This is a genomic window from Serratia sp. PL7 (assembly GCF_945957435.1).
The window spans coordinates 228,365-284,619 of record NZ_CAMFLB010000009.1 but is presented as its reverse complement, the minus strand read 5'-3'; the positions used below and the strand labels follow the sequence as shown (position 1 = coordinate 284,619).

The window sequence follows — 56,255 nt, the reverse complement described above, 5'->3', positions numbered from 1 at the left end:
TTTAATTACCGACGATCCTGACCACTTGGTCGATCGTCTAAACTTGAGTAGAATCCCCGACCCCAGGGCAAATACGATCGTTCGCAATACGGCGAGGTGCAGTTCCATGTTTTATCCAGATCAATTTGACGTCATCATCATCGGTGGTGGCCATGCAGGTACCGAGGCCGCCATGGCCGCGGCACGCATGGGACGTCAGACTTTATTATTGACACACAATATCGATACGCTGGGACAGATGTCCTGTAACCCGGCGATTGGCGGTATTGGTAAAGGGCATCTGGTTAAGGAAATTGATGCACTCGGTGGCCTGATGGCAACGGCGATCGACCACGCCGGCATCCAGTTTAGGATACTAAACGCCAGCAAAGGCCCAGCCGTTCGCGCCACACGCGCTCAGGCGGATCGCGTACTGTATCGCCAGGCGATCCGTACCGCGTTGGAGAACCAGCCCAACCTGATGATCTTCCAACAACCTGTTGAGGATCTGATCGTCGAAAACGATCGCGTAGTCGGCGCCGTCACCCAAATGGGCCTGAAATTCCGCGCCAAGGCGGTGGTATTGACCGTAGGCACCTTCCTGGACGGCAAGATCCATATCGGTCTGGAAAACTACAGCGGTGGTCGCGCCGGGGATCCACCTTCGATCTCGCTGTCGCAACGTTTGCGAGAACTGCCGCTGCGCGTTAACCGCTTGAAAACCGGTACGCCACCGCGCATCGACGCCCGCACTATCGATTTCAGCGTACTGGCGCCACAACACGGCGATACGCCGGTGCCGGTATTCTCGTTCCTGGGCGATGCCAGCCAACACCCGGAACAAATGGCGTGCTACATCACCCACACCAATGAAAAAACCCATGACGTGATCCGCAACAACCTCGATCGCAGCCCGATGTATGCCGGGATCATCGAAGGGATCGGCCCACGTTACTGCCCGTCGATCGAAGACAAGGTCATGCGCTTTGCCGATCGCAATGCGCACCAGATCTTCCTCGAGCCGGAAGGCCTGACCAGCAACGAGATTTACCCTAACGGGATTTCCACCAGCCTGCCGTTCGACGTGCAGATGCAGATCGTCCGTTCGATGGAAGGAATGCAAAACGCGCGTATTATTCGCCCTGGTTATGCTATCGAGTACGATTTCTTCGATCCGCGCGACCTGAAACCGACGCTGGAAAGCAAATTCATTCAGGGGCTGTTCTTCGCCGGCCAGATTAACGGCACCACCGGGTATGAAGAAGCCGCCGCACAGGGTCTGCTGGCCGGTCTGAACGCCGGTCGCTTCGCCGCCGAACAAGAAGGCTGGGCGCCACGTCGCGATCAGGCTTATCTCGGCGTGCTGGTGGACGACCTCAGCACCCTCGGCACCAAAGAACCGTACCGCATGTTTACCTCACGCGCCGAGTATCGTCTGATGCTGCGCGAAGACAACGCCGATCTCCGCCTGACGGAAAAAGGCCGCGAGCTGGGTCTGGTGGACGACGTGCGTTGGGCGCGTTACAGCGAGAAGCTGGAGCGAATCGAACGCGAACGTCAACGCCTGCGCGACATCTGGATGCACCCGCACGCCGAGAACGTCGAACAGGTCAATGCCTTGCTGAAAGCACCGCTGTCGCGCGAAGCGAACGGCGAAGAGCTGCTGCGCCGCCCGGAGATGGATTACGCGCAGTTGACCGGCACCGACGCCTTTGCGCCGCCGCTGGACGACGTACAAGCGGCCGAACAGGTCGAGATCCAGGTCAAATACGAGGGCTACATCGCTCGCCAACAGGAAGAGATCGAAAAACAGCAGCGCAACGAGAATACCGTGCTGCCGTTGGATCTCGACTACCGTCAGGTTTCGGGGCTGTCGAACGAAGTGATCGCCAAACTGAACGATCACAAACCGAACTCCATCGGCCAGGCTTCGCGCATCTCCGGCATTACGCCGGCGGCGATCTCGATTTTGCTGATCTGGCTGAAAAAGCAGGGACTGCTGCGCCGCAGCGCATAAATCCCGCATCCAGGCGGCCGTTTGTTCATCCCGTAGCCAAACGGCCGCTGACATCACTTGCGCCCTGAATTATCATAGTCGCCTCATTGCGCCAGCTAACCATCCGCTGGTCGTTCAGCGCCTGCCAGAGGATCCGTTGTGCAAAAAAAATTAGACTCGCTGCTTGCGGCAGCTGGCATTGAGCTGCCCGATCAGCAGAAACAGCAGCTGCTGGGCTATGTCGGCATGCTGGATAAGTGGAACAAGGCTTATAACCTCACGTCGGTGCGCGATCCGCAGCAAATGCTGGTGCGCCACATTCTCGACAGCATCGTGGTCAACACGCATCTGCAAGGCTCGCGTTTCATCGATGTCGGCACCGGCCCCGGTTTACCGGGCATTCCGCTGGCGATCGTGCGCCCGGACGCGCATTTCACGCTGCTCGACAGCCTGGGCAAGCGCGTGCGTTTCCTGCGCCAGGTGCAGCATGAGCTGGGTCTGAACAATATCGAGCCGGTGCAGAGCCGCGTCGAAGCGTTCCCCGCCGAGCCGCCGTTCGACGGCGTGATAAGCCGGGCGTTCGCTTCGCTGCAGGATATGCTGTCCTGGTGTCATCACCTGCCGGCGAAAGGGCAGGGGCGTTTTTACGCATTGAAAGGCGTGCGCCCGGATGAAGAATTGGCGCACTTGCCGGAAGGCGTCAGCCTGGAATCCATTGTGCGGCTTCAGGTGCCTGAATTGGAAGGTGAACGCCATCTGGTGGTGCTTAAGGCAAACTGAGTTTGTTTTTGATCAAACAAGCGTGAATTAAAGGTAGTACTAAGCGTAAAGATAAGCAGGCTAATTAATTGGTCGCTTTTTTTAGTTAATTTACTTTCTATTAACACAAAAAACGCGGCTAATTAGCGACAATAGAGTAATTGCATTTTGAAATAGTCACGTTAGCAATCATGTGCGAAAGATTGGCCTTTGCTGCTAATGTTAATTGGCTGTTGGAATATTGCCTCGCTGCTTGTCAATAAAAGGTTTTCGTCGGGTATACGGATTGTTTTTGAACAGTTAACTGATAATGTTTTGATTTATATAATCTTTTGATCGCTCAAATTGCTAAAGACGGTTTGGTTGACCATCGGCTATAAATCAGGAAGGGGTATTACTGTGATCGGCTTCGCGTTTCTAAACGCAACGCTGGAATAATCAGACAATTAAATGCGTCCTATTATTCCGACCGTTTTCTTGTGAAAATAGGCTGGAATAGGGAAATTTAAATAATTGTTCACCTTTTCGCTACTTATCGATTGAATTCGTTGGTATGCCCCGTATAATTTGCTCGTTTTTTGCTGCTTGACTCAGGACAGCAAAAACAGTTGTATACGTCACTCAGCATACCCCCTCAGGGGTACGGAGAGAACAAACGTCATGTCTGTGTCCCTTTACAGCGGGAAAGTCGCACGCAAACTGCTGTTTTTGCAGTTAATGACTTTTGTTCTGATCAGCGTTGCTTTCTGGCTGAAAAGCCCGGAATGGAGCGCTTCGGCGCTGGCAGGCGGTCTCGCCGCCTGGTTGCCGAGTGCAATGTTTATGCTGTTTGCCTTGCGCCATCAGGCGCAAACGCCGGCGCCCGGTAGGGTTGCCTGGTCGTTCGCCATCGGCGAGGGGCTAAAGGTCGTGATCACCATCGTTTTGCTGATCGTGGCGCTGGGGGTGTTCAAGGCGGAGTTTATACCGCTTGGCCTGACCTATTTAGCGGTGTTAGTGGTGCAGATAGTGGCACCGGCCGTGATTAACAGTTACCGAAATTAACTAAATAAAGGGTAGAGGCATCATGTCTGCAGAGGGATACAACAGTCCACAGGAGTATATCGGTCACCACCTGACGCAGCTTCAGGTCGGGACTGGGTTTTGGTCGATTAACCTCGACTCGATGTTTTTCTCCGTCGTCCTCGGGGTTTTGTTCCTGGTGATTTTCCGCAAAGTGGCTAAAAACGCCACCAGCGGCGTGCCGGGTAAACTGCAAACCGCCGTGGAGCTGGTGGTTGGTTTCGTCGACAGCAGCGTGCGCGACATGTACCACGGCAAGAGCAAGGTGATTGCGCCGTTGGCGCTGACCGTGTTCGTCTGGGTGTTCCTGATGAACCTGATGGACCTGATTCCGGTAGACTTCCTGCCGTTCATCGGGGCGCATCTCGGTCTGCCTGCGCTGCGCGTGGTGCCTACCGCTGACGTGAACGTCACGCTGTCTATGGCGCTGGGCGTGTTTATCCTGATTCTGTTCTATAGCATCAAAATGAAAGGCGTTGGCGGGTTCGTTAAAGAGTTGACCATGCAGCCGTTCAACCACCCTGTATTCATTCCTATCAACCTGATTCTTGAAGGTGTCAGCCTGCTGTCCAAACCTGTTTCACTGGGTCTGCGACTGTTCGGCAACATGTATGCGGGTGAGTTGATCTTCATCCTGATTGCCGGCCTGTTGCCGTGGTGGTCACAGTGGGTCCTGAGCTTGCCTTGGGCTATCTTCCACATCCTGATCATTACGCTTCAAGCCTTTATTTTCATGGTTCTGACGATCGTCTATCTGTCGATGGCGTCTGAAGAGCACTGATTTTCTTAAAACACTTGCACTTTTAAACTGAAACAAACTGGAGACTGTCATGGAAAACCTGAGTATGGATCTGCTGTACATGGCTGCCGCTGTGATGATGGGTTTAGCGGCAATCGGTGCTGCGATCGGTATCGGCATCCTGGGTGGTAAATTCTTGGAAGGCGCTGCTCGTCAGCCTGACCTGATTCCTCTGCTGCGTACACAGTTCTTTATCGTTATGGGTCTGGTCGACGCCATCCCGATGATCGCTGTAGGTCTGGGTCTGTACGTGATGTTCGCCGTCGCGTAAGTAGAGTAACCCTCTACGACGTAACCAAACTATTAACTTTTAAAGAGGCATTGTGCTGTGAATCTTAACGCAACAATCCTCGGCCAGGCCATCGCGTTCGTTCTGTTTGTCTGGTTCTGCATGAAGTACGTATGGCCGCCGATCATGGCTGCCATCGAGAAACGTCAGAAAGAAATCGCTGACGGCCTCGCTTCTGCAGAGCGTGCCAAAAAAGATCTGGACTTAGCGCAAGCCAATGCGACCGACCAGCTGAAAACTGCTAAAGCAGAAGCTCAGGTGATCATCGAGCAAGCGAACAAACGCAAAGCTCAGATCATGGATGAAGCGAAAGCCGAAGCCGAGCAGGAACGTAACAAAATCGTGGCGCAGGCTCAGGCTGAGATCGAAGCCGAACGTAAGCGCGCTCGTGAAGAGTTGCGTAAGCAAGTCGCGATGCTGGCAATTGCCGGCGCCGAGAAGATCATCGAACGTTCCGTGGATGAAGCTGCTAACAGCGACATCGTTGATAAACTGGTCGCTGAACTGTAAGGAGGGAGGGGCTGATGTCTGAATTTGTAACTGTAGCTCGCCCCTACGCCAAAGCAGCTTTTGACTTTGCCGTTGAGCACCAAAGCGTAGAGCGCTGGCAGGAGATGCTGGCGTTTACGGCTGAAGTCACTCGCAATGAACAGATTTCTGAACTGCTGTCTGGCGCGGTTGCGCCAGAAACGCTGTCCAAGACGTTCATCGCGGTTTGTGGCGATCGGCTCGACGAACATGGCCAGAACTTTATCCGTGTAATGGCCGAAAATGGACGTTTACTGGTTCTTCCTGCCGTGCTGCAGCAGTTCATCGAACTGCGCGCCTCGCTGGAATCCACCGTCGAAGTCGAAGTGCTCTCTGCGAGCGCGCTGAGCGACGAACAGCAGGCGAAAATCGCCGCTGCGATGGAAAAACGTCTGTCACGCAAAGTTAAGCTGAATTGCAAAATTGACAAGTCTGTACTGGCCGGCATCGTTGTTCGCGCCGGCGATATGGTGATTGATGGCAGCGTTCGCGGTCGTCTTGAACGCCTGACAGACGTCTTGCAGTCTTAAGGGGACTGGAGCATGCAACTGAATTCCACCGAAATCAGCGAACTGATCAAGCAGCGCATTGCTCAGTTCAATGTAGTGAGCGAAGCTCACAATGAAGGTACTATCGTTTCCGTCAGCGACGGGATCATCCGCGTACACGGCCTGGCCGAAGTTATGCAGGGCGAAATGATCGCGCTGCCTGGCAACCGTTACGCAATCGCATTGAACCTGGAGCGCGACTCTGTCGGTGCCGTGGTCATGGGTCCGTACTCGGATCTGGCCGAAGGCATGAAGGTTAAATGTACTGGCCGTATCCTGGAAGTTCCAGTCGGTCGTGGTCTGCTGGGCCGCGTAGTTAACACCCTGGGCGCACCTATCGACGGCAAAGGCCCGATTGAAAACGACGGCTTCTCTCCGGTAGAAGCTATCGCGCCAGGCGTTATCGAGCGTCAGTCCGTTGATCAGCCGGTTCAAACTGGCTACAAATCCGTTGACGCCATGATTCCAATCGGCCGTGGCCAGCGTGAGCTGGTGATCGGTGACCGTCAGACCGGTAAAACCGCGCTGGCGATCGATGCGATCATCAACCAACGCGACTCCGGCATCAAATGCGTTTACGTGGCTATCGGCCAGAAAGCGTCCACCATCGCTAACGTGGTGCGCAAACTGGAAGAGCACGGCGCACTGGCCAACACCATCGTGGTGGTGGCGACCGCTTCCGAATCCGCTGCACTGCAATACCTGGCACCATATGCCGGTTGCGCAATGGGTGAATACTTCCGTGACCGCGGTGAAGATGCGCTGATCGTATACGATGACCTGTCCAAACAGGCCGTTGCTTACCGTCAGATTTCCCTGCTGCTTCGTCGTCCGCCAGGTCGTGAAGCTTACCCAGGCGACGTATTCTACCTGCACTCCCGCTTGCTGGAGCGTGCAGCGCGCGTTAACGCCGAATACGTTGAAGCCTTCACCAAAGGTGAAGTTAAAGGCCAAACCGGTTCACTGACCGCTCTGCCGATCATTGAAACCCAGGCGGGTGACGTTTCCGCGTTCGTTCCGACCAACGTAATCTCGATTACCGATGGTCAGATCTTCCTGGAATCCAACCTGTTCAACTCCGGTATTCGTCCGGCAGTTAACCCGGGTATCTCCGTATCCCGTGTTGGTGGCGCCGCGCAGACCAAGATCATGAAGAAACTGTCCGGTGGTATCCGTACCGCGCTGGCACAGTATCGTGAGCTGGCTGCGTTCTCCCAGTTCGCCTCCGATCTGGACGACGCGACCCGCAAACAGCTGAGCCACGGTCAGAAAGTGACCGAGCTGCTGAAACAGAAACAGTATGCGCCGATGTCGGTTGCACAACAGTCTCTGGTGCTGTTTGCCGCAGAACGCGGTTACCTGAACGACGTCGAAGTCGCCAAAGTGGTGAGCTTCGAAGCCGCGCTGGTCGCCTATGCGGACCGCGAGCACGCCGAACTGCTGAACCACATCAACCAAACTGGCAACTTCAATGATGAGATCGAGGGCAAGTTGAAAGACGTCCTCGAGACCTTCAAGAAAACCCAGTCCTGGTAACGCCGAACGGTCCTGCTGTTGAAAGACAGCAGGCCGTCTGGCACTGAGGAGAAGCAGAGATGGCCGGCGCAAAAGAGATACGTAGTAAGATCGCTAGCGTGCAAAACACGCAAAAGATCACTAAAGCGATGGAAATGGTCGCCGCCTCCAAAATGCGTAAATCGCAGGATCGCATGGCGGCCAGCCGTCCTTATGCAGAGACCATGCGCAAAGTGATTGGTCACCTTGCGTTAGGGAATCTGGAGTACAAGCACCCGTACCTGGATGAGCGTGACGTTAAGCGCGTCGGGTATCTGGTGGTGTCTACTGACCGTGGTCTCTGCGGCGGCTTGAACATCAACCTGTTCAAAAAGCTGCTGGCGGAGATGAAAGCCTGGTCCGAAAAAGGCGTCGAAACCGATTTGGCGCTGATTGGCTCTAAAGCGGCCTCTTTCTTTGGTTCCGTGGGCGGCAACGTGGTTGCCCAGGTGACCGGCATGGGGGACAAACCTTCCCTGTCGGATCTGATCGGGCCGGTGAAAGTGATGCTGCAGGCCTACGACGAAGGTCGTTTGGACAAGCTGTACATTGTCAGCAACAAATTTGTTAATACGATGTCCCAAGAGCCACAGGTGCTTCAGCTGCTGCCGTTACCGCCAGCCGATGACGAAGAGCTGAAGAAAACGCCTTGGGATTACCTGTATGAACCCGATCCAAAAGTGCTGCTTGATACCTTGCTGCGCCGCTATGTGGAGTCGCAGGTTTATCAGGGCGTCGTGGAAAACCTGGCCAGCGAGCAGGCCGCACGAATGGTCGCGATGAAAGCCGCAACCGATAACGGCGGTAGCCTGATCAAAGAGCTGCAGTTGGTATACAACAAGGCGCGTCAGGCCAGCATCACTCAGGAACTCACCGAGATCGTTTCGGGAGCCTCCGCGGTTTAAGCTAGGTTTACGAATTACGTAGAGGATTCAAGATGGCTACTGGAAAGATTATCCAGGTAATCGGCGCCGTGGTGGACGTCGAGTTCCCTCAGGATGCCGTACCAAAAGTGTACGATGCCCTTGAGGTAGAAAACGGCACCGAAAAACTGGTGTTGGAAGTTCAGCAACAGCTGGGCGGTGGCGTGGTTCGCTGTATCGCAATGGGGACCTCCGACGGTCTGCGTCGCGGTCTGAAAGTGAACAACCTGGACCACCCGATTGAAGTGCCGGTGGGTAAAGCTACCCTGGGCCGTATCATGAACGTATTGGGCCAACCGATCGACATGAAAGGCGACATCGGCGAAGAAGAGCGTTGGGCTATTCACCGCGCGGCGCCAAGCTACGAAGAGCTGTCCAGCTCCCAGGAACTGCTGGAAACCGGTATCAAGGTAATGGACCTGATTTGTCCGTTCGCCAAGGGCGGTAAAGTTGGTCTGTTCGGCGGTGCGGGCGTAGGTAAAACCGTAAACATGATGGAGCTGATCCGTAACATCGCGATCGAGCACTCCGGTTATTCCGTGTTTGCGGGCGTGGGCGAGCGTACTCGTGAGGGTAACGACTTCTACCACGAAATGACCGACTCCAACGTTCTGGACAAAGTATCCCTGGTTTACGGCCAGATGAACGAGCCACCAGGTAACCGTCTGCGCGTTGCGCTGACCGGTCTGACCATGGCGGAGAAATTCCGTGACGAAGGCCGTGACGTTCTGCTGTTCGTTGACAACATCTACCGTTACACCCTGGCCGGTACCGAAGTGTCCGCACTTCTGGGCCGTATGCCATCCGCGGTAGGTTATCAGCCAACGCTGGCGGAAGAGATGGGCGTTCTGCAAGAACGTATCACCTCGACCAAGACCGGTTCCATCACTTCCGTACAGGCCGTTTACGTTCCTGCGGATGACTTGACTGACCCGTCACCAGCCACCACCTTTGCGCACTTGGACGCAACCGTGGTACTGAGCCGTAACATCGCTTCTCTGGGTATCTACCCGGCCGTTGACCCGCTGGATTCTACCAGCCGTCAGCTGGATCCGCTGGTTGTTGGCCAGGAGCACTACGACGTAGCGCGTGGCGTGCAGTCCATTCTGCAACGCTACCAGGAACTGAAAGATATCATCGCGATCCTGGGTATGGACGAGCTGTCTGAAGAAGACAAACTGGTCGTATCCCGTGCGCGTAAGATCCAACGCTTCCTGTCTCAGCCGTTCTTCGTGGCAGAAGTCTTCACCGGTTCTCCGGGCAAGTTCGTATCGCTGAAAGACACCATCCGTGGTTTCAAAGGCATTATGGACGGCGACTATGACCACCTGCCGGAGCAGGCGTTCTACATGGTTGGCACCATTGAAGAAGCAGTGGAAAAAGCCAAGAAACTGTAACGCCTTGAGAGGAGGGTGATATGGCTATGACTTACCATCTGGATGTAGTCAGCGCGGAAAAACAGATGTTTTCCGGCCTGGTGCAGAAGATCCAGGTGACAGGCAGCGAAGGTGAACTGGGGATCTTCCCTGGCCATGCGCCGCTGCTGACTGCCATCAAGCCTGGCATGGTGCGTATTGTTAAGCAGCACGGTGAAGAAGAGTTCATCTACCTGTCCGGCGGCATCCTCGAGGTGCAGCCGAGCGTGGTTACCGTGCTGGCGGACACTGCTATCCGTGGTACTGACCTCGACGAAGCGAGAGCGTTGGAAGCTAAGCGTAAAGCTGAAGAACACATTCGCAGCTCTCATGGCGATGTCGACTATGCTCAGGCATCCGCTGAACTGGCGAAAGCGATCGCAAAACTGCGCGTTATCGAGCTCACCAGAAAAGCGATGTAATGTTTGGGTGCTCTGCACCCAACTTTAAGAAAGCGGCCTATAGGGTCGCTTTTTTTTTACTTTAAAATAAGCATTTCAGCCCGGCGGGCGGTGTGGTGTATAACCCCTGATATCGGGAAAGAAACGTCGCCGAACGCCGACAGTTTTTTCGTCCTGAAGCCGAATCAGCCATGATGGCGGCAGGCCAAGAGGCGCGCGGCCTGCGCCGGGTTCGTGATGAGAAATATGTAGTAATATCGTCGCTAAACGGTTTTACTTTCGTCTATCAAAATGGAGTTATCAGGTTGCTTATGTCGAACAGCGCAATGAGCGTGGTCATCCTCGCCGCGGGCAAGGGTACGCGCATGTATTCCGATCTTCCCAAAGTGTTGCATCCGTTGGCCGGTAAGCCGATGGTGCAGCACGTCATTGATGCCGCGATGAAACTGGGCGCGCAACATGTTCACCTGGTATACGGCCACGGCGGCGATTTATTGAAAAGCACGCTGACGGACGGCGCGCTGAACTGGGTGCTGCAGGCGGAGCAATTGGGCACCGGTCATGCAATGCAGCAGGCGGCGCCGCATTTTGCCGACGATGAAGACGTGCTGATGCTGTACGGCGACGTGCCGTTGATTTCCGTGGATACGCTGCAACGCCTGCTGGCGGCCAAGCCGCAGGGCGGCATCGGTCTGCTGACGGTCAAGCTGGACGATCCGAGCGGTTACGGCCGCATCGTGCGCGAGCAGGGCAACGTGGTGGGCATCGTCGAACACAAGGACGCCAGCGAGGCACAGCGCCAGATTAACGAAATCAATACCGGCATCCTGGTGGCGAACGGGCGCGATCTGAAGCGCTGGCTGGGGATGCTGAACAACGACAACGCACAGGGCGAGTTTTACATCACCGATATCATTGCGTTGGCCCATGCCGACGGCAAGAAAATCGAGGCTGTACACCCGTCGCGCCTGAGTGAAGTGGAAGGTGTGAACAACCGCCTGCAACTGGCGACCCTGGAACGCGTATTCCAGTCGGAACAGTCTGAAAAGCTGCTGTTGGCCGGCGTGATGCTGCTGGATCCGGCGCGTTTCGATTTGCGCGGGGAACTTGTTCACGGCCGCGACATCACTATTGATGCGAATGTGATTATCGAAGGTCACGTCAAGTTGGGCGATCGGGTGAAAATCGGCGCCGGCTGCGTGCTGAAAAACTGCGTAATCGGTGATGATTGCGAGATCAGTCCTTACAGCGTGCTGGAAGACAGCGTGCTGGAAGTCGGCTGCACCGTGGGGCCATTTGCCCGCCTGCGCCCAGGCGCGGAGCTGGCGGCAGGGGCCCACGTCGGCAACTTCGTGGAAATGAAAAAGGCGCGTCTGGGCAAAGGCTCCAAGGCCGGCCACCTCAGCTACCTGGGCGATGCCGAAATCGGCGATGACGTGAATATCGGCGCCGGCACCATCACCTGCAACTACGATGGCGCCAACAAGCACAAGACGCTGATCGGCGATGGGGTGTTCGTCGGTTCCGATACTCAGCTGGTGGCGCCGGTGTCGGTCGGCAAAGGCTCCACCATCGCCGCAGGCACCACGGTGACGCGCGATATTGCCGAGAACGAATTGGTGCTGAGCCGCGTCAAGCAGGTGCACATTCAGGGCTGGCAACGTCCGGTGAAGAAGAAGTCATAGTGTGTTTTGCGTTGGGCTCTGTTCACGAGCCCAATACAAAACATAATAACCCCCACCATCTACAGGCTCGGGGGACGCACGGTAAAAACCGGCAAAAATCAGGTCAAGGCATCGAAAGCGCCCATGAAGGGCGTTCATTAGGAATATAACTGATGTGTGGAATTGTAGGCGCAGTAGCGCAACGTGATATCGCAGAAATCCTGTTGGAAGGTTTACGTCGTCTTGAGTACCGCGGTTATGACTCCGCCGGTCTGGCGGTGGTCGATGAAAAAGGCAACGTCAGTCGCCTGCGTCGCGTAGGCAAGGTACAAAAACTGGCCGAAGCGGCGGAGCAAACCGATCTGCACGGCGGTACCGGCATCGCTCACACCCGCTGGGCAACGCACGGTGAACCGACCGAAGCGAACGCGCACCCGCATGTTTCCGACTACATTACCGTGGTGCATAACGGCATCATCGAAAACCACGAACCGCTGCGCGAGCTGCTGATCGAACGTGGTTACCGTTTCAGCTCCGAAACCGACACCGAAGTGATCGCGCACCTGGTGCACTGGGAACAGTTGCAGGGCGGTACGCTGCTGGAAGTGGTTCAGCGCGTGATCCCACAGCTGCGCGGCGCTTACGGCACCGTGGTGATGGACAGCCGCGATCCGAGCGTATTGGTTGCGGCGCGCTCCGGCAGCCCGCTGGTTATCGGCCGCGGCGTTGGGGAAAACTTCATCGCCTCCGATCAGCTGGCGCTGCTGCCGGTCACCCGCCGCTTCATCTTCCTGGAAGAAGGCGACGTGGTGGAAGTGACTCGTCGCACCGTCAACATCTTCGACAAGCAGGGCAACGCCATCGAGCGTCCTGAGATCGAATCCCAGGTGCAGTATGACGCCGGCGACAAGGGCGCTTACCGTCACTACATGCAAAAAGAGATCTACGAACAGCCGCTGGCGCTGAAAAACACCCTGGAAGGGCGTTTCAGCCATGGCCAAATCAACCTGAGCGAGCTGGGCCCGCACGCCGACGAGCTGCTGGCCAAGGTGCAACACGTGCAGATCATCGCCTGTGGGACTTCTTACCACTCCGGGATGGTGGCGCGCTACTGGTTTGAAGCGTTGGCCGGCGTGCCGTGCGACGTCGAGATCGCGTCCGAATTCCGTTACCGCAAATCGGCGGTGCGTCCGGGTAGCCTGATCATCACCCTGTCGCAGTCCGGCGAAACCGCCGACACGTTAGCGGCGCTGCGCCTGTCCAAAGAGCTGGGTTATCTTGGTTCGCTGGCCGTTTGTAACGTTGCGGGCTCTTCGCTGGTGCGTGAATCCGATCTGGCGTTGATGACCAAAGCGGGCACGGAAATCGGCGTAGCCTCGACCAAAGCCTTCACCACGCAGCTCACCGTGCTGTTGATGCTGGTGGCGCGCCTGGGCCGCCTGAAAGGCATGGCGGAAAGCGTGGAGCAGGAGATCGTGCACGGCCTGCAGGCGCTGCCGGCGCGTATCGAGCAGATGCTGTCGATGGATAAAGAGATCGAAGCGCTGGCGGAAGGCTTCTCCGACAAGCACCATGCGCTGTTCCTCGGCCGCGGCGATCAGTATCCGATCGCCATGGAAGGGGCGCTGAAGCTGAAAGAGATCTCCTATATTCACGCCGAAGCCTATGCGGCGGGTGAGTTGAAACACGGCCCGCTGGCGCTGATCGACGCCGATATGCCGGTGATCGTGGTGGCGCCAAACAACGAACTGCTGGAAAAGCTGAAGTCCAACATTGAAGAAGTGCGCGCGCGCGGCGGCCAGCTGTACGTGTTCGCCGATCAGGACGCCGGCTTTGTCAGCAGCGAAGGTATGACCATCATTCCTCTGCCGCACGTCGAGGAAATCGTCGCGCCGATCTTCTACACCGTGCCGTTGCAGCTGCTGTCTTACCACGTGGCGCTGATCAAAGGCACCGACGTTGACCAGCCACGCAACCTGGCGAAGTCTGTCACCGTAGAGTAATTTGCCGCAGGTAAACTGCAAAAGCCGGCCTTTGCGCCGGCTTTTTCATGAACGATCTTAAAGATGACAGCGCGACCGATTCGGCGATAAACGTTGTCATATTCAAGCGGATAGGCCGCACCCAAACGGTTTATTTATTGCTTGGCAAACGTGCTGTTTCACAACTAACTTTTTGATTTATAGATAAAACAACAGCCATCAAACGCACTGTAATATAACTGTCATATTGCGTACATTTTTCTGTCACCAAACTGTCCTATTTTCCCTCCTGCAGCAATACTTACTCTGATTAAAACGACTCGAAGTCGATTTTAAGTATCCCATTAGGAGGGATTATGAAACTGATGCGTACCACCGTCGCCAGTATTGTGGCAGCGACCTTCTCCCTGACCGCCGTGTCCGCGTTCGCTGCTGCCAGCCTGACCGGTGCAGGTGCGACATTCCCCGCTCCGGTTTACGCCAAGTGGGCAGATTCTTATCAGAAAGAAACCGGCAACAAAGTTAACTATCAGGGCATCGGCTCCTCTGGCGGCGTGAAGCAAATCGTGGCCAACACCGTTGACTTTGGCGCTTCCGATGCTCCGCTGTCTGACGACAAACTGGCGGCCGATGGCCTGTTCCAGTTCCCGACCGTGATCGGCGGCGTGGTACTGGCGGTGAATATCCCGGGCATTAAATCCGGCGAACTGACGCTGGACGGTAAAACCCTGGGCGATATCTACCTGGGCAACGTCAAAAAGTGGAACGATCCGGCTATCACCAAGCTGAACCCTGGCGTGAAACTGCCTGACCAGAACATCGCCGTAGTGCGCCGCGCCGACGGTTCCGGCACCTCGTTCGTGTTCACCAGCTACCTGTCCAAGGCCAACGCGCAGTGGAAAGAGAAGATTGGCGCCGGTTCTACCGTTAACTGGCCGACCGGTCTGGGCGGCAAAGGCAACGACGGCATCGCCGCCTTCGTTCAGCGTCTGCCTGGCTCTATCGGCTACGTAGAATACGCTTACGCCAAACAGAACAACCTGGCTTACACCAAGCTGGTATCCGCCGACGGCAAACCGGTTAGCCCGACCGAAGAGAGCTTCAGCAACGCGGCCAAAGGCGTGGATTGGAGCAAGACCTTCGCTCAGGATCTGACTGACCAGAAAGGTGACAACGTGTGGCCAATCACCTCCACCACCTTCATCCTGGTGCACAAAGAGCAGAAAAACCCTGCTCAGGGCGCCGAAGTGCTGAAGTTCTTCGACTGGGCCTACAAAACCGGTGCAAAACAAGCTAACGAGCTGGATTACGCCACCCTGCCGACAGAAGTGGTTGAGCAGGTGCGCGCGGCCTGGAAAACCAACGTAAAAGACAGTTCAGGTAAAGCGCTGTACTAACAACGCAGGGGCGCGGGTTCGCCGCGCCCCACACAGTTCTTCAGGCTCCGATCCCGGTTGGGGCTGCCAGGGTTCAAACAGAGAGTAATCTATGGCTGAGTACAAGCCGACCATCAAAGCACCGGGCAAAAACGGTGACATCATTTTCAGCGCGCTGGTGAGACTGGCTGCGCTGATTACCCTATTGTTGCTGGGCGGCATCATCGTTTCGCTGATCTTCGCCTCCTGGCCAAGCATGCAGAAATTCGGCTTCGCCTTCCTGTGGACCAAAGAGTGGGATGCGCCGGCGGAGCAGTTCGGCGCGCTGGTGCCTATCTACGGTACCGTGGTCACCTCGCTCATCGCGCTGATCATCGCCGTGCCGGTGAGTTTCGGCATCGCGCTGTTCCTGACCGAACTGGCGCCGAACTGGTTGAAGCGGCCGCTGGGCATCGCCATTGAGCTGCTGGCGGCCATCCCAAGCATCGTCTACGGCATGTGGGGCCTGTTTGTGTTCGCCCCGCTGTTCGCCGAATACTTCCAGACGCCGGTGGGCGACGTGCTGTCGGGCATTCCTATCGTCGGCGAGCTGTTCTCCGGCCCGGCCTTCGGCATCGGTATCCTGGCCGCCGGGGTGATCCTGGCGATCATGATCATTCCTTACATCGCTGCGGTTATGCGCGACGTGTTCGAACAGACGCCGGTAATGATGAAAGAGTCGGCCTACGGCATCGGCTGCACCACTTGGGAAGTCATCTGGCGCATCGTGCTGCCGTTCACCAAAAACGGCGTCATCGGCGGCGTGATGCTGGGCCTGGGCCGTGCGCTGGGGGAAACCATGGCGGTGACCTTTATCATCGGCAACACCTACCAGCTCGACAGCGCTTCGCTGTACATGCCGGGCAACAGCATCACCTCGGCGCTGGCCAACGAATTCGCCGAAGCTGAGTCCGGCGTGCACACCGCCGCGTTGATGGAGCTGGGCCTGATTCTGTTTGTTATCACCTTTATCGTGCTGGCGCTGTCGAAACTGATGATCATGCGTCTGGCCAAGAATGAGGGGCGTTAACATGGCGACGATGGATATGCAAAACGCAGTCGTTCTGGCGGAAAGCCGCCGCAAAATGCAGGCCTGGCGCCGGCAGAAAAACCGCCTCGCGCTGTTCCTGTCGATGGCGACCATGGCGTTCGGGCTGTTCTGGTTGATCTGGATCCTGATCGCTACCGTCACCAAAGGCTTCGACGGCATGTCGCTGGCGCTGTTCACCGAGATGACCCCACCGCCGAATACCGCGGGCGGCGGCCTGGCCAACGCCATCGCCGGCAGCGGCCTGTTGATCCTGTGGGCGACCCTTTTCGGTACGCCGCTGGGCATCATGGCCGGCATCTACCTGGCGGAATACGGCCGTAAATCCTGGCTGGCGGAAGTGATCCGCTTTATCAACGACATTCTGCTGTCCGCACCGTCGATCGTGGTGGGCCTGTTCGTTTACACCATCGTGGTGGCGAAGATGGAACACTTCTCCGGCTGGGCCGGCATCGTGGCGCTGGCGCTGCTGCAGGTGCCGATCGTCATTCGTACCACCGAGAACATGCTGAAACTGGTACCGGATACGCTGCGCGAGGCCGCTTATGCCCTGGGTACGCCGAAATGGCGCATGATTTCCGCCATCACGCTGAAGGCGTCGGTGTCCGGCATCATCACCGGCGTGCTGCTGGCGATTGCACGCATCGCGGGGGAAACCGCACCGCTGCTGTTCACTTCGCTGTCGAACCAGTTCTGGAGCACCGACCTGATGCAGCCGATCGCCAACCTGCCGGTGACCATCTTCAAATTCGCCATGAGCCCGTTCGCCGAATGGCAACAGCTGGCCTGGGCCGGGGTGCTGTTGATCACCCTGTGCGTACTGTTACTGAATATCCTGGCGCGCGTGGTTTTCGCCAAGAAAAAGCATTCATAAAATTTTGAGCGCCGCTTTGGCGGCGCTGATGAAAAGAGAGAAGTCTTGATGAGTATGGTTACTGACGCTTCCAGCAGCAAAATTCAGGTACGCGATCTGAACTTCTACTATGGCAAATTCCATGCGCTGAAGAACATCACGCTGGATATCGCCAAGAACAAGGTCACCGCGTTTATCGGCCCGTCCGGCTGCGGCAAATCTACCCTGCTGCGCACCTTCAACAAGATGTACCAGCTGTACCCGGAACAGCGTGCGGAAGGCGGCATCCTGCTGGACGGCCAGAACATCCTGACCGACAACTCGGATATCGCACTGCTGCGCGCTAAGGTCGGCATGGTGTTCCAGAAGCCGACGCCGTTCCCGATGTCGATTTACGACAACATCGCCTTCGGCGTTCGCCTGTTTGAAAAGCTGTCGCGTGCCGATATGGACGAGCGCGTACAGTGGGCGCTGACCAAAGCGGCGCTGTGGAATGAAACCAAGGACAAGCTGCACCAGAGCGGCTACAGCCTCTCCGGCGGCCAGCAGCAGCGTCTGTGCATCGCCCGCGGCATCGCCATTCGTCCGGAAGTGCTGTTGCTGGATGAGCCTTGCTCGGCACTGGATCCGATCTCCACCGGCAAGATTGAAGAGCTGATCAGCGAGCTGAAGGCTGATTACACCGTGGTGATCGTGACGCACAACATGCAGCAGGCGGCGCGCTGCTCCGACTCTACCGCATTTATGTATCTGGGCGAGCTGATCGAGTTCAGTGATACTGATAACCTGTTCACTGCGCCGCAGAAAAAGCAGACTGAAGACTACATCACTGGCCGTTATGGTTGATAGGAAGCATCATGGATAACCTGAATTTAAACAAACACATTTCCGGCCAGTTCAACGCAGAGCTCGAGCATATCCGCACCCAGGTGCTGACCATGGGCGGGCTGGTGGAGCAGCAGCTGACCGACGCCATCACCGCGATGCACAATCAGGATGGCGAGCTGGCCAAGCGCGTGATCGAAGGCGACGCCAAGGTCAACATGATGGAAGTGGCGATCGACGAAGCCTGCGTGCGCATTATCGCCAAGCGCCAGCCGACCGCCAGCGATCTGCGTCTGGTGATGGCGATCATCAAAACCATTTCCGAGCTGGAGCGCATCGGCGACGTGGCGGACAAGATCTGCCGCACCGCGCTGGAGAAGTTCTCGCACCAGCACCAGCCGCTGCTGGTCAGCCTGGAGTCGCTGGGGCGCCACACCGTGCAGATGCTGCACGACGTGCTGGACGCGTTCGCGCGCATGGATCTGGACGAAGCGATCCGTATTTACCGGGAAGATAAAAAGGTCGACCAGGAATACGAAGGCATCGTGCGTCAGCTGATGACCTACATGATGGAAGATTCGCGCACCATTCCGAGCGTGCTGACCGCGCTGTTCTGCGCCCGTTCTATCGAGCGTATCGGCGACCGCTGCCAGAACATCTGCGAATTTATCTTCTATTTCGTCAAAGGGCAGGATTTCCGTCATTTGGGTGGCGATGCCCTGGAAAAGCTGCTCTCCCCGGGCGGTAAAGACGACAAAGCCGACTAACCCTTTCCGGGTAATATCCTTCAAAGGCGCGGTTTCCCGCGCCTTTATTCCATCTTAAGCGCGTAAAGATAAAAAGGTTATAAATATAGCTTTTTATATTATTTCCTGACCTATGTGGCGCTTGCTAGCTTATCCGCCAGCAGGACATCAACCACTTAGGAGCTTTCTATGAAACATCGCGCTTTGGCCTTAACGTTGTTAGCCAGTCTGACCGGCCTCGCCGCCGGTGCCGCGCACGCGGACAAACTTGACGATATCAAGCAAGCCGGCGTGGTGCGCATCGCGGTGTTCGACAGTAACCCGCCGTTCGGCTACATCGATCCGCAGAGCAAGAAGCTGGTGGGCTACGATGTGGACGTCGCCGACGCGATCGGCAAAGCGCTGGGGGTGAAAGTGGAGCTGCGCGCCACCAACCCGGCCAACCGCATTCCGCTGCTGGTGTCGAAGAAGGTTGACCTGATTGCCGCCAACTTCACCATTACCGACGAGCGCGCCAAGGAAGTGAACTTCAGCGTGCCGTACTTCGCCACTGGGCAGAAATTCATCGCCCGCAAAGGCGTGCTGAAAACGCCGGAAGACATCAAGAAACTGCGCATCGGCGCGGATAAGGGCACGGTGCAGGAAATCACCCTGCGCGAGCGTTTCCCGACGGCGAAAGTGATCTCCTACGATGATACCCCGCTGGCGTTCGTGGCGCTGCGTAACGGCAACGTGCAGGCGATCACTCAGGACGACGCCAAGCTGGTCGGCCTGCTCGGCAACCTGCCGGCGGCGCAAAAGGCGGAGTTTGAAATTTCGCCGTTCAGCCTGACCAAAGAGTATCAGGGCGTGGGCATTCCCAAGGGCGAAGATCGCCTGACCGCTGCGGTGAACGAGACGCTGATCAAGCTGGAAAAAGACGGCGAAGCGGTTAAGATTTACGATCGCTGGTTCGGGCCGGAAACCAAATCCGCTCAACCGCGCGGCGATTTCAAAATCGCGCCTTTGGATCAGCAACCAAAAGCCTGACTTAACCGCTTGCGGTGAGATAGGCACGGAGGGGCGCAGCTTGCTGCGCCCCTGATGCATTCTGCAAGACAAGGATTGAACATGAACCTGGACTGGCTGCTGGCGCCGCAATACCTGAGCTGGCTGTGGCATGGCTTTCTGCTGACGCTGTGGCTTTCCGCCTGCGCGGGCCTGGCGGCCACGTTGCTGGGCTTTGTGCTGGCGGCGATGCGCGACAGCAGCCTGCGGCCGTTGCGTTGGCTGGCGATGGGGTACAGCTCGCTGTTTCGCAATACGCCGCTGCTGGTGCAGCTGTTCTTCTGGTACTTCGCCGCCGGGCAGATCCTGCCGTCCGCCGCCATGCAGTGGCTGAACAGCTCACATCAGGTCGGCCCGCTTGAGTGGCCGTCGTTCGAGTTTCTCGCCGGTTTCTTTGGCCTGACGCTCTACTCCACCGCCTTTATCGCCGAAGAGATCCGCTCCGGCATTCGCGGCGTCGCCGGCGGGCAGAAATATGCCGCTCAGGCGCTGGGACTGACCGGCTGGCAGGCGATGCGCTACGTGGTGTTGCCGCAGGCGCTGAAAATCGCGCTGCCGCCGCTGCTGGGGCAATACATGAACGTGATCAAGAACTCGTCGCTGACCATGGCGATCGGCGTTGCCGAACTCTCTTACGCCTCGCGTCAGGTCGAAACCGAAACCCTGCGCACCTTCCAGGCGTTCGGCGTGGCGACGGTGCTGTATATCGCCATCATCGCGCTGCTGGAAGGTTGGGGCATGTGGCGACAACAGCGTAAACCGCTGGGAGGACATTGAGATGGATTTCAGCGTGATTCACGACAACCTGGGTTACCTGCTGTGGGGCACCTGGCCGGACGGGCCGCTGGGTGGCGCGGCGCTGACGTTGGCGATCAGCCTGATGGCCGGCGTGGCCTCGGCGGTGCTCGGCACCTTACTCGGCGTGGCGCTGGCGATGTCACGCGGCGTCGCCGCCGGGCTGCTGGCGGCGGTGTTGGGCTTTTTCCGCGCCATTCCGGTCATCATGCTGATCTTCTGGACCTATTTCCTGCTGCCGATGGTGTTTGGCGTCGAGATCCCGGAAATCACTACCGTGGTGTGCGCGCTGGCGCTGATCGCCTCGGCCTATCTGGCCCATGCAGTGAAGGCCGGCATCGCCGCGATCGGCCCCGGCCAGTGGCAGGCTGGGCTTTCTCTGGGGCTGACGCGCTGGCAGACGCTGCGCATGATCGTGCTGCCGCAGGCGCTGCGCATGATGGTGCCGTCGTTCATCAACCAGTGGATCTCTCTGATCAAGGACACCTCGCTGGCTTATATCGTCGGCGTTGGCGAACTGACCTTCCTGGCGACCCAGGTCAACAACCGCAGCATGGTCTATCCGATGGAAGTGTTCCTGTTCGTGGCGCTGGTCTACTTCGTGTTCTGCCTGGCGCTCGATCTGCTGGCCAACGCGGTCAACCGCCGCTTCGGCGCGCAAACCCGCGCGCTGAAACGGTCCTGGCGCTGGTGGCGCAACAAGCCGCCGTTGCCGGCCAGTTAATCGGCCGTGAGCCGCCAGCCGCGTTCGCGCCACAGCGCGGGCAGTTGGGCCAGGTCGTCAAACGTGGTCACCAGCGGGTGGTCAATCGGCGGGTTATGCGGATCGGCGCAGAAGTAAAAGACCGGGATGCCGGCATGGATGCCGGCCTGCGCGCCGGCGGGCGAATCGTCCACCAGGATACAGCGCGTCACCGGCACCTGCATCTGTTCGGCGGCGTGAAACACGATCGCCGGATCCGGCTTCCAGCGCTGAATGTCATAGCCGCTGAATAACCGGTCATCAAAATAAGGCAGCATGCCGGTCAGGCCGAGCGAATGCTGCATCTTGCTGACCGGCCCGTTGGAGACGGTGCAGACAGGCACCGTTATCTGCGCCAGCAGCTCACGGGCGCCGGCAATCTGTTGCAGTTCGCTGTCGAACAACCGCGCCACTTCCTGCCGATACAGCGGCTCCAGTGTCTCTTTGGCCAGGTTAGTGCCCTGCTCGGCGTTGACCCGATCGATGATCTCGTACAGCTTCACCCCTTTGTATTTCTTGAATACCTCTTCCAGCGACAGATGAATGCCGTAGTGGGCGAACATGTGCACATAGGCTTTGCTGCACAGCACTTCGCTGTCTACCAGCGTGCCATCGCAGTCGAACAAAATGCAGTCAATCTGATTCATGCGGGACAGGTTCCTTCGGGTTAACGCCGCTGAGGCCGCTCAGCGATCACTTGATCAGGTTACGCGCCTTGAGATCGTGCAAAATCAGCGCGGCGACGTGTGAGCACTGCGGCAGATCGCGACTGTCGCACCACTTCAGCTCGGCGATTTCGGCGGCCGGCTGCAGCTGCCCGGTAAAGTCGGCCTGGTAGCAGCGAATGCGCACCTGGGTGCCGTCCTGCTTGCAGTCCGCCGGGCCGGTGAATTCGCCGTAAAACGCGATGGATTGCGACAGCAGCGCAACGGTCAGCTCTTCGTCGATTTCGCGGCACAGCGCCTGTTCGTCGGTTTCGCCCGCTTCGCGCTTTCCGCCCGGCATATAAAACAGCGTCTTATTGTGTGAGCGCACCAGCGCCACTTTGTCATCTTTCAGCGCGATCAACGCCAGCTTATCGATAAAGGTCGAAGACATGCGGATTCCTGTTTTTAACGGATAGGGATAGAGGGGCGATAGGCCATTTTATCGGCCGTGCCGGCAAACGGCAACGCAGCGGGCGGCAAGGGGGATGAATGCCTGTAAATACAAGCCGTTGACGCGTTTAGCCGTAAAGACGGCGAAAAAAACCTGTGACCGACATCAAAAGCCCCACTTTTTGTTATAGGATAGCCGGCGACTGTCCATTCCCATTTTCGGAATTCTGATAATGACCAAACCAGTATCTGGCCTTGACGCTGAGCAAGGCTTGCTTGGGCGCGTGTTTAAACTCAAGCAACATGGCACGACGGCGCGTACGGAAACGATTGCCGGTATCACCACCTTTCTCACCATGGTGTATATCGTGTTCGTTAACCCGCAAATTTTGGGCGCGGCGGGCATGGATACCCAGGCGGTATTTGTCACCACCTGTTTGATCGCCGCCTTCGGCAGCATCTTTATGGGCCTGCTGGCGAACCTGCCGGTGGCGCTGGCGCCGGCGATGGGCCTGAACGCCTTCTTCGCCTTCGTGGTGGTCGGCGCGATGGGCATCTCCTGGCAGGTGGGCATGGGCGCCATCTTCTGGGGGGCGGTCGGCCTGCTGTTGCTGACCATTTTCCGCATTCGCTATTGGATGATCGCTAACATTCCGGTCAGCCTGCGGGTCGGCATTACCAGCGGCATCGGTCTGTTCATCGGCATGATGGGGCTGAAAAACGCCGGCATCGTAGTGGCTAACCCGGACACGCTGGTGACCATCGGCAGCCTGACCTCGCACAACGTGCTGCTGGGGGCGCTCGGCTTCTTCATCATCGCCGTGCTCTCTTCGCGTAACTTCCACGCGGCGGTGCTGGTGTCGATCGTGGTCACCACCCTGATCGGCTGGATGCTGGGCGACGTGAAATACGGTGGCCTGTTCTCCCTGCCGCCGAGTATCACCTCGGTGGTGGGCCAGGTCGACGTGGCCGGCGCGCTGAACATCGGGCTGGCCGGGGTTATCTTCTCGTTTATGCTGGTGAACCTGTTCGACTCTTCAGGCACCCTGATCGGCGTTACCGATAAAGCCGGCCTGACCGACAACCAGGGCAAGTTCCCGCGTATGAAGCAGGCGTTGTACGTTGACAGCATCAGCTCAGTGGCCGGTTCGCTGGCGGGTACCTCTTCCGTGACCGCTTACATCGAAAGCTCGTCCGGCGTCGCCGTCGGCGGCCGCACCGGTTTGACGGCGGTGGTCACTGGCCTGCTGTTCCTGCTGGTGATCTTCCTGTCGCCGTTGGCGGGTATGGTGCCGGCTTACGCTGCCGCCGGCGCGCTGATCTATGTCGGTGTACTGATGACCTCCAGCCTGGCGCGGGTGAAGTGGGACGATCTGACCGAAGCGGTACCGGCATTTGTCACCGCGGTGATGATGCCGTTCAGTTTCTCGATCACCGAAGGTATCGCGCTCGGCTTTATCTCCTACTGCGTGATGAAGCTCGGCACCGGCCGCTGGCGTGAAATCAGCCCGTGCGTGGTGGTGGTGGCGCTGCTGTTCGTACTGAAAATCGTCTTTGTCGACGGCCATTGACAGCCAAAGGGCCGACGTCTGTCGGCCCTGAACGCTAGACTCCCGGCGTCGCGTCCGGCGCCTGGTCCAACACCCACTGCAACGGCCGCCTGAAGCGCGCCTGCCAACTGCCGGCGGCATCCTCGCCCTGGGCGAAGTGCAGCGTCTCTACCTGGTTATCCTCTCCAAACAGATTGGCGAAGTGCAACGCCAGCGCCTGCTCGCTGAAGTTCTGCCGATCGTAATACGCCATCACGATTTTCTTTTGCGCCGCCAGCGACTGCTGGGCCGGCTTGATCTCCCCGTTGGGGGCGATCAGGAGCGCGCCGGCGTAAAACTGCGGGTACTTCGCGATCAGGTTGGCGGCGTGCAGTGCACCCTGGCCGCGGGCGCTGAGGTAAATCCGTTGGGTATTCAGCTTTAGCTGCGGAGCCAGCTGTTGCAGCGTACGCTGAATGGCGGTTTGGGTGCTCTCATCGCTGTAATTTGACCAGCGGAAGCTGTTTTCCGACAGCATCTGCGTGCCGTTGATCTCGATGTAGGCTACGCCCATTTCGCCGAACAGCAGCCGTTCTTCGGGGCTGATAGCGGCGGCTTTGCCGTAGGTATGCAGGAAGATCACCGTTGGCCAGCCTTCGGGCGGTGCTTCGCCGTCCGGCATCGCGTAGCTGGCTTTGCCTTCATAGCGGCGAGCGTGCTGCAGATAGCGCGCTTTGGTGGCGGCCAAAATGGATTGGTAGGTGGCGGAATGTTGAATGCTGTTGAAGGCGTCGTCCTCCAGCAGGTTGTAGTAATACCACAGGCCGCGGTCGGCGCTCAGCTGCAGGTAGCGTTCCGCCAGCTCGGTTTGCCCTTTCTCTGCCGACGACACCGCCAACTGGTAGGGCGCCCAGACATTGCGGCCGTCTTCGCGCATCAGCGTCAGGTACAGCGACATGGCGCCCAGCTTTTTGTCTTCCTGGTTTTGCGCGGATCGCGACAGCTGGGCGTTGAGCGCACTGTGTGCCGGCAGCTCCAGCGGTTCTTCACCGGCGGGATAACGCATGTCTGTGGCGAAAGCGGGACTGGTGATGGAAACAAAAAATAACGCTAAAATGAAAAAATACATGATGCTATGGCTTTAATTTTCAATGAATTGACGGACTTCATGTCCTGTTGCGGCGCCCGGTGGGCGCCGCGAGACGGTCACTCCACGCGGCGAATAAAATCGCTGAACGCGGACAGCTGGCCGGTCAGGAAGTCTAGCGTTCCCTGATCGCTCAGTTCACCGGCCTGTTCATCGACCTTGCTCTGGATCACGCCGCCCATAAACTCAGGCTTGTTCATTACCATCGCATCGAGGAATACCAGGATCTGGCGCAGATGGTATTGGCAGCGCGCGCCGCCGATCGGCCCCATCGAGCTGGTTTGAATGGCGACCGGCTTGCCGGCCAGCGGCTGATTCGGCAAGCGAGACAGCCAGTCGATGGCGTTCTTCAATCCGCCGGGCACGGAATAGTTATATTCAGGGGTGACGATGATCACGCCGTCGGCCTGGCGGATCTGTTCGGCGATCGCCTCGACAGCGGCAGGGAAGCCTTCACCCTGTTGCATGTCGGCGTCGTACAGTGGGATATCGCGGATGGATGGTAGCGCTTCAATGGTGACGCCCTGCGGAGCCAGCCCTGGCAGGGCGCGGGCCACCATGGCGTTGTAAGAGCCTTTACGCAGGCTGCCGAGCAGAGTGACGATTTTTAAGGCTTGGTCTGACATGATGATTCTCCCTTTCGAATGAGCAGATTCAGCGTACAACATGGGCGAATAGTAGGCTAAAGCGCGGGTCGAGAATAGGCGATTGCTCAACATTTAGCTGTCTTTACAATTTAATCCAGCGACTCGAGCGGTAAAGACAGCGTTATCCGCTTTGCGCCGCGTTAACCGGGCGTCTTCAGGCCCGTCAGTTTAACGAAGCGCGAGGACGCCGCCGGGCTGCGCGGTGAGATTTCCCCGTCTTTGTGCAGTCCACCGCGCTCTTCATAGCGCCAGCACAGCAGGCGATCCAGCCCAGGGCTGCCGGCGCAGGCCCAGCTCAGGTATTCGTCGGCGTCGCTCATCACCTGAACGTCCGGCGTGGCACTGGAGCGCAGGTGGCCGGAGAAGGGATGCAGACGCAGCGTAGACTGGCCGCTGTTACCGAGGCCGGAAATTTTCAGCACGCTTTGCCGGATGCTCCACAGCTGAGTTTCTGCCTCCAGCCGATCGTCCTGCGCACCGATCCAGGCACTTTCTGCCGGTGTCTGATGCGCGTGTTGCAGCGCGCTTTGCCGGGTGCCGCGCGCCCGCATCACTTCGATATCCAGTCCGACCTTGCCCTCGTCGCTAAGCAGTACGCCCACGGTGTTGCTGGCGTAGGCGAGGCTAAAATCGGGCAGCTGATGATCGGCGAAACAGGGGCGGCCGGTCGGCGTGGTGGCTATAGGGGGGAGCGTCGGCAAGCCGTACAGGTAGAACATCATTTCGGCGAGCAGAATGCGCCCTTGCAGGTAGCGCGTGCGGCGCTTAACGGAAAAGGTGCGGGTGGCGGCTATCACTTCGTCGGAGAGTCTCTGGGTATCCAGGACAGCGGAGGCCGGGGTCCATCGGGCAAAATGACACGCCATTGTTCACTCCATGACAGAGGGTCGCTAAGAACGCAGGGGTGTTAGATTAAGACTAAGTTGAGGATTTATCATCAAAAAACACTATGCGGATTATCCTATTTATTAACGATGGAAGAGGTATCGTCCGACGCGGCATCGCTCCACCATTGGATCATTGATGCGTTCGGTGCCAAATCAAAGTATGGCTTGCCCAGCAAGTGATTGAGGATGCGCGCTGAACGCCAGGCCATCAGGCTCAGTCCGCCTTCTGCGCTGCCGTGGCTGTGTATCCCGGCATTTACCGCATAAATTCGATTTTGCTCCGGCCCGAGCCATTCAAGATTAAAATTCGGCAGCAGCGGTAGATGCTGCTTCGAATCGAGCGGGATGCGCGGCACCAAGGGTTTCAGGTACGCGGGCAGAGAGGCGCGATAGCCGGTGGCGAGAATGACGATATCAGCCCTGAAACTTTCCCGGCGATTTTCCAGACCGTGAAGCGTGCGCAGATGAAAAGCCTCATCCATTGATTCGACGGTCAGTAGAGTACGATGGGGCAGTAAACGCACATTGCGTGTCTGGCGCATCACGTCAAAACGCATATAAAGCTCACGGTACAAGGTTCGCAGCGTATGATTGCTGATGCCGTCTGCCGGCAATTTCTGTGTTTTGATTTCACGTGCGCGGATCTCGGCCGGCAGCGTATAGAAATAGTCGACGTATTCAGGAGTGAAATATTCGTTGGTGAAGGGGGACTCGTCCAGCGGCTGAAAATTGGGACGACGCGAGAGCCAATCCAGCTGTGCCGGCTCGCCCCAGTGTCCCTGCAACGCGTTCAAAAAAACATCGGCGCCGCTTTGGCCGCCGCCCACCACCATAACCCGCTTGCCGCTGAAGTCTGGATTGCGCAGGGCTATTTCGGCGGCATGCATGCAGTTTTCACCCAGCGCCGGGTAAAATGCTTCCGGCAACCAAGGGTCATGTCCGGTACCCAGACAGATATTTTTCGCCCACAGGGTCTGGTTGTGGGTACATACCTTGAACAAACCTTTTTCATCGTCGAAATCAATACGCTCTACGGACTGTGAAAACTGTAGTCCGTCTAACCTTTCGCAGGCCCAACTCAGGTAGTCGGAAAATTCTTCCCGGCTGATAATTTGCTGCTCGGTGATTAAAAAACGATAAATTTTTTTCTGTTCGACCAAGTAATTAATAAATGAAAATTGGCTGCGTGGGCTGACGGCGGTAACCAGATCTTGAAGTACATAGGTTTGCATATAAGCTGAGGGCAGCAGCATACCGGGATGCCAACGGAAGCTGGCGTTACGATCGAGAAAGGTATAATTGACGGCGCCGCTTTCGGCGGCCAGAGCGGCCAGACTGAGATTGAAAGGCCCCAATCCCACGCCGATCAAGTCTAAAGGTTCGTTCATGTAAGCTTATCTCTCACGCAGCAAAATTGATGAGATAAGCTTAGGTGAGTTTTGATGCCGCCGGGAGAAGTAACATGCGGGCGCCGAGTAGGATACGGCGCTCGCAGTCGATTATTTCCCGATACAGAAGCTTGAGAAGATACGGCCCAGCAGATCGTCGGAGGTGAATTCGCCGGTGATTTCACTTAGGGCCAGCTGCGCCTGGCGCAGTTCCTCGGCCAGCAGCTCCCCCGCGTAAGCGCTCACTAACTGTTCTTTACCCTGCACCAGGTGCTGTGCCGCCAGTTCCAGTGCCTGCAGGTGGCGACGGCGCGCCAGGAAGCCGCCTTCCATATTGCTGGTGAAGCCCATGCTCTGTTTAAGATGATCGCGCAGCACATCGACGCCTTCGCCGGTGCGGGCCGACAGGCGAATAAGTGAGTGGTTGTTCACTTCTGTCAGACCCAGCGCTTCACCGGTGATGTCGGCCTTGTTGCGCACCACGGTGATCGGCAGCGTGCCCGGCAGGCGCGCCATAAATTCCGGCCAGATCGCCGCCGGCTCGGTGGCGGCGGTGGTGGTGCCGTCAACCATAAACAGCACTCTGTCGGCCTGTTCAATCTCGTTCCACGCACGTTCGATGCCGATGCGTTCCACTTCGTCGCTGGCGTCGCGCAGGCCGGCGGTGTCGATGATGTGCAGCGGCATGCCGTCGATATGGATATGTTCGCGCAAGACGTCGCGAGTGGTGCCGGCGATATCGGTCACGATCGCCGCCTCGCGCCCGGCCAACGCATTGAGCAGGCTCGATTTACCTGCGTTGGGGCGCCCGGCGATCACCACCTTCATCCCTTCGCGCAGCAGGCTGCCCTGGCGCGCTTCGCCGCGCACGTTGTCCAGATCCGCCATTACGTCGTTGAGCTGCGCCTCGATTTTACCGTCGGACAGGAAGTCGATTTCTTCGTCCGGGAAGTCGATTGCCGCTTCCACGTAGATTCGCAGGTGAGTGAGCGCTTCCACGAGCTGGTGGATGCGGGTGGAAAACGCGCCTTGCAGCGAGTTCATCGCCGAACGTGCCGCCTGCTCGGAGCTGGCGTCGATCAGATCGGCAATCGCTTCGGCCTGCGCCAAATCGAGTTTGTCGTTGAGAAATGCGCGCTCGGAGAACTCGCCGGGCCGTGCGATGCGCACGTCAGGGAGCGCCAGCACGCGCTTGAGCAACAGGTCGAGGATCACCGGCCCGCCGTGGCCCTGCAGTTCCAGCACGTCTTCGCCGGTAAAGGAGTTCGGCCCCGGGAACCACAGCGCGATGCCCTGATCGAGGGTGGCGCCCGTGGCGTCGCGGAACGGCAGATAGTCAGCGTAGCGCGGCTTCGGCAGCTTGCCGAGCAACGCCTGGGCGACGTCTTTGGCCTTGCTTCCGGAAATGCGCAGAATGCCGACGCCGCCGCGTCCCGGCGGGGTGGCTTGGGCAACGATGGTATCGGTGGTGCTCATAACGGTTCTCTCTGACGATTAAGATGCAAAAAGGCGGTCTAATGACCGCCTTTGGGGTGACTGCAAGGGTCGGCGCGCCGAACCCCTACAATACGCTTAGCTTTTTTTCTTGTCGCGGCTGTGCAGACCGCGTTTTTCCAGACCACGGTAAATCAGCTGCTGCTGCAGGATGGTCACCAGGTTACTGACGATGTAATACAGCACCAGACCGGACGGGAACCACAGGAAGAACACTGTGAAGATCACCGGCATGAAGGTCATGATTTTCTGCTGCATCGGGTCAGTCACGGTGGTTGGCGACATCTTCTGAATGAAGAACATCGTCACGCCCATCAGGATTGGCAGGATGTAGTACGGGTCTTGCGCCGACAGGTCATGGATCCACAGGGCGAACGGCGCGTGGCGCAGCTCGACCGAGCCCATCAGCATGTAGTACAGCGCCAGGAAGATCGGCATCTGAATGATCAGCGGCAGGCAGCCGCCGAGCGGGTTCACTTTCTCCGACTTGTACAGCGCCATCATCTCTTGGCTCATGCGCTGTTTGTCATCGCCGATGCGCTCGCGCATCGCCTGCAGCTTCGGCTGCAGCATGCGCATTTTCGCCATCGAGGTGTACTGCGCCTTGGTCAGCGGGTACATGATGCCGCGCACGATGAAGGTGATGATGATGATGGAGAAGCCCCAGTTACCGATAAAGCCGTGGATGAACTTCAGCAGTTTGAACAGCGGCTGGGAGATGAACCACAGCCAGCCGTAATCCACGGTCAGGTCCAGGTGCGGCGCCAACTGGGCCATCTGATCCTGCAGCTCCGGTCCGACCCACAGGGTCGCGTTCAGCTGCTGCTGAGCGCCAGGCTGCACCACGACCGGGGTAGATTTGAAGCCGATGGTGGACAGGTTGTCACCCGGTTTGGCGGTGTAGAAGGTGTTGTCACCCTTGGTCGCCGGTACCCACGCGGTGGCGAAGTACTGCTGCAGCATGGCGACCCAACCGTCTTTGGTGGTGACGCTCAGGTTTTCGTCTTTGTCGAACGCGTATTTCTGGTACTTGTCCTCGCTGGACGAGTACGCCGCGCCGCGGAAGGTGTGCAGCGCGAAGTTGCTGCTGCCGGTGTCGCGGTGCTTAGGCAATTCGGTGGTCTGCTTCAGCTGGCCGAACAGGGTCAGCTCCAGCGGCGTCGCGCCTTTGTTGTCGATGCTGTAATCCACGCCGACCGCATAGTGATTGCGTTTGAGCACGAAGGTCTTGGTGTAGATCGCGCCGTCTTTATCGGTGTAGGTCAGCGGGATGCGCAGCTCGTCCTGGCCTTCCGGCAGGGTGTAGCTGTCCTGCGCCGCCTGATACAGCGGGCGCTCGCCGTTGGCCGGGTTGTCCGGGCCGTTTTTACCGGTCAGGCCGCTTTGTGCCTGATAGACGAACGACGGAGTGGTTTCCAGCAGTTGGAACGGAGTCGATGAACCCAGGGTATCCGGGTAGGCCAACAGTTTAGCCTGCTCGATATCGCCACCACGGGTGTTGATGGTCAGTGACAGCACGTCGGTGTTCACGGTAATCAGCTTACCCTGACCACTGGCTGGCACGGCCTGGCTGGCGGCATCACCGGCTACTGCGTTCGAAGTCTGTTGCGTGGTCTGTGCGGCCGGCTGCGGAGCATTGTCCGTTTGCCATGCCTGCCAGATCATGAAAGACACGAACAGCAGAGCGATGAGGAGAAGATTGCGTTGCGAATCCATCGTTAGTGTTCTCTGTTATCGTCGGTTTTTGGCGGCACCGGATCATCGCCACCTGGGTTCAAAGGGTGGCATTTTAATACGCGTTTCAATGCTAACCAACTGCCTTTTATCATGCCAAACCTGCTTAATGCCTCAATTGCGTAATGAGAGCATGTCGGCTGGAAGCGACAACGAGGCCCTAGCAGCGGACTGATGACGAGCTGATAGGCCCGCACCAGCCCGATCAGGATGCGGGAGCCTGGCGACAGTGGCGACGCCATAATTTATCCAAAGCTTCCGTCAGCGCGCGGTTATCCAAATCCGCTATCCCCTTTTTGGCCACCACGACAAAATCCATCGCCGGTAATTCGTGCTGACGCAAGCGGAAGCTTTCGCGGGTTAGGCGTTTGATCCGATTACGCTCGTGCGCGCGTTTGACGTGTTTTTTGGCGACGGTAAGACCGATGCGGGGATGCCCCAGCTGGTTCAGGCGGCCGAGGATGGTGATTTGCGGCGTGCCAGCCCGTTGTGGCTGCTGGAAGACGAAAGTGAAATGAGTGGGAGTTAACAAACGTAACTCCCTGGGAAAAGCGAGCTTAACCACTCAGCGGGTTAGCTTTATTACTTAGAAACAGTCAGACGAGCACGGCCTTTCGCACGACGGCGGGCCAGAACTTGACGACCATTTTTGGTGGCCATACGAGCACGGAAACCGTGGCTACGGTTGCGCTTCAATACGGACGGTTGGAAAGTGCGTTTCATAGCGATTTCTACCTAAACTTAAAATAATTACTGATCAGTAAACGCGTTTGGCTACTCGGCGTGAAGATGACCGACGCCTCAATCGCAATACATAAAGAAGCGGGATTGTAATAATTGTACAGTCCTGAGTCAATTCGCATCGCGCCAGCCTACCTGGTTGTCTGCCAATAACGGAACAAAATCCGGTCTTGGCCCGTGGTCACCGCAGAATCCTGTCTGGCTAATGACGCACCATAAGGAACCAGGTATCACACGTAGGGCGAAGATTATACGGACTCGGGGTGAAATCGCAAGGATCCCCGTGAGATCCTTTGCGCGCGATCCCAGGATCCGACGTGGATAACAGGGTATAACCGGTTGACAATGTAAAAAACGCGGCGCAGCGGCCGGGATCTGCGCGGTCATTCGGCGTTGGCGGTGAAAAGATCGCCGCCGGCCGCGGCCTGTGGATAAAATGGATCTAATCTGTGAGGAAGGGGAGGATCTCTTGCTCGGATTGCGCTATGATCCGTCATTCCGATCGCGATCCCTCATGCCGGGATCGTGAGGGACACAAACCGTGAAAGGCGGTTCGCATCCCCCACAGGCAAACAGCCGATGCCGGGTATGTGTCAAAAATCATGAGTTATAAAAAAGTTGCCCGTTTCTTTTCTTTATTGATCTTGTTCGAGTGGAGTCCGCCGTGTCACTTTCGCTTTGGCAGCAGTGTCTTGCCCGATTGCAGGATGAGTTACCTGCCACAGAATTTAGTATGTGGATTCGCCCATTGCAGGCGGAACTGAGTGACAACACCCTGGCGCTGTACGCGCCTAACCGTTTTGTGCTGGATTGGGTTCGCGATAAGTACTTAAACAACATCAATGGTCTGCTGAATGATTTCTGCGGCACGGACGCGCCTTTGCTGCGTTTTGAAGTCGGCAGCAAGCCGATCACGCAGGTGATCAGCCAGACCGTGACCGCCAGCGTCAGCAGCGCCCCTGCGGCCCCGGCGGCGCGTACGGCTGCACCTTTGCGCCCTAGCTGGGACAACGCGGCGGCGCAGCCCGAGCTCTCTTACCGCTCCAACGTCAATCCTAAACACACCTTCGACAACTTCGTCGAGGGTAAGTCCAACCAGCTGGCGCGCGCGGCGGCTCGCCAGGTGGCGGACAATCCGGGCGGCGCCTACAACCCTTTGTTCCTGTATGGCGGTACCGGCCTGGGTAAAACTCACCTGCTGCACGCGGTCGGCAACGGCATCATGGCGCGCAAGGCCAACGCCAAAGTGGTCTACATGCACTCGGAACGCTTCGTGCAGGACATGGTCAAAGCGTTGCAAAATAATGCCATCGAAGAGTTTAAGCGCTACTACCGTTCGGTCGACGCCTTACTTATCGATGACATCCAATTTTTCGCCAACAAGGAGCGTTCGCAGGAAGAGTTCTTCCATACCTTTAACGCCCTGTTGGAAGGCAATCAGCAGATCATCCTGACCTCGGATCGCTACCCTAAAGAGATCAACGGGGTGGAAGATCGCTTGAAGTCCCGCTTCGGTTGGGGGCTGACGGTGGCGATCGAGCCGCCGGAGCTGGAAACTCGCGTGGCGATCCTGATGAAAAAGGCCGACGAAAACGACATTCGCCTGCCGGGCGAAGTGGCGTTCTTCATCGCCAAGCGCCTGCGTTCCAACGTGCGTGAGCTCGAAGGGGCATTGAACCGCGTGATCGCCAACGCCAACTTTACCGGCCGGGCTATCACCATTGATTTCGTGCGCGAAGCGCTGCGCGATCTGCTGGCGCTGCAGGAAAAGCTGGTCACCATCGACAATATCCAAAAGACGGTGGCGGAGTATTACAAGATTAAAGTCGCGGATTTGCTGTCCAAGCGGCGTTCGCGATCCGTTGCCCGCCCGCGCCAGATGGCGATGGCGCTGGCGAAGGAACTCACCAACCACAGTCTGCCGGAAATCGGCGATGCGTTTGGTGGCCGCGACCATACCACGGTGTTGCACGCCTGCCGGAAGATCGAGCAGCTGCGTGAGGAAAGTCACGACATCAAAGAAGATTTCTCCAATTTAATCAGAACATTATCTTCATAGCGCTATGAAATTTATCGTTGAACGTGAGCATCTGCTAAAACCGCTGCAACAGGTGAGCAGCCCGCTGGGCGGCCGCCCGACCTTGCCGATCCTGGGCAACCTGCTGTTGCAGGTGACGGAAGGCTCCCTGCTGCTGACTGGCACCGATCTGGAGATGGAGATGGTGGCGCGCGTCGCCCTGTCCCAACCGCATGAGCCGGGCGCGACCACCGTGCCTGCGCGCAAATTCTTTGATATCTGCCGTGGCCTGCCGGAAGGGGCGGAGATCGCCGTCACGCTGGAGAGCGAGCGCATGCTGGTGCGGTCCGGCCGCAGCCGTTTCTCACTGTCTACGCTGCCCGCGGCGGACTTCCCGAACCTGGACGACTGGCAGAGCGAGGTGGAGTTCACCTTGCCGCAGGCGACGCTGAAGCGCCTGATCGAAGCTACCCAGTTCTCGATGGCCCATCAGGACGTGCGTTACTACCTGAACGGCATGCTGTTTGAAACCGAAGGCGAAGAGCTGCGCACCGTCGCGACCGACGGCCACCGCCTGGCGGTGTGCTCGATGCCGATCGGCCAGCAGCTGCCGTCGCATTCGGTGATCGTGCCGCGTAAAGGGGTGATGGAGCTGGTGCGCCTGCTGGACGGCGGCGATTCGCTGCTGCAGTTGCAGATCGGCAGCAACAACATTCGCGCCCACGTCGGCGATTTCATCTTCACGTCGAAGCTGGTTGACGGCCGTTTCCCGGACTATCGTCGCGTCTTGCCGAAGAACCCGGATAAAACGCTGGAAGCCGGCTGCGATCTGCTCAAGCAGGCGTTTGCCCGTGCGGCCATTCTCTCGAACGAGAAATTCCGCGGCGTGCGGCTGTACGTCAGCCAGAACCAGCTGAAGATCACCGCCAACAACCCGGAGCAGGAAGAGGCGGAAGAGATCCTCGACGTCAGCTACGACGGCGCGGAGATGGAGATCGGTTTCAACGTCAGCTACGTGCTGGACGTGTTGAACGCGCTCAAGTGTGAAGACGTGCGCCTGCTGTTGACCGACTCGGTCTCCAGCGTGCAGATCGAAGACGGCGCCAGCCAGGCGGCGGCCTACGTTGTCATGCCAATGCGGTTGTAGTCTCGTTACCTTGAATTACAGCACCGTCATCGGTAAAGAGATTGCATGGCTCTGACGCGTTTATTGATTAAAGACTTCCGCAATATCGAGGCGGCGGATTTGGCGCTAGCGCCGGGATTCAACTTCCTGGTTGGCGCCAACGGCAGCGGCAAGACCAGCGTGCTGGAAGCGGTGTATACGCTCGGCCACGGCCGCGCCTTTCGCAGCCTGCAGGCTGGTCGGGTGATTCGCCACGACCAACCGGAGTTCGTGTTGCATGGCCGCATCGAAGGTGCGGAGCGCGAGCTGTCGGTAGGATTGAGTAAGAGCCGTCAGGGTGACAGCAAAGTACGCATCGATGGCAGCGACGGCCACAAGGTGGCCGAGCTGGCGCAGCTGCTGCCCATGCAGCTGATCACCCCCGAAGGTTTTACCCTGCTGAACGGCGGGCCGAAATTCCGGCGCGCCTTCCTGGACTGGGGCTGTTTTCATAACGAACCCGGTTTTTTCACCGCCTGGAGCAACCTGAAACGGTTACTGAAGCAGCGCAATGCCGCGCTGCGCCAGGTGAGTCGCTATGCGCAGATCCGCGCTTGGGATCAGGAACTGATCCCGCTCGCGGAGCGCATCAGCGAATGGCGGGCGGAATACAGCGACGCGATCGCCGCGGATATCACCGCGACCTGTGCGCAGTTTCTGCCTGAATTCGGCCTGAGCTTCTCCTTCCAACGCGGCTGGGACAAAGAGAGCGACTACGGCGAGCTGCTGGAGCGCCAGTTTGAGCGCGACAGGGCGTTGACCTATACCGCGGTGGGGCCGCATAAAGCGGACTTTCGCATTCGTGCCGACGGCACGCCGGTAGAGGATTTGTTATCGCGCGGTCAGCTTAAGCTGCTGATGTGCGCGTTGCGCTTGGCGCAGGGTGAGTTTCTCACCCGGCAGAGCGGGCGGCGTTGCCTGTATCTGATTGATGATTTTGCCTCCGAGCTGGACACCGGCCGTCGCCGGTTGCTGGCCGATCGCCTGAAAGCCACCCAGGCCCAGGTTTTTGTCAGCGCAGTCAGCGCTGAACAAGTGACCGACATGGCCGGTGAAAAGGGCAAGATGTTCCGCGTGGAACAGGGTAAAATAGAGGTTCAACCACAGGACTAAAATGAGCGAGAAACGTTGATGTCGAATTCTTATGACTCCTCAAGTATCAAGGTATTAAAAGGGCTGGATGCGGTGCGCAAGCGCCCGGGCATGTATATCGGCGATACCGATGACGGCACCGGTCTGCACCACATGGTATTCGAGGTTGTGGACAACGCTATCGACGAAGCGCTCGCGGGCCACTGTAGTGACATTCAGGTCACCATCCATGCCGACAACTCGGTATCGGTGCAGGATGACGGCCGCGGCATTCCGACCGGCATTCACCCTGAAGAAGGGGTTTCAGCCGCAGAGGTCATCATGACCGTGCTGCACGCCGGCGGTAAATTCGACGACAACTCCTATAAAGTTTCCGGCGGCCTGCACGGCGTGGGCGTCTCGGTGGTTAACGCCCTGTCGGAGAAACTGGAGCTGGTGATCCGCCGCGAAGGCAAAGTGCACGAACAAACTTACAGCCACGGCGAGCCGCAGGCGCCGCTGAACGTGGTGGGCGAAACCGAGCAGACCGGCACCATGGTGCGCTTCTGGCCGAGCCACCAGACCTTCACCAATGTGACCGAATTCGAGTATGACATTCTGGCCAAGCGTCTGCGCGAGCTGTCCTTCCTCAACTCCGGCGTGTCTATCCGCCTGAAGGACAAGCGTACCGACCGTGAAGACCACTTCCATTACGAAGGCGGCATCAAGGCGTTTGTCGAGTACCTGAACAAGAACAAAACCCCGATCCACCCGAACGTGTTCTACTTCTCGACCGTGAAAGACGATATCGGCGTGGAAGTGGCGCTGCAGTGGAACGATGGTTTCCAGGAAAACATCTACTGCTTCACCAACAACATCCCGCAGCGCGACGGCGGCACGCACCTGGTCGGTTTCCGTACCGCGATGACCCGTACGCTGAACAGCTACATGGAGAAGGAAGGCTACAGCAAGAAGGCCAAGGTCAGCGCCACCGGCGATGACGCACGTGAAGGCCTGATCGCCGTGGTCTCGGTGAAGGTGCCGGATCCGAAGTTCTCTTCTCAGACCAAGGACAAGCTGGTCTCTTCCGAGGTGAAAACCGCGGTTGAAACGCTGATGAACGAGAAGCTGGTGGATTACCTGATGGAGAATCCAGGCGACGCGAAAATCGTGGTCGGCAAAATCATCGACGCGGCGCGCGCGCGCGAAGCGGCGCGTAAAGCGCGTGAGATGACCCGCCGCAAAGGCGCACTGGATCTGGCCGGCCTGCCGGGCAAGCTGGCGGACTGCCAGGAACGCGACCCGGCGTTGTCCGAACTGTACCTGGTGGAAGGGGACTCCGCGGGCGGCTCTGCCAAGCAGGGGCGCAACCGCAAGAACCAGGCTATCTTGCCGCTGAAGGGGAAAATCCTCAACGTCGAGAAAGCGCGTTTCGACAAAATGCTCTCCTCGCAGGAAGTGGCGACGCTGATCACCGCGCTGGGTTGCGGCATCGGCCGCGACGAGTACAGCCCGGACAAGCTGCGTTATCACAGCATCATTATCATGACCGATGCCGACGTCGACGGTTCGCACATCCGTACGCTGCTGTTGACCTTCTTCTATCGCCAGATGCCGGAAATCATCGAGCGTGGCCACGTGTTCATCGCACAGCCGCCGCTGTACAAGGTGAAGAAAGGTAAGCAAGAGCAGTACATCAAAGATGACGAGGCGATGGATCAGTACCAGATCGCTATTGCGATGGACGGCGCTACGCTGCACACCAATGCCAGCGCACCGGCGCTGGGTGGCGAACAGCTGGAAAAACTGGTGGCTGAGCACTATGGCGTGCAGAAGCTGATCGGCCGCATGGAGCGCCGCTACCCGCGCGCGCTGCTGAACAGCCTGATCTATCAGCCGACGCTGAACGAAGGCGATCTCAGCGATGAAGCCAAGGTGAAAACCTGGATTGCTTCGCTGGTGCAGGCGCTGAACGACAAAGAGCAGCACGGCAGCAGCTATGACTTCGTTATCTTCGAGAACCGCGAGCGCCAGATGTTCGAGCCGGCGCTGCGCATCCGCACCCACGGCGTGGATACCGACTATAAGCTGGACTTCGACTTCATCCACGGCGGCGAATACCGCAAGATCTGTCAGCTGGGCGAGAAGCTGCGCGGGCTGGTCGAAGAGGGCGCGTTCATCGAGCGCGGCGAACGCCGCCAGCCGGTAGACAGCTTCGAGCAGGCGCTGGAGTGGCTGGTGAAAGAGTCGCGCCGCGGCCTGTCGGTGCAGCGTTATAAAGGTCTGGGCGAGATGAACCCGGAGCAGCTGTGGGAAACCACCATGGATCCTGAAAGCCGCCGTATGCTGCGCGTGACCGTCAAGGATGCCATCGCTGCCGATCAGCTGTTCACCACGCTGATGGGCGATGCGGTTGAACCGCGCCGCGCCTTTATCGAAGAAAACGCCCTGAAAGCGGCGAACATCGATATCTGATGCGTTAATGGCTGTGAAAATCCGCGCCGGGCGACCCGCGCGGATTTTTTTTGCGCCTTTTTTGGCGCTGACAGCCGAGGCTGAAACGCGTTAGCATGGGGAAAAAACCACTGGGAGAAGCGTTGAATGGCTATTGAACTGATTGCGATCGACATGGACGGCACGTTGCTGGATCCGCAGCACCAAATCACGCCGGCGGTAAAGCAGGCTATCGCGGCGGCGCGGCGCAAAGGGGTGCACGTGGTGTTGGCCACCGGGCGGCCTTATGTCGGCGTGCAGGATTATCTGCGCCAGTTGGACATTCAGGGCCCCGGCGATTTCTGTATCACCTATAACGGCGCGCTGGTGCTGCGTGCGGTTGACGGCGCCTGCATTCTGCAAGAAACGCTGGGCTTTGAGGATTATCTGCACTTTGAGCAGATGGCGCGCGAGTTCGGCGTTCACTACCAGGCGTTTGATTTCGATACCCTGTATACCCCGAACAAGGATATCGGCAAGTACACCATACACGAGGCGGAAATGACCGGTATTCCGCTGAAATACCGCAGCGTGGAAGAGATGGATCGCCAGATGCGTTTCCCTAAAGTGATGATGATCGACGAGCCGGAGCTGTTGGACCGCGCTATCGCGCGCATCCCGGCGGAAACGCGCGAGCGTTATACCATCCTGAAAAGCGCGCCTTATTTCCTCGAGATCCTGCACAAGAACGTCGATAAGGGCGCCGGGGTGAGAATGCTGGCCGAGCATTTGGGCGTGGCGCGGGAAAACATCATGACGCTGGGGGATCAGGCCAACGATACGGCGATGATCGAATATGCCGGCGTCGGCGTAGCGATGGGCAACGCCATTCCCGAACTGAAAGCGGTGGCGCAGTTTGTCACCAGCGCCAATACAGAGGACGGCGTGGCGCGCGCTATCGAGAAGTTCGTGCTCAACGCCTGATAACGCGTGGGCGCTGCGGCGCCCCTTTATACTTTCGCCAACACCCCTTTGGCGATCTGCAGATCCTGAATCGCCAAGCCGGTGAGATCGGCGATGGTGATGTGCTGCGGCTCGCGTCGTACCCGCCCTCCCTGCGCCAAGACGGCGCCCATTTCGACGATTGGCGTTGAAATCAGCCTGTTTTGCCGATAAGCCGTCGCGATCTCGCCATAGTCCGCGCACTGCGTCAGGGCATCGACCAGCAGCGCGTCTGCGTTGGCCACCAAATCGGTCGCCAGTTCCTGCTTGCCGGGCGCGTCGGCGCCCACGGCGGTGATGTGCGTGCCGGGCCGAATATCCGCCGCCTGCAATATCGGTTCGCGGCTGGGCGTGGTAGTCACGATCAGCCGACAGTGCGCTGCCAGTTCCGCCGCATTCTGCGTAACCCGCACCCGAAAACCCTCGGCTTCGGCATCGCGCCGATACGCCGCCAGCGCCTGTTCGTCTCGTCCCCACACCCATACGTCTCGGCAATCGGTCACCGGTTTCAGGCATTGCAGCTGCAGCCGCGCCTGCAGACCCGTGCCGACCATGCCGATCGCCTGAATATGCGGCGGCGCGCACAGCTCGGCGGCGATGCGGCCGGCCAGGGCGGTGCGCAACGCGGTCAGCCAACCTTCATCCTGCAGCAGCGCCTGCGGTTCGCCGGTCTGGGCGGAGAACGCCATCACCAGCCCCTGATTGCTCGGCAGGCCGTGTTCGGCGTTGCGATAGAAACCGGCGGAGATCTTGACCACGAACAGTTCGTCACCTTCCAGCCAGGCGGACTTGATGCAGCAGTCGCCGGCGGCACGCTCGAACAGGAAATGCTGCACCGGCGGTTGTTGCACTCGCTGTTGCGAGTAGGCGATAAAACCCTGCTTCAGCAGCGGCGTTATGGTCTCGGCGTCGAACGCGGCGAGGATTTGCTGCCGATTAAGGATGTGCATCGGCGATGGCCTTGAGGTATTTCTCCAGCACGATGTTCTTGCCGCACAGTACCACCGCCACCTTTTTACCCTGGTATTCCGGCGCCAGTTTGATCGCCGCCGCCAGCGCCACGCCGGCCGCGCCTTCGATAATCCAGCGATCGCTGGCGGCTATCCGGCGCATCGCGTGTTTGATCTCTGCCTCGCTAACCAGCACTTTGCGGTCGATCAGCTGTTGGCACAGCGGAAAGGTCACGGCGCCCGGCTCGACGCCGCCGGCGGTGCCGTCGGACAGGGTTTCTTGCTCTTCCACCGGGAAGATATGGCCCGCTTCCAACGCGCTGTACAGGCTGGTGGCGTTTTCCGGCCAGCAGGCGATAAGCTGCGTGTTCGGCGACAGTTGCCGCAGAACGGTGCCGATGCCGGCGATATAACCCCCGCCGCCGACCGCCACGAACACCGCGTCCAGATCGGTGAGTTGTTCAACCAGCTCCATGCCGCAGGTGCCCTGGCCGGCGATCACCTGCTCGTCGTTATACGGCGAGATATAGGTTTTTCCCTGTTCGCGTGCGGCCTGTTCCCCCGCCAGTTCGGCGTTCAGCGCATCGCCCGGCACCAATTCCACGGTGCCGCCCAGTGCACGAATGGTGTCGAGCTTGATGCTCGCGGCCGTCTCTGGCGCATAAACTGTGACGCCAACCCCCATCAGGTACCCCGCCAGGGCGACCGCTTGGCCGTGGTTGCCGGTTGAGGCGGCGATCACGCCGCGCCGGCGTTGCTCGTTATCCAGCAGCCGCAGCTTGTTGCTGGCGCCGCGAAATTTAAAGGAGCCGGTGTGCTGCAGATGATCGCATTTCAAATACAGCTCGCAGCCCAATTGCTGAGAAAGCAGTACGCTGCGCTCCAATGGCGTGACCCGAACCTGAGGGCGCAGTTGCTGATGGGCAGAAACAATGGCATCGAAGAGGGGATTCATACCGGCTCCAGAATATTTTGGACTTAAAAATCCATATTGTACTTTTTTGTATTGATTGTAAACCCTGCCATCCGACCGGCGGGTAAGCCGGCCAGCAAACGGCAATGGCCGGAGAAGAGCATCGGGTTGGCGGTGAAAGTAATCATTAACCTGTCGTTTAGCGACACGATTTTTTATTTATTTGCGTTAAGAAAGGCGCTGCCGCTGAATTATTTTGATCAAGTAAATGAGAATGAAAAAATAGCGCTCGCGGCATCTGCCTATACGGCATGGGCACCGCTGAGTTTCGCTGCCTGGAATACGGCCGCCTACCCGGGCGTTTATTTCCTGCCGGCGCCGCCGAGCGGCTTAAATGATAAGACGCTGAAAAATAATTGCGCCAAAATGCCCCCGAGCGCCTCTCGCTGGCCATATGAAACGCTGCCGCCGATCCGGTAAGATGGCCGTTCAGTGCTAGCATGCGCAGGAGAGCCGCCATGAGCCATCGGGAAAAACAACTGACTTTCGACCCACGCGGGCATCAGTTAACCAATATCAACGTCTGGACGCCGGATAGCCAATGGCTGGCTTATGACGTGCGCCCGCGCGGCGCCTCTTTCACCGGCCTTAGCATCGAGCGGGTCAACGTCACCAGCGGCGCGGTGGAAGTGGTTTATCGCGCCCAGCACGGCGCACACGTCGGCGTGGTCACGGTCAGCCCCGATGCGCCGGCGCGTTACGTCTTCATCCACGGCCCGGAACACCCGGACAGCGCCTGGCAGTATGATTTTCATCACCGCCGCGGGGTGATCGTCAGCGAACCGGATCGCGAGTTGGCCATTACCCTCGACGCGCTGGATATCACGGCGCCCTACACGCCCGGCGCGCTGCGCGGCGGCAGCCATGTGCACGTTTTCAGCCCGGACGGCAGCCGCCTCAGCTTTACCTACAACGATCACGTGATGCATGAATGCGATCCGGCGCGCGATCTGCGCAACGTCGGCGTGGCTGTGCCGCTTCACGGGGTCAATCCGCCGAAACAGCATCCCCGTGAATATGACGGCAGCCACTATTGCGTGCTGGTCAGCGAGACCGTGCCGCAGCCGCAGCCGGGCAGCGATCAGATCAATCGCGCCTACGAAGAGGGCTGGATTGGCCGCGAAGGTTACCGTAAGGCCGACGGCCGCCGGCAGCGCTGGGCGCTGGCGTTCATTGGCGATACGTTGTCCGCCGCCGGAGAGAAACTGCCGGAGGTGTTTATTGTCGACCTGCCGGAGAACGACGCCGATTACGCCAGGGCGGGCGCTTTGCCGCTGCAGGGGACGGAAAGCGAGCTGCCGGCGCCGCCGCTTGGCGTCAGGCAGCGGCGGGTAACCTTTACCGGTGAACGCCGTTTTCCGGGCGTCGCCGGTGCGCCGCGCCATTGGCTGCGCAGCTCGCCGGACGGCAGCCAAATCGCATTTTTGATGAAGGATGACGGCGGCGTGGTACAGCTGTGGACGGTGTCGCCGAACGGCGGTGAGCCGCGCCAGGTCAGCCGCGCCGAGCATGACATCCAGTCGGCGTTCAGCTGGCACCCGCAGGGCGGGGCGATAGCCCTGGTGTGTGACAACAGCGTGATGCTGTGTGAGGTCGCCAGCGGCCGCCTGCAGCGTTTAACGCAGCGCAGCCTGCAGCCGCCGTCGGGAGATGCCGTGGTGTTTTCGCCGGATGGCAAGAAAGTGGCGTTTATGCGCGAGATTGCCGGATTCAACCAGATCTTTGTGGTTGAGGCGTAAGGCGGGCCTGATGGCCCGCTGCGTGCGTGATTAGTGTGTGGCGGTGCTGTCGTTGCCTTCGCCGGGGTTGCCGGTTGCCGCCAGATTCTGCTGCTCGCTGCGCAGGATGCGCGCTTTTGGCGAGTCTGCGGTGGCGTCATTGCCTGAACGCAGATAGTCGTAAGGCAGCAGCACGGTATCCATCACTGCGGAGAACGGGAGATCCAGCGCCACCAGCGGCATCATCGCCCAGCTGGTGTTGTCGTCCTTCAGCATGTCCACGCTGGCGCGGGTGCCGGGATAGTAACCCTGATTCGGGCCGGTATGGCTCATCACGCTGGAGCAACCGCTGGTCGCCAACAACATGCAGCCCGTCGCTATCGCTTTCATCGTCGTCATTAATCCATCCTGCAGGGTTGCTGTGCCCCTAAATTAAGCTGATTTATAACATCCTGTTGCTGCTTTAAAAGAAGCAAAATCCCGCTCTGTGGCGGCTCTCTCACTTTAGTGTAAGTGGTAAAAAAACTTTCACCTAACCGAAAAGCGCTTTTTTTGATCCTCGCCCGTTGAATTGATGAAATCAACCCCCATTTTATCATCAGAGCCGGATTGAGAATTTGCCGTAAGGGAATTCTGGCTTAATTAGCCTGTCCAGAATGGAAGGCGTATTTATTTCAACCTCGCTGAAGTGCCTTAGGAGGCTGTTTTATGCGTAATTTCGATCTTTCTCCGCTATACCGTTCCGCCATTGGTTTCGATCGCCTGTTCAACGCGCTGGAGGCCGGCCAGAGCCAGGGCAACGGCGGTTATCCCCCTTATAATGTCGAGCTGGTGGACGAAAATCATTATCGCATCGCCATTGCGGTAGCCGGGTTTGCCGAGCAGGAGCTGGAGATCACCACGCAAGATAATCTGCTGATCGTGCGCGGTGCGCACAATAACGAACCGGCAGAAAAAACCTATTTATATCAGGGCATCGCTGAGCGTAATTTCGAGCGTAAATTCCAGCTGGCTGAACATATTCAAATTAAAGGCGCCAAACTGGAAAACGGCCTGCTGTATATCGATATGCAGCGCATCGTGCCGGAAACATTAAAACCGCGCCGTATCGAAATTAAATAATTCCCTTTTCGCCGGCAGGAACGCTGTCGGCAAATATGCAGTAACAATCCGCCTGCCGTCAGGGGGCTGAATAAACACATCTCGCTTAATGAAAGGAGTTGTTCCTATGCGTAATTACGATCTATCCCCGCTTCTGCGTCAATGGATTGGTTTTGATAAATTGGCCAGTTCAATGGGCGGCCAGGAACCCCAGGGGTTCCCGCCGTATAACATCGAGAAAAGCGATGACAATCACTACCGTATTTCTCTGGCGCTGGCCGGTTTCCGGCAGAGCGAACTGAATATCGAAGTGGAAGGGCCGCGGCTGACCGTCAGCGGTAAACCCACGCCGCCGGAAAAACAGGTCGAGTACCTGCATCAGGGGTTGGTGTGCAAAGAGTTCCAGCTGACCTTCACTCTGGCGGAACACCTGCAGGTATCCGAGGCCAAATTTGAAAATGGCCTGTTGCACATCGATCTGGTGCGTCAGGTTCCGGAAGCCTTGCAGCCTCAGCGCATTGCCATCGGCGCGACGCCGGAGCTGGAAGCCAAATAACCGACTGAAAAACGGTCATCATCATGCGGGGGAGATCCAGACGGATCTCCCCCGTTGCGTTATGTGGCGCACGCCACAGTCCCCCCGTCTGCCCGATGCCATAATCCTTGTTAATTGTGTGTCTTTGTCCGCAAATCCCATGTTCAACTTTGGCAAGGATGTGACCTATGAGCGATATCGCCCTGACCGTCAGCATGTTGGCGTTGGCGGCCGTCATTGGGCTGTGGATGGGGAACTGGAAGCTGTACGGCGTCGGGCTGGGCATCGGCGGCGTGCTGTTCGGCGGTATCCTGGTCGGGCACTTTGCCCAGAGCGGGCAAATCAGCCTGAACGGGGACATGCTGCACTTTATCCAGGAGTTTGGCCTGATCCTGTTCGTCTACACCATCGGCATCCAGGTCGGCCCCGGTTTCTTCTCTTCGCTGCGCGTCTCCGGTCTGCGCCTCAATGCCTTCGCGGTGCTGCTGGTGCTGACCGGCGGTGTCGTGGCGGCGGCGGTGCACAAGCTGTTCGACGTGCCGCTGCCGATCATCCTCGGCGTGTTCTCCGGCGCGGTCACCAACACCCCGGCGTTGGGCGCCGGTCAACAAATCCTGACCGATCTCGGTTCCGATCCGGCGTTGGTGGACGGCATGGGGATGGGCTACGCCATGGCCTACCCGTTCGGCATTTGCGGCATCTTGCTGGTGATGTGGCTGATCCGATTGGTTTTCCGCATCAACATCGAGCGCGAGGCGCAGGCGTTTGAAAACAGCCTGGGCAATCAGCGTGAGCTGCTGCACACCATCAACGTGGCGGTGCGCAATCCCAACCTGCAGGGCATGGCGATTAAGCAGGTGCCGTTGCTCAACGGTGAAGCGATCGTCTGTTCGCGCCTCAAGCGCGGAGAGCTGCTGATGGTGCCGGCGCCACACGAGCGGCTGGAACTTGGTGACTACCTGCATCTGGTGGGCAAGCGTGAAGATCTGGAGAACGCCCGGCTGGTGATAGGCGAAGAGGTGGACGCCTCGCTGTCGACGCGCGGCACCGCGCTGCAGGTGGTGAGGGCGGTGGTGACCAACGAGCAGGTGCTGGGCAAGAAAATCCGCGATCTGAACCTGAAGCAGAAGTATGACGTGGTAATTTCACGCCTCAACCGCGCCGGCGTCGAGCTGGTGGCCGGCAGCAACGTGACGCTGCAGTTTGGCGACATTCTCAACCTGGTCGGCCGGCCGGAGGCCATCGACGCGGTGACGGCAATCGTCGGCAACGCCCAACAAAAACTGCAGCAGGTGCAGATGCTGCCGGTCTTTATCGGCATCGGTCTCGGGGTGCTGCTGGGCTCCATTCCGCTGTTCGTGCCCGGCTTCCCGGCGGCATTGCGGCTGGGGCTGGCCGGCGGGCCGTTGGTGGCGGCGCTGATCCTGGGGCGCATCGGCAGTATCGGCAAGCTGTATTGGTTTATGCCGCCGAGCGCCAACCTGGCGCTGCGCGAACTGGGCATCGTGCTGTTTCTGGCGGTGGTCGGTTTGAAATCGGGCGGCAATTTTATCGATACGTTGCTGCACGGCGAGGGGCTGACATGGATTGGTTATGGTGCGTTAATCACCGCCATTCCGCTGCTGAGCGTCGGTATTCTGGCACGCACGGTGGGCAAGATGAACTACCTGACGCTGTCCGGCATGCTGGCGGGATCGATGACCGATCCGCCGGCGCTGGCCTTCGCCAACGGTCTGCATCCCACCAGCGGCGCCGCCGCGCTGTCTTACGCCACCGTGTATCCGTTGGCGATGTTCCTGCGCATCATGTCGCCGCAGCTGCTGGCGGTGCTGTTCTGGACGCTGTAGTGCGGATCGTCTACAGCCGATAAGGCATCAACACGCCATTGTCAGTGCCGAAATCTTTGGGGTTGCGGGAGATGAGCATCCGGAATCCCACCTGCGCTGTGGCCCAGATAATGGCGTCTGGCAGTTTCACATGCTGTGAGTGGCGCAGTTCTACGGCGCGTTCAGCGACTTCATCGGTAATAGGCAGCAGCAGAAATTGCCCTAAAAACTGACGTGTTTTCAGCTCCAGTGCCGGACCCTGTTTTTTAGCACCTACCATCACTTCCATCCAGGTGATGGCGCTGATGGCCGGATTGATGTGATACTCGACCAGAACGTCCCTGGCTTGAGGAATGCCGTTGAGATAATCGATCAGGATATTGGTGTCGAATAACGCCCGTTGAGCCACCATTATTCCCACTCCTCGCGCTGACGATTTTCGTACTCCACGCCATCTCCCATCGCCCCGGACCAGAGCCCGAAAGCGTTGCTGGGATCTTCCACGTGGTTCTCCGTCAGATAGCGGGAGACTGCTTGACGAATGATCTCGGCCCGCGGAACGTGGCGGATATTTTTCAGATTATCGAGCTGCCGCAGGTCTTCTTCAGGTAAATCGATCACGATGCGAGTCATCGTTGGCCCTCCAAAAAAAGATATACGATATATGCATCGTATATCTTTGTCGGTCAATTTTCAATCAGTCGGCGTTAGCCTTTCTGATGTGCGCGCTCGATCTCTTCCGCCAGAATAGCCACGCCGCGCTCGATTTTCTCCGGATCGGGCACGTAGTTCATGCGCATGCACTGGTGGGTGTGCGGCCATTCATGCTCCAACCCCGGGAAGAAGTAGTGGCCCGGCACCATCAGCACGCCGCGCTTTTTCAGGCGCTGATAAAGCACTTCGGTGGTGATCGGCAGATCCTTGAACCACAGCCAGAGGAAGATAGCCCCTTCCGGTTTGTGGATCAGGCAGCGCTCCGGCGACAGGTAGCGGCGAATAATCTCGATGGTGTGCTCGACGCGCTGTTTGTAGAACGGGCGAATGACCTCGTTCGACAGGCGCAGCAGATCGCCGCGCGCGATCATTTCCGTCGCCATCGCCGGCCCCATGCTGCCTGGCGACAGGCTGATGATGCCGTTCATGTTGGTTAGCGCGGTGATCACCTTCTCGTCGGCGATCACGATGCCGCAGCGCGAGCCCGGCAGGCCGAGCTTGGACAGGCTCATGCACAGGATGGTGTTCGGGTTCCACAGCGGCGTGGCGTCGCTGAAGATGATGCCGGGGAACGGCACGCCGTAGGCGTTGTCGATCACCAGCGGAATATCACGCTGCTGCGCCAGCAGGTCGAGCTTCATCAGCTCTTCGTCGGTGATCACGTTGCCGGTCGGGTTGGTCGGCCGTGAAACGCAGATCATGCCGATGTCATCGCCGATGGTGAGATGTTCGAAATCGACGTGATACTTGAACTGGCCGTCCGGCAGCAGCTCGATGTTCGGTTTGGCGGAGACGAACAGCCCTTCGTCCAGCCCGGCGTCGGCATAGCCGATATATTCCGGCGCCAATGGGAACAGCACGCGGCGGCGCGAACCGTCGGCGTAGCGGCCGGCGAACAGGTTGAACAAGTAGAAAAACGCGCTTTGGCTGCCGTTAGTCAGTGCAATATTCTGTGGCGAAATCTCCCAGCCGAGCTCGTCGCGCAGCAGACTGGCCAGCGCTTTCAGCAGCGCGTCCTTGCCTTGCGGGCCGTCGTAGTTGCACAGCGCCTCGGTCAGTTTGCCCTGGTCGAGCATCTCCTGGCACAGCTGTGTGAAGTAGGCTTCCATCTCTGGGATCTGCGCCGGATTGCCGCCGCCGAGCATGATGGCACCGGGGGTGCGCAGGCCTTCGTTCAGGTCGTCCATCAAACGGGTAATGCCCGCATAACGGGTAAATTTTTCGCCGAAAAGTGAGAAAGTCATAGGTGCAGCAGTACTGTTTCTTAGCAGGTAATCACCCACCATACCGCCAGACAAATCCCGCTGCAATGCGGCCGACAAATCGGCCAATGGGCACAAACTTCGCTCATTGGCCGATTAGCAGCATATTACGCTGGATTATTGTGACCGTTCGCCGGCCCACACCACCATCACCTTATCGTCGCCGAGCCGGCGGCTGAAGGCATAATAGGCGGCGTGCGCCTGCGGGGTTTGCACGCCGCCGCCGATCGCCGGGTGGCGAGCGCGGAACTGCCCCAACCGTTGCCAGTGGGCCAGCAGCGGGGCTTTTTCCCCCTGTAGCTCACGCCAGTTCATGTCGGAGCGGGTACCCTGCAGCGGATCGGAACCGGTTGGGCCGAGCGGGCGGCCGCTTTCATCGCCGTAGTAAATCTGCACCGCGCCCGGCGCCAGCAACAGCAGGTTCGCCGCCCGCTGTTGGCGAGGCAGCGAGCCTTTGGCGTCGCTGGCGAAGAACAGCCGGGTGTCGTGTGAAGAGAGATAGCTCAGCACGTTGAAATCCTGCAGCCGCTCGGCCATCTGCCGGTAGGTGGCATCGATGTCAGCAAAGCAGCCCAGCGCCTGCGACGCCTGGTCCTGGAAATCGAAGTTGATCATCGCGTCGAAGCCGTTTTGGTAATAGTCGCTTTTCATCACCCCGTGGCCCCAGGCCTCGCCAGTCATCCAAAACGGCGCATCATCCAACGCCTGCTGCGGATGCTCCGCTTTCCATGCCGCCAATGCCGCCGTGGCGCGCTGTTTCAACAGCGCCAGCGTCGGTTTTTCCACGTGCTTGGCGGTATCGACGCGAAAACCGTCGATGCCGTAATCGCGCACCCACTGGCTGAGCCAGACGGTCAGGTAATCGCGGGTGGTGGCGCCGGGCATGTCGCGCGCGGCGGTGTCGGGTTTGTGGCGATAGAACAGCGGCAGGCCGCTGGCGCCGGGCGCTTCGGTTTTGATATCCGGCAGGAAGGCCAGTGACATCGTCAGATCGTCATAGCCCGGCGCGTCATAGTCGCCGATGTCGGTGCGGATCCAATTTTTCCCCCACCATGGGCGCCAGCCCGCCTTGTCGCTGAAGTTGATGTAGTCGTTGAAGCTGTGCCAGTTTTGCCCTGGCCCGGGGCGCCAGTCGCTCCAGTTTTTCCCCAGGGTTTTCTCCACCTCTGCGCCTTGCAGATACAGCGAGCCGAAGTGGAACGTCTGCATATCCACCAGCGTGGCGTAGCCGACGTGGTTCACCACCACGTCGAACAGAATGCGAATGCCGCGGCGATGCGCCTGCTCGACCAGCGTGCGCAGCTCCTGTTCGGTGCCCATGTTGGCGTCGAGGCGAGTCCAGTCCAGCGCGTAATAGCCGTGATAGGCGTAATGCGGGAAATCACCTTGGGTGCCGCCGCCGACCCAGCCGTGGATCTGCTCCAGCGGCGAGCTGATCCACAAGGCGTTGACGCCGAGCTGCTGCAGATAATCCAGCTTCTGCGTCAGGCCGGCCAGATCGCCGCCGTGAAAGGTGCCTATTTCCTGCAGGCCGTCGCTGCGGCGCCCGTAGCTGTGGTCATTGGCCGGATTGCCGTTCTCAAAGCGATCGGTCAGCACGAAGTAGACCGTGGCGTTATGCCAGCTGAACGCCGCCGGTTTCGCCGTGGCGGCGGATTCCAGCAGCAACAGGCCGCCGCTGGCGGGGGCGGGCTGCAGCGTGATTTTTCCCTGGCTCACCTGCGCCGTTTGGCCGGAATAGAAATCGCGCAGCGTTTCGCCTTCGGTGAAGGTGGAGGTGACGTCGACCGTGACCGGCTTACCGTCCCAGCGCGGGCAGCTGCGGACGGCAACGGCGGCGCTTTCCGGCACGCTGCTTAGGCTGAGCTGCAGCGTCGGCGTGCCGCTGCGCGTATCGACGCGCACCTGATAGTCGCCGGCGCGGAACTGCCGCCAGCTGACCGGCGGGTTGGCGCCGCACGGGTGCAGCGACAGCGTCTGGTTAAGTTTTATCGCCTCCGCCGGTTGCCAGCAGTGGTTATCCTGATACAGGCGCAGCGGCAGCTGGCCTTTGGGCAGCGTGGCCTGGCTGGTGAACAGCCCGGCGGCCGTTTCGTCGAGGGCCGGGAAACCCGGCAGCGTCCAGCTGGCCAGCGCCGAAGGCGACAGCAGCATCAATAAGGGCAGGGGTAATAGTTTCATGGCTCTCCTTACGCGCGGCAGGAAGCGTTTTTCTCGCAGGGTAGCGCCCAGTGTGGCAAACGACGGAAAAATGGCCTCCTCCCTGCGAGGGTTTTTCGAGGAGGAGAGGAAGGGCGGAGCGTTTTCGGATTGATTCGGCTTGGCTTTGTGCGCGCGCTGCGGCAGATTAAACGGTGAACATCAAAGGAGGTTAGCGATGACGGACAAAAACTGGCGAGAAGAGATCGTTCAGGCAATTCAGGATGCCGAATTGCAGCACTTCGCCGAAGAACATCAGCTGCAGGCGCTGTTCGCGCCGCAGCAGGAAGAGCAACACGGCCGGTTATCCTCAGACCACCGGCCGCGCTGAGTTATTTCCGCAACAGCTGCGGGTTGACGCAGTTTTCTTTCACCGTGCCGGTCAACGCGGCGATCAAATTATCCACCGCGCAGGCGGCCATGCCGTAGCGCGTTTCATGGGTGGCGGAGCCGATGTGCGGCAACGCCACCACGTTCGGCATGCTGAGTAGCGGCGAGTTGGCCGGCAGCGGCTCTTTCTCGAACACATCCAACCCGGCGGCGTGGATCACGCCGTTTTGCAGCGCTTCGATCAGCGCCTGCTCATCCACTACCGGCCCGCGGCCGGCGTTGATCAGAATGCCGCTTTTCTTCATTTTCGCCAGCTGTTCGCGGCCGATCATGTGGAAGGTTTGTTCGGTCAGAGGCAGCGTGATGCAAACGAAATCCGACTCGGCCAGCAGGGTATCCAGATCGCAGCGACGGGCGCTGAAGCGTTGCTCCGCCTCTTCGTGCGTGCGGCGGGCGTTGTAGAGCACCGGCATGCCGAAGCCGAAGTGCGCGCGCTGCGCCAGCGCCAGGCCGATGCGGCCCATGCCGAGGATGCCGATGGTTTTGTGGTGCACGTCGACGCCGAACCAGTCCGGCCCGATGCTGCCGCGCCATTCGCCGGCCTTCACCCGCTCCGCCACTTCCACCACCCGGCGCGCGGTCGCCAGCACCAGGCTCATGATGGTGTCGGCGACGGTTTCGGTCAACACCGTCGGGGTGTGCATCAACAGCACGTTATGGGCGTTGAGCGCCTCGACGTCGAAGTTGTCGTAGCCGACGGAAACGGTCGAGGCCGCGCGCAGTTTGGGCGCCTGCTGCAGGAAGGCTTCGTCAATTTTACCGCCGGAACCGATGATCCCTTCGGCCTGCTGCAACGCCTGGCGCAGTTCGTCGCGGTTCTCCGGCTGCAGGCCGTTGAAGGCGTGCACGGTGAAGTGCTGTTCCAGACGTTCAAGCAGATCGGCGGGCAGGCTTTTGTACAATACGATAGAAGGCTTCATCACGAACTCCAGCTGGGCCAAAGGGGGCATGGTGCCCCCCCGGTTGGGTTAACAGATAAAAAGTATAACTGGATCAAGCCAATTGCGGCTGGATCTCGTTGCGGGCGGGCTTGACGATCAGCGTCAGCACCACCGCCACCACCAGTGCGATGGCCATGAACATGTAGGAAGCCGCCGGGCTGCCGGTGGCGCCATTCAGATAGCCGACGAACCACGAACCGAAGAACGAACCCAGCGCGCCCATGCTGTTGATCAGCGCCATGGCGCCCCCGGCAACGTTTTTCGGCAGCATTTCCGGAATGATGGCGAAGAACGGCCCGTAGGGGGCGTACATCGCGGCGCCGGCGACCACCAGCAGGCCGTAGGAGATCCAGAAGTGGTTGGCGCCGACGGCGTAAGAACCGAAGAACGCCAGCGCGCCGATCAGCAGCAGCGGCCAGACGAACAGCTTGCGGTTTTGCATTTTGTCCGACGCCCAGGAGACCACGATCATGGCGATGGTTGCCGCCAGGTAAGGCACCGCCGACAGCCAGCCGGCTTCCACCATGCCCATCTGCATGCCGCTGCGCAGGATGGAAGGCAGCCACAGCACGAAGCCGTACACGCCGATGCTCCAGGCGAAGTACTGCACGCACAGCAGGATCACGTTGCGTGAGCGGAAAGCTTCGCCGTAGTTGCGCACGGCCTTGATGCCTTTTTGCTCTTCGTCCAGCTGCTGCTGCAGCGCCTGTTTCTCATCGGCGCTCAGCCAGCCGGCCTGCGCCGGTTTGTCTTTCGCCAGCACCCACCAGCAGAACGCCCAGATAACCGCCGGAATGCCCTCGATGATGAACATTTCACGCCAGCCGAAGGCGTGGATCAGGTAACCGGATACCACCGACATCCACAGCACCGTCACCGGGTTGCCGAGGATCAGGAAGGTATTGGCGCGTGACCGCTCCGATTTGGTGAACCAGTTGCTGATGTAGATCAGCATCGCCGGCATCACCGCCGCTTCCACCACGCCGAGGATAAAGCGGATGGCGGCCAGCATCGGAATATTGCTGACCACGCCGGTCAGCGAGGCGCAGCCGCCCCACAGGATCAGGCACCAGAAGATCAGTTTTTTGACGCTGCGACGTTCGGCGTAGATGGCGCCGGGAATTTGGAAGAAGAAATAACCGAGGAAAAACAGCGCGCCCAGCAGCGAGGCCATGCCTTTGGTGATGCCGAGATCTTCATTGATGCCGGCGGCAGAGGCGAAGCTGAAGTTGGCGCGATCGAGATAGGCCAGGCTGTAGGTGATAAACACGATGGGCATGATGTACCACCAGCGTTTGGCCGCGACAGTCGCTTTGTTCATGTTCAGTATCCTTCAGTGGTGTTGCATCCCCTTCGCCCGGCACGCTGGGCGTGAAAGACGAAGGGGCAGATGCTCTCCCGACGCGTCCCGGTTGTAGGGCCAGAGGCTGACGTCATGCGGAGAAGTCGTTTTTTTTATTGTTATTCGGCCAGCGCCGCACGGGTCGGCAGGCCTTCGCTGTCGCCGATGGCCTGGATCGCCAGCGAGCCGATTTTGTTGCCGCGCTGCACCGCCTGTATTAGCGTTTTGCCTTCCAGCAGGGCGCTGAGGGTGCCGACGGCAAAGCCGTCCCCGGCACCGACGGTATCCACTACGTTGTCGACCTTGACCGCGGCCACTGTCGCTTTATCGCCGGCGGCGGTTTTAAACCAGGCGCCGTCCGGGCCGGTTTTGATGATCACCGCCTGCACGCCGCGCTCCAGATAGAAATCGGCGATGCCTTCCGGCGTCGACTGGCCGGTGAGGATCTGTCCCTCTTTCAACCCCGGCAGAACCCAGTCGGCGGCGAACGCCAGCTGGTTCAGCTGCTCGATCATCACCTCGCGGCTGGGCCACAGCACCGGGCGCAGATTGGGATCGAACGAAATGGTTTTACCCATGGCACGCATCTCGCGCGCCGCATGGTGGCACAGCGCCAGCGACTCGCTGGACAGCGCCGCCGCCACGCCGCTCAGGTGCAGGTGGCGCGCGGAACCGAAATACTCGCGGTTGAAATCGGCAATCGACAGGTGGCTGGCCGCCGAGCCCTTGCGGAAATACTCCACACTGGGATCGGTACCATCGGTGGTTTTGGATTTCACCTGAAAACCGGTGGGGTAGTGGCCGTCGACCGTCACCTGCCGGTAATTGATGCCTTCTTTTTTCAACTGCTGCAGGGTGAAGCGCCCGAACGAATCGTTGCCGACGCGGCTGACCCAGCCGACGTTCATACCCAGACGCGCCAGGCCGATCGCCACGTTCAGTTCGGCGCCGGCGATGCGTTTGGTGAAGGTTTCCACCTCCGCCAGATCGCCGGTTTGTGCCGCCACGAACATCGCCATGGCTTCACCCAGCGTGACCACATCCAGGGGCGCCTGCTGCGCCGTCGTTGCCGTTAACGTTGTCATCATGGGGTTACTCCGCACGCAAGATATTGACGTAATGGCGGGTGACGGCTTCCAGGTCATCGCCCTGCAACGGGAATTCGATACCGCGCGGCGCATCGTGCGGCAGGCGGGCCAACAGGTCGCGCCAGCTGCCGTCGGTCTCGTCCAGCGCGATGGCGCGCCAGCCGCGCGGGCCTTGGGTGGCGGCTTTGACGTGCACGTAACCGACGTGGCGGGCCAGGCGTTCGGCGGCGGCGAAGGCGTCTTGCCCCACCCACAGCCAGTTGGCCATATCGAAGGTCATGCTGACCGGCAGGTGGCTATCTTCCGCGGCGTGGAAAAAGGCGTTCAGCATCGACAAAATGCCGCAGTCCGGCGTTTGGTCGTTCTCGACCACCAGCTTGACCGGGTGTTGCTCCAGCGCCACTTTCAACTCGGTAAAATCAAAGCCGGGGCGGAAATGGCCGAGGGAGAGCTTCAGCTGGCGCGCGTTCAGCGCCTGCGCTTCCGCCAGCAGCGCCGACAGGTTGGGGTTCAGCGTATGTTGCGGTGTGAACAGCGCCTCAGGGGCGGAATAGACGGCGAACAGCTGCTGGCGATCGATCTCTTGCGCCAGCGCCGGCAGGCTGTCCAGTTCACCGGCGGTGAACAGTTCGCGGCGGATCTCCACTCCGTCGGCGCCCGCGCCGGCGATGATGGGCAACAGCGCGCGCTGGCCGCCGTGTTGTTTGACGGTATCGGTGCCGTAGGCGCCGGTGACCACGATGATTTCTGTTTTCATTTTGACTCCTGAGGCGGCATTGTCGCCGCCGCTGCTGTTACCGGTACGTTAAATGGAACCGGTTCCAGCGAAAAGCGACAGAGTGTAAAAATATGATCGCAATCACGAAGCTGAGCAAAAAACAGCCGATTCAGATAGAGGCGGGGCGGTCAACGGCCCCGGAGAAGGTGGATTAGCGGGTGGTGGAGCCGCGGACGATCAGCTCGCCGGAGAACATCTGCTCACCGCTGGGGGTGGCCAGGCCCTGAATGCGCTGCACCAGCCGCTCCAGCGCCGCGTGTCCCATTTGGTAGGTAGGTTGTTTCAGCGTGGTGATGCCGACGCCCGCCAGCTCCGCCCACTCCAGCTCGTCAAAGCCCAGCAGGCCGATGTCGTTGCCCCACTGGATGCCGAGCCGACGCATGGCGCGCGCCACCTGCAGCGTCAGGGCGCCGTTGGCGGAGATCACCGCTTTGCGCATGCCGCGATGGCGGCCGCTGAAATCGCTCAGCACTTGCTCCAGCTTCTGCCGATCGTTGAGCGGCGTTTCGGCCTGCTCCGCCAACAGCGCGGGGTGCTGCGCCATGGTATGTCTGAAAGCGTGCAGGCGTTCGAGACGGGTATTGACCGTACCGAGCGGCTCGCTGAGGAACAGGATCGCTTCGAAACCTTGTTGCAGCAGGTGTTCGGTGGCGACGGTGGCGGCTTCGCGGTTGTTCAGGCCCACCACGTCGCAGGCGAAGTCGGGGATTTTTCGG

General features: G+C 58.9%; 56 protein-coding genes (1 of these 56 cut by a window edge). 33 read left to right on the top strand and 23 right to left on the bottom strand.

Features of this window, described 5'->3' with window-relative positions; translation table 11 throughout:
* The first annotated feature begins 106 nt into the window (after positions 1–106).
* The 21 genes from mnmG to N6G83_RS30385 all read left to right on the top strand — a co-directional run bounded on the left by mnmG (position 107) and on the right by N6G83_RS30385 (position 21,352).
* The gene (gene mnmG, locus N6G83_RS30485; RefSeq protein WP_043140713.1) at positions 107–1,996 is read left to right on the top strand and encodes a tRNA uridine-5-carboxymethylaminomethyl(34) synthesis enzyme MnmG; all 1,890 of its coding nucleotides are present in this window, start codon (positions 107–109) and stop codon (positions 1,994–1,996) included.
* A gap of 138 nt (positions 1,997–2,134) precedes the next feature.
* Complete coding sequence (gene rsmG / locus N6G83_RS30480) at positions 2,135–2,755, top strand: 16S rRNA (guanine(527)-N(7))-methyltransferase RsmG (RefSeq protein ID WP_260516040.1); 621 nt, start codon at positions 2,135–2,137, stop codon at positions 2,753–2,755.
* A 639-nt stretch (positions 2,756–3,394) separates the two neighbouring features.
* A complete protein-coding gene (atpI, locus tag N6G83_RS30475; protein WP_025304739.1) occupies positions 3,395–3,778 on the top strand; it encodes a F0F1 ATP synthase subunit I in 384 nt (127 codons plus the stop codon).
* 22 nt (positions 3,779–3,800) lie between these two features.
* Positions 3,801–4,577: a F0F1 ATP synthase subunit A gene (gene atpB / locus N6G83_RS30470; RefSeq protein ID WP_025304740.1), complete on the top strand. Its 777-nt coding sequence runs from the start codon at positions 3,801–3,803 to the stop codon at positions 4,575–4,577.
* A gap of 49 nt (positions 4,578–4,626) precedes the next feature.
* A complete protein-coding gene (gene atpE, locus N6G83_RS30465; protein ID WP_004093904.1) occupies positions 4,627–4,866 on the top strand; it encodes a F0F1 ATP synthase subunit C in 240 nt (79 codons plus the stop codon).
* A gap of 57 nt (positions 4,867–4,923) precedes the next feature.
* Complete coding sequence (gene atpF / locus N6G83_RS30460) at positions 4,924–5,394, top strand: F0F1 ATP synthase subunit B (protein WP_004933804.1); 471 nt, start codon at positions 4,924–4,926, stop codon at positions 5,392–5,394.
* Between the two features lie 14 nt (positions 5,395–5,408).
* A complete protein-coding gene (atpH, locus tag N6G83_RS30455; RefSeq protein WP_025304741.1) occupies positions 5,409–5,942 on the top strand; it encodes a F0F1 ATP synthase subunit delta in 534 nt (177 codons plus the stop codon).
* Positions 5,943–5,954: 12 nt separating this feature from the next.
* A complete protein-coding gene (atpA, locus tag N6G83_RS30450; RefSeq protein ID WP_025304742.1) occupies positions 5,955–7,496 on the top strand; it encodes a F0F1 ATP synthase subunit alpha in 1,542 nt (513 codons plus the stop codon).
* 59 nt (positions 7,497–7,555) lie between these two features.
* Entirely contained in the window at positions 7,556–8,419 is an 864-nt protein-coding gene (gene atpG, locus N6G83_RS30445; RefSeq protein WP_004933811.1) for a F0F1 ATP synthase subunit gamma, read from the top strand.
* 32 nt (positions 8,420–8,451) lie between these two features.
* Positions 8,452–9,834, top strand: coding sequence for a F0F1 ATP synthase subunit beta (atpD, locus tag N6G83_RS30440; protein WP_004933813.1), 1,383 nt, complete (start codon positions 8,452–8,454; stop codon positions 9,832–9,834).
* Positions 9,835–9,854: 20 nt separating this feature from the next.
* The gene (locus N6G83_RS30435) at positions 9,855–10,274 is read left to right on the top strand and encodes a F0F1 ATP synthase subunit epsilon (RefSeq protein ID WP_004933814.1); all 420 of its coding nucleotides are present in this window, start codon (positions 9,855–9,857) and stop codon (positions 10,272–10,274) included.
* 290 nt (positions 10,275–10,564) lie between these two features.
* The gene (glmU, locus tag N6G83_RS30430) at positions 10,565–11,938 is read left to right on the top strand and encodes a bifunctional UDP-N-acetylglucosamine diphosphorylase/glucosamine-1-phosphate N-acetyltransferase GlmU (protein ID WP_049207102.1); all 1,374 of its coding nucleotides are present in this window, start codon (positions 10,565–10,567) and stop codon (positions 11,936–11,938) included.
* A gap of 152 nt (positions 11,939–12,090) precedes the next feature.
* Positions 12,091–13,920, top strand: coding sequence for a glutamine--fructose-6-phosphate transaminase (isomerizing) (gene glmS / locus N6G83_RS30425; protein WP_043140722.1), 1,830 nt, complete (start codon positions 12,091–12,093; stop codon positions 13,918–13,920).
* A 335-nt stretch (positions 13,921–14,255) separates the two neighbouring features.
* Entirely contained in the window at positions 14,256–15,296 is a 1,041-nt protein-coding gene (gene pstS, locus N6G83_RS30420; protein ID WP_043140725.1) for a phosphate ABC transporter substrate-binding protein PstS, read from the top strand.
* A 91-nt stretch (positions 15,297–15,387) separates the two neighbouring features.
* A complete protein-coding gene (gene pstC / locus N6G83_RS30415) occupies positions 15,388–16,344 on the top strand; it encodes a phosphate ABC transporter permease PstC (protein WP_016929615.1) in 957 nt (318 codons plus the stop codon).
* 1 nt (position 16,345) lies between these two features.
* A complete protein-coding gene (gene pstA / locus N6G83_RS30410) occupies positions 16,346–17,236 on the top strand; it encodes a phosphate ABC transporter permease PstA (RefSeq protein ID WP_025304746.1) in 891 nt (296 codons plus the stop codon).
* A gap of 54 nt (positions 17,237–17,290) precedes the next feature.
* Positions 17,291–18,061 (top strand): phosphate ABC transporter ATP-binding protein PstB, encoded by a 771-nt coding sequence (gene pstB / locus N6G83_RS30405; protein WP_016929614.1) that lies wholly within the window; start codon positions 17,291–17,293, stop codon positions 18,059–18,061.
* Positions 18,062–18,072: 11 nt separating this feature from the next.
* Positions 18,073–18,807 carry a phosphate signaling complex protein PhoU gene (phoU, locus tag N6G83_RS30400; protein WP_033636521.1) on the top strand — a complete coding sequence of 245 codons (735 nt, stop codon included), beginning with the start codon at positions 18,073–18,075 and terminating at the stop codon, positions 18,805–18,807.
* 168 nt (positions 18,808–18,975) lie between these two features.
* Entirely contained in the window at positions 18,976–19,815 is an 840-nt protein-coding gene (locus N6G83_RS30395) for an ABC transporter substrate-binding protein (protein WP_089181463.1), read from the top strand.
* A gap of 81 nt (positions 19,816–19,896) precedes the next feature.
* The gene (locus N6G83_RS30390) at positions 19,897–20,610 is read left to right on the top strand and encodes an amino acid ABC transporter permease (protein WP_025304748.1); all 714 of its coding nucleotides are present in this window, start codon (positions 19,897–19,899) and stop codon (positions 20,608–20,610) included.
* A 1-nt stretch (position 20,611) separates the two neighbouring features.
* Complete coding sequence (locus N6G83_RS30385) at positions 20,612–21,352, top strand: amino acid ABC transporter permease (protein ID WP_004933841.1); 741 nt, start codon at positions 20,612–20,614, stop codon at positions 21,350–21,352.
* Here the strand turns inward: N6G83_RS30385 and yieH are convergent.
* Positions 21,349–22,017, bottom strand: a complete 669-nt coding sequence (gene yieH, locus N6G83_RS30380) for a 6-phosphogluconate phosphatase (RefSeq protein WP_197825236.1) — start codon at positions 22,015–22,017, stop codon at positions 21,349–21,351. The genes N6G83_RS30385 and yieH overlap by 4 nt on opposite strands.
* Before the next feature lie 46 nt (positions 22,018–22,063).
* Positions 22,064–22,468, bottom strand: a complete 405-nt coding sequence (locus N6G83_RS30375; RefSeq protein ID WP_260516035.1) for an NUDIX domain-containing protein — start codon at positions 22,466–22,468, stop codon at positions 22,064–22,066.
* Positions 22,469–22,700: 232 nt separating this feature from the next.
* Here N6G83_RS30375 and N6G83_RS30370 point away from each other — a divergent pair, with 232 nt between their 5' ends.
* Positions 22,701–24,038, top strand: a complete 1,338-nt coding sequence (locus tag N6G83_RS30370; RefSeq protein ID WP_004933851.1) for an NCS2 family permease — start codon at positions 22,701–22,703, stop codon at positions 24,036–24,038.
* A gap of 34 nt (positions 24,039–24,072) precedes the next feature.
* Here the strand turns inward: N6G83_RS30370 and N6G83_RS30365 are convergent, their stop codons facing one another.
* The 9 genes from N6G83_RS30365 to rpmH all read right to left on the bottom strand — a co-directional run bounded on the left by N6G83_RS30365 (position 24,073) and on the right by rpmH (position 32,016).
* Positions 24,073–25,125, bottom strand: coding sequence for a hypothetical protein (locus N6G83_RS30365; RefSeq protein WP_167324692.1), 1,053 nt, complete (start codon positions 25,123–25,125; stop codon positions 24,073–24,075).
* Positions 25,126–25,202: 77 nt separating this feature from the next.
* Entirely contained in the window at positions 25,203–25,769 is a 567-nt protein-coding gene (locus N6G83_RS30360; RefSeq protein WP_025304752.1) for an NADPH-dependent FMN reductase, read from the bottom strand.
* Between the two features lie 161 nt (positions 25,770–25,930).
* Complete coding sequence (locus N6G83_RS30355) at positions 25,931–26,656, bottom strand: 4'-phosphopantetheinyl transferase family protein (RefSeq protein ID WP_025304753.1); 726 nt, start codon at positions 26,654–26,656, stop codon at positions 25,931–25,933.
* A gap of 95 nt (positions 26,657–26,751) precedes the next feature.
* On the bottom strand, positions 26,752–28,065 hold the full coding sequence (locus tag N6G83_RS30350) for a lysine N(6)-hydroxylase/L-ornithine N(5)-oxygenase family protein (protein ID WP_025304754.1): 1,314 nt from the start codon (positions 28,063–28,065) through the stop codon (positions 26,752–26,754).
* A 111-nt stretch (positions 28,066–28,176) separates the two neighbouring features.
* Positions 28,177–29,541, bottom strand: coding sequence for a tRNA uridine-5-carboxymethylaminomethyl(34) synthesis GTPase MnmE (gene mnmE / locus N6G83_RS30345; RefSeq protein WP_141999195.1), 1,365 nt, complete (start codon positions 29,539–29,541; stop codon positions 28,177–28,179).
* Between the two features lie 96 nt (positions 29,542–29,637).
* Positions 29,638–31,275 (bottom strand): membrane protein insertase YidC, encoded by a 1,638-nt coding sequence (gene yidC, locus N6G83_RS30340; RefSeq protein ID WP_025304756.1) that lies wholly within the window; start codon positions 31,273–31,275, stop codon positions 29,638–29,640.
* A gap of 2 nt (positions 31,276–31,277) precedes the next feature.
* Positions 31,278–31,535 carry a membrane protein insertion efficiency factor YidD gene (gene yidD / locus N6G83_RS30335; protein ID WP_004933881.1) on the bottom strand — a complete coding sequence of 86 codons (258 nt, stop codon included), beginning with the start codon at positions 31,533–31,535 and terminating at the stop codon, positions 31,278–31,280.
* Positions 31,499–31,858 (bottom strand): ribonuclease P protein component, encoded by a 360-nt coding sequence (gene rnpA / locus N6G83_RS30330; RefSeq protein ID WP_004933883.1) that lies wholly within the window; start codon positions 31,856–31,858, stop codon positions 31,499–31,501. The genes yidD and rnpA overlap by 37 nt, the downstream gene beginning before the upstream one ends.
* A gap of 17 nt (positions 31,859–31,875) precedes the next feature.
* Positions 31,876–32,016, bottom strand: a complete 141-nt coding sequence (rpmH, locus tag N6G83_RS30325) for a 50S ribosomal protein L34 (protein WP_000831330.1) — start codon at positions 32,014–32,016, stop codon at positions 31,876–31,878.
* A gap of 682 nt (positions 32,017–32,698) precedes the next feature.
* Here rpmH and dnaA point away from each other — a divergent pair.
* From dnaA to yidA, 5 genes are all read left to right on the top strand, one after another.
* Positions 32,699–34,093 carry a chromosomal replication initiator protein DnaA gene (dnaA, locus tag N6G83_RS30320; RefSeq protein ID WP_071826153.1) on the top strand — a complete coding sequence of 465 codons (1,395 nt, stop codon included), beginning with the start codon at positions 32,699–32,701 and terminating at the stop codon, positions 34,091–34,093.
* A 4-nt stretch (positions 34,094–34,097) separates the two neighbouring features.
* Positions 34,098–35,198 carry a DNA polymerase III subunit beta gene (dnaN, locus tag N6G83_RS30315; RefSeq protein WP_004933892.1) on the top strand — a complete coding sequence of 367 codons (1,101 nt, stop codon included), beginning with the start codon at positions 34,098–34,100 and terminating at the stop codon, positions 35,196–35,198.
* A 45-nt stretch (positions 35,199–35,243) separates the two neighbouring features.
* The gene (gene recF, locus N6G83_RS30310) at positions 35,244–36,329 is read left to right on the top strand and encodes a DNA replication/repair protein RecF (RefSeq protein ID WP_025304758.1); all 1,086 of its coding nucleotides are present in this window, start codon (positions 35,244–35,246) and stop codon (positions 36,327–36,329) included.
* Between the two features lie 18 nt (positions 36,330–36,347).
* Positions 36,348–38,762 (top strand): DNA topoisomerase (ATP-hydrolyzing) subunit B, encoded by a 2,415-nt coding sequence (gyrB, locus tag N6G83_RS30305; protein ID WP_025304759.1) that lies wholly within the window; start codon positions 36,348–36,350, stop codon positions 38,760–38,762.
* Positions 38,763–38,888: 126 nt separating this feature from the next.
* Complete coding sequence (yidA, locus tag N6G83_RS30300) at positions 38,889–39,704, top strand: sugar-phosphatase (RefSeq protein WP_025304760.1); 816 nt, start codon at positions 38,889–38,891, stop codon at positions 39,702–39,704.
* Between the two features lie 26 nt (positions 39,705–39,730).
* On the opposite strand, the gene N6G83_RS30295 is transcribed toward yidA, so the two are convergent.
* Together N6G83_RS30295 and N6G83_RS30290 are read right to left on the bottom strand one after the other, a co-directional pair.
* Positions 39,731–40,672 (bottom strand): ornithine cyclodeaminase family protein, encoded by a 942-nt coding sequence (locus N6G83_RS30295; protein WP_025304761.1) that lies wholly within the window; start codon positions 40,670–40,672, stop codon positions 39,731–39,733.
* On the bottom strand, positions 40,659–41,627 hold the full coding sequence (locus tag N6G83_RS30290; protein WP_089181466.1) for a threonine/serine dehydratase: 969 nt from the start codon (positions 41,625–41,627) through the stop codon (positions 40,659–40,661). The genes N6G83_RS30295 and N6G83_RS30290 overlap by 14 nt, the downstream gene beginning before the upstream one ends.
* A gap of 36 nt (positions 41,628–41,663) precedes the next feature.
* On the opposite strand from N6G83_RS30290, the gene N6G83_RS30285 reads away from it, so the two are divergent.
* Complete coding sequence (locus tag N6G83_RS30285; protein WP_144334736.1) at positions 41,664–42,065, top strand: hypothetical protein; 402 nt, start codon at positions 41,664–41,666, stop codon at positions 42,063–42,065.
* 38 nt (positions 42,066–42,103) lie between these two features.
* A complete protein-coding gene (locus N6G83_RS30280) occupies positions 42,104–43,384 on the top strand; it encodes a DUF3748 domain-containing protein (protein WP_049204656.1) in 1,281 nt (426 codons plus the stop codon).
* A 30-nt stretch (positions 43,385–43,414) separates the two neighbouring features.
* On the opposite strand, the gene N6G83_RS30275 is transcribed toward N6G83_RS30280, so the two are convergent.
* Positions 43,415–43,762: a YceK/YidQ family lipoprotein gene (locus N6G83_RS30275; protein ID WP_016929593.1), complete on the bottom strand. Its 348-nt coding sequence runs from the start codon at positions 43,760–43,762 to the stop codon at positions 43,415–43,417.
* Between the two features lie 309 nt (positions 43,763–44,071).
* Here N6G83_RS30275 and ibpA point away from each other — a divergent pair, with 309 nt between their 5' ends.
* From ibpA to N6G83_RS30260, 3 genes are all read left to right on the top strand, one after another.
* The gene (gene ibpA, locus N6G83_RS30270) at positions 44,072–44,485 is read left to right on the top strand and encodes a small heat shock chaperone IbpA (RefSeq protein ID WP_004933919.1); all 414 of its coding nucleotides are present in this window, start codon (positions 44,072–44,074) and stop codon (positions 44,483–44,485) included.
* 106 nt (positions 44,486–44,591) lie between these two features.
* Positions 44,592–45,020, top strand: a complete 429-nt coding sequence (gene ibpB, locus N6G83_RS30265) for a small heat shock chaperone IbpB (RefSeq protein WP_004933922.1) — start codon at positions 44,592–44,594, stop codon at positions 45,018–45,020.
* A 167-nt stretch (positions 45,021–45,187) separates the two neighbouring features.
* Positions 45,188–46,846, top strand: coding sequence for a putative transporter (locus N6G83_RS30260; protein ID WP_025304765.1), 1,659 nt, complete (start codon positions 45,188–45,190; stop codon positions 46,844–46,846).
* A 10-nt stretch (positions 46,847–46,856) separates the two neighbouring features.
* On the opposite strand, the gene N6G83_RS30255 is transcribed toward N6G83_RS30260, so the two are convergent.
* The 4 genes from N6G83_RS30255 to N6G83_RS30240 all read right to left on the bottom strand — a co-directional run bounded on the left by N6G83_RS30255 (position 46,857) and on the right by N6G83_RS30240 (position 50,982).
* Positions 46,857–47,237 carry a type II toxin-antitoxin system VapC family toxin gene (locus tag N6G83_RS30255; RefSeq protein ID WP_025304766.1) on the bottom strand — a complete coding sequence of 127 codons (381 nt, stop codon included), beginning with the start codon at positions 47,235–47,237 and terminating at the stop codon, positions 46,857–46,859.
* On the bottom strand, positions 47,237–47,458 hold the full coding sequence (locus N6G83_RS30250) for a ribbon-helix-helix domain-containing protein (protein WP_025304767.1): 222 nt from the start codon (positions 47,456–47,458) through the stop codon (positions 47,237–47,239). Before N6G83_RS30250 ends, N6G83_RS30255 begins: the two co-directional genes overlap by 1 nt.
* A gap of 74 nt (positions 47,459–47,532) precedes the next feature.
* The gene (locus N6G83_RS30245) at positions 47,533–48,783 is read right to left on the bottom strand and encodes a valine--pyruvate transaminase (RefSeq protein WP_260516022.1); all 1,251 of its coding nucleotides are present in this window, start codon (positions 48,781–48,783) and stop codon (positions 47,533–47,535) included.
* Between the two features lie 135 nt (positions 48,784–48,918).
* Positions 48,919–50,982: an alpha-amylase gene (locus N6G83_RS30240; protein ID WP_260516020.1), complete on the bottom strand. Its 2,064-nt coding sequence runs from the start codon at positions 50,980–50,982 to the stop codon at positions 48,919–48,921.
* Positions 50,983–51,178: 196 nt separating this feature from the next.
* On the opposite strand from N6G83_RS30240, the gene N6G83_RS30235 reads away from it, so the two are divergent.
* Positions 51,179–51,331: a hypothetical protein gene (locus tag N6G83_RS30235; protein WP_162837931.1), complete on the top strand. Its 153-nt coding sequence runs from the start codon at positions 51,179–51,181 to the stop codon at positions 51,329–51,331.
* Between the two features lies 1 nt (position 51,332).
* On the opposite strand, the gene ghrB is transcribed toward N6G83_RS30235, so the two are convergent.
* The 5 genes from ghrB to N6G83_RS30210 all read right to left on the bottom strand — a co-directional run.
* Positions 51,333–52,310 carry a glyoxylate/hydroxypyruvate reductase GhrB gene (gene ghrB, locus N6G83_RS30230; RefSeq protein WP_260516018.1) on the bottom strand — a complete coding sequence of 326 codons (978 nt, stop codon included), beginning with the start codon at positions 52,308–52,310 and terminating at the stop codon, positions 51,333–51,335.
* 73 nt (positions 52,311–52,383) lie between these two features.
* Positions 52,384–53,652 (bottom strand): MFS transporter, encoded by a 1,269-nt coding sequence (locus tag N6G83_RS30225; protein WP_033639091.1) that lies wholly within the window; start codon positions 53,650–53,652, stop codon positions 52,384–52,386.
* Positions 53,653–53,792: 140 nt separating this feature from the next.
* The gene (locus N6G83_RS30220; protein WP_049207119.1) at positions 53,793–54,758 is read right to left on the bottom strand and encodes a sugar kinase; all 966 of its coding nucleotides are present in this window, start codon (positions 54,756–54,758) and stop codon (positions 53,793–53,795) included.
* A 7-nt stretch (positions 54,759–54,765) separates the two neighbouring features.
* Positions 54,766–55,518: a sugar phosphate isomerase/epimerase family protein gene (locus N6G83_RS30215; RefSeq protein WP_025304773.1), complete on the bottom strand. Its 753-nt coding sequence runs from the start codon at positions 55,516–55,518 to the stop codon at positions 54,766–54,768.
* 172 nt (positions 55,519–55,690) lie between these two features.
* On the bottom strand, positions 55,691–56,255 hold the 3' portion of the coding sequence (locus N6G83_RS30210) for a LacI family DNA-binding transcriptional regulator (protein ID WP_260516049.1). It continues 452 nt past the right edge of the window; the window shows 565 of its 1,017 coding nt (coding positions 453–1,017); its start codon lies beyond the right edge, outside the window; the stop codon is at positions 55,691–55,693.

What these genes read in the sequence shown, in the direction of transcription:
- atpH (WP_025304741.1), top strand. Translation starts at nt 5,409, where the DNA reads ATGTCTGAATTTGTAACTGTAGCTCGCCCCTACGCCAAAGCAGCTTTT.
- N6G83_RS30350 (WP_025304754.1), bottom strand. Translation starts at nt 28,065, where the DNA reads ATGAACGAACCTTTAGACTTGATCGGCGTGGGATTGGGGCCTTTCAAT.
- N6G83_RS30365 (WP_167324692.1), bottom strand. Translation starts at nt 25,125, where the DNA reads ATGTATTTTTTCATTTTAGCGTTATTTTTTGTTTCCATCACCAGTCCC.
- yieH (WP_197825236.1), bottom strand. Translation starts at nt 22,017, where the DNA reads ATGAATCAGATTGACTGCATTTTGTTCGACTGCGATGGCACGCTGGTA.
- N6G83_RS30225 (WP_033639091.1), bottom strand. Translation starts at nt 53,652, where the DNA reads ATGAACAAAGCGACTGTCGCGGCCAAACGCTGGTGGTACATCATGCCC.
- N6G83_RS30280 (WP_049204656.1), top strand. Translation starts at nt 42,104, where the DNA reads ATGAGCCATCGGGAAAAACAACTGACTTTCGACCCACGCGGGCATCAG.
- ibpA (WP_004933919.1), top strand. Translation starts at nt 44,072, where the DNA reads ATGCGTAATTTCGATCTTTCTCCGCTATACCGTTCCGCCATTGGTTTC.
- atpG (WP_004933811.1), top strand. Translation starts at nt 7,556, where the DNA reads ATGGCCGGCGCAAAAGAGATACGTAGTAAGATCGCTAGCGTGCAAAAC.
- yidC (WP_025304756.1), bottom strand. Translation starts at nt 31,275, where the DNA reads ATGGATTCGCAACGCAATCTTCTCCTCATCGCTCTGCTGTTCGTGTCT.
- N6G83_RS30245 (WP_260516022.1), bottom strand. Translation starts at nt 48,783, where the DNA reads ATGACTTTCTCACTTTTCGGCGAAAAATTTACCCGTTATGCGGGCATT.
- N6G83_RS30435 (WP_004933814.1), top strand. Translation starts at nt 9,855, where the DNA reads ATGGCTATGACTTACCATCTGGATGTAGTCAGCGCGGAAAAACAGATG.
- phoU (WP_033636521.1), top strand. Translation starts at nt 18,073, where the DNA reads ATGGATAACCTGAATTTAAACAAACACATTTCCGGCCAGTTCAACGCA.
- mnmG (WP_043140713.1), top strand. Translation starts at nt 107, where the DNA reads ATGTTTTATCCAGATCAATTTGACGTCATCATCATCGGTGGTGGCCAT.
- N6G83_RS30215 (WP_025304773.1), bottom strand. Translation starts at nt 55,518, where the DNA reads ATGAAAACAGAAATCATCGTGGTCACCGGCGCCTACGGCACCGATACC.
- yidD (WP_004933881.1), bottom strand. Translation starts at nt 31,535, where the DNA reads ATGGCGTCGCCACTGTCGCCAGGCTCCCGCATCCTGATCGGGCTGGTG.
- pstB (WP_016929614.1), top strand. Translation starts at nt 17,291, where the DNA reads ATGGTTACTGACGCTTCCAGCAGCAAAATTCAGGTACGCGATCTGAAC.
- atpD (WP_004933813.1), top strand. Translation starts at nt 8,452, where the DNA reads ATGGCTACTGGAAAGATTATCCAGGTAATCGGCGCCGTGGTGGACGTC.
- N6G83_RS30385 (WP_004933841.1), top strand. Translation starts at nt 20,612, where the DNA reads ATGGATTTCAGCGTGATTCACGACAACCTGGGTTACCTGCTGTGGGGC.
- recF (WP_025304758.1), top strand. Translation starts at nt 35,244, where the DNA reads ATGGCTCTGACGCGTTTATTGATTAAAGACTTCCGCAATATCGAGGCG.
- yidA (WP_025304760.1), top strand. Translation starts at nt 38,889, where the DNA reads ATGGCTATTGAACTGATTGCGATCGACATGGACGGCACGTTGCTGGAT.
- N6G83_RS30260 (WP_025304765.1), top strand. Translation starts at nt 45,188, where the DNA reads ATGAGCGATATCGCCCTGACCGTCAGCATGTTGGCGTTGGCGGCCGTC.
- ibpB (WP_004933922.1), top strand. Translation starts at nt 44,592, where the DNA reads ATGCGTAATTACGATCTATCCCCGCTTCTGCGTCAATGGATTGGTTTT.
- N6G83_RS30370 (WP_004933851.1), top strand. Translation starts at nt 22,701, where the DNA reads ATGACCAAACCAGTATCTGGCCTTGACGCTGAGCAAGGCTTGCTTGGG.
- glmU (WP_049207102.1), top strand. Translation starts at nt 10,565, where the DNA reads ATGTCGAACAGCGCAATGAGCGTGGTCATCCTCGCCGCGGGCAAGGGT.
- pstS (WP_043140725.1), top strand. Translation starts at nt 14,256, where the DNA reads ATGAAACTGATGCGTACCACCGTCGCCAGTATTGTGGCAGCGACCTTC.
- atpE (WP_004093904.1), top strand. Translation starts at nt 4,627, where the DNA reads ATGGAAAACCTGAGTATGGATCTGCTGTACATGGCTGCCGCTGTGATG.
- N6G83_RS30250 (WP_025304767.1), bottom strand. Translation starts at nt 47,458, where the DNA reads ATGACTCGCATCGTGATCGATTTACCTGAAGAAGACCTGCGGCAGCTC.
- N6G83_RS30240 (WP_260516020.1), bottom strand. Translation starts at nt 50,982, where the DNA reads ATGAAACTATTACCCCTGCCCTTATTGATGCTGCTGTCGCCTTCGGCG.
- pstA (WP_025304746.1), top strand. Translation starts at nt 16,346, where the DNA reads ATGGCGACGATGGATATGCAAAACGCAGTCGTTCTGGCGGAAAGCCGC.
- N6G83_RS30295 (WP_025304761.1), bottom strand. Translation starts at nt 40,672, where the DNA reads ATGCACATCCTTAATCGGCAGCAAATCCTCGCCGCGTTCGACGCCGAG.
- N6G83_RS30220 (WP_049207119.1), bottom strand. Translation starts at nt 54,758, where the DNA reads ATGACAACGTTAACGGCAACGACGGCGCAGCAGGCGCCCCTGGATGTG.
- ghrB (WP_260516018.1), bottom strand. Translation starts at nt 52,310, where the DNA reads ATGAAGCCTTCTATCGTATTGTACAAAAGCCTGCCCGCCGATCTGCTT.
- N6G83_RS30255 (WP_025304766.1), bottom strand. Translation starts at nt 47,237, where the DNA reads ATGGTGGCTCAACGGGCGTTATTCGACACCAATATCCTGATCGATTAT.
- atpA (WP_025304742.1), top strand. Translation starts at nt 5,955, where the DNA reads ATGCAACTGAATTCCACCGAAATCAGCGAACTGATCAAGCAGCGCATT.
- N6G83_RS30355 (WP_025304753.1), bottom strand. Translation starts at nt 26,656, where the DNA reads ATGGCGTGTCATTTTGCCCGATGGACCCCGGCCTCCGCTGTCCTGGAT.
- N6G83_RS30395 (WP_089181463.1), top strand. Translation starts at nt 18,976, where the DNA reads ATGAAACATCGCGCTTTGGCCTTAACGTTGTTAGCCAGTCTGACCGGC.
- N6G83_RS30360 (WP_025304752.1), bottom strand. Translation starts at nt 25,769, where the DNA reads ATGTCAGACCAAGCCTTAAAAATCGTCACTCTGCTCGGCAGCCTGCGT.
- N6G83_RS30275 (WP_016929593.1), bottom strand. Translation starts at nt 43,762, where the DNA reads ATGACGACGATGAAAGCGATAGCGACGGGCTGCATGTTGTTGGCGACC.
- atpI (WP_025304739.1), top strand. Translation starts at nt 3,395, where the DNA reads ATGTCTGTGTCCCTTTACAGCGGGAAAGTCGCACGCAAACTGCTGTTT.
- pstC (WP_016929615.1), top strand. Translation starts at nt 15,388, where the DNA reads ATGGCTGAGTACAAGCCGACCATCAAAGCACCGGGCAAAAACGGTGAC.
- gyrB (WP_025304759.1), top strand. Translation starts at nt 36,348, where the DNA reads ATGTCGAATTCTTATGACTCCTCAAGTATCAAGGTATTAAAAGGGCTG.
- mnmE (WP_141999195.1), bottom strand. Translation starts at nt 29,541, where the DNA reads ATGAGCACCACCGATACCATCGTTGCCCAAGCCACCCCGCCGGGACGC.
- N6G83_RS30235 (WP_162837931.1), top strand. Translation starts at nt 51,179, where the DNA reads ATGACGGACAAAAACTGGCGAGAAGAGATCGTTCAGGCAATTCAGGAT.
- rpmH (WP_000831330.1), bottom strand. Translation starts at nt 32,016, where the DNA reads ATGAAACGCACTTTCCAACCGTCCGTATTGAAGCGCAACCGTAGCCAC.
- atpB (WP_025304740.1), top strand. Translation starts at nt 3,801, where the DNA reads ATGTCTGCAGAGGGATACAACAGTCCACAGGAGTATATCGGTCACCAC.
- dnaN (WP_004933892.1), top strand. Translation starts at nt 34,098, where the DNA reads ATGAAATTTATCGTTGAACGTGAGCATCTGCTAAAACCGCTGCAACAG.
- glmS (WP_043140722.1), top strand. Translation starts at nt 12,091, where the DNA reads ATGTGTGGAATTGTAGGCGCAGTAGCGCAACGTGATATCGCAGAAATC.
- N6G83_RS30390 (WP_025304748.1), top strand. Translation starts at nt 19,897, where the DNA reads ATGAACCTGGACTGGCTGCTGGCGCCGCAATACCTGAGCTGGCTGTGG.
- N6G83_RS30290 (WP_089181466.1), bottom strand. Translation starts at nt 41,627, where the DNA reads ATGAATCCCCTCTTCGATGCCATTGTTTCTGCCCATCAGCAACTGCGC.
- N6G83_RS30375 (WP_260516035.1), bottom strand. Translation starts at nt 22,468, where the DNA reads ATGTCTTCGACCTTTATCGATAAGCTGGCGTTGATCGCGCTGAAAGAT.